Origin of the sequence: Stenotrophomonas maltophilia (assembly GCF_004920835.1) — a bacterium.
Taxonomy (GTDB): Bacteria; Pseudomonadota; Gammaproteobacteria; order Xanthomonadales; family Xanthomonadaceae; genus Stenotrophomonas; species Stenotrophomonas maltophilia_AQ.
The window spans coordinates 1-42574 of the sequence record NZ_QFHO01000036.1; the positions used below are offsets into that span (position 1 = coordinate 1).

The 42574-nt window shown below is 65.9% G+C and carries 43 protein-coding genes and 1 tRNA gene; 10 read left to right on the plus strand and 34 right to left on the minus strand.

Annotated elements, in window-relative coordinates:
* Positions 1-2252, plus strand: a 2252-nt coding sequence (locus tag DI041_RS18780; RefSeq protein ID WP_136638578.1) for a TonB-dependent receptor, incomplete at its 5' end; no start/stop codon positions are given.
* 120 nt (positions 2253-2372) lie between these two features.
* Positions 2373-2834, plus strand: a complete 462-nt coding sequence (locus tag DI041_RS18785; protein WP_136638579.1) for a DUF4189 domain-containing protein — start codon at positions 2373-2375, stop codon at positions 2832-2834.
* Between the two features lie 91 nt (positions 2835-2925).
* Here the strand turns inward: DI041_RS18785 and DI041_RS18790 are convergent.
* The 15 genes from DI041_RS18790 to rlmE all read right to left on the minus strand — a co-directional run bounded on the left by DI041_RS18790 (position 2926) and on the right by rlmE (position 18344).
* Positions 2926-3018: transfer RNA gene (locus DI041_RS18790), tRNA-Ser, on the minus strand.
* Between the two features lie 78 nt (positions 3019-3096).
* A complete protein-coding gene (gene csrA, locus DI041_RS18795) occupies positions 3097-3300 on the minus strand; it encodes a carbon storage regulator CsrA (protein ID WP_004152909.1) in 204 nt (67 codons plus the stop codon).
* A gap of 147 nt (positions 3301-3447) precedes the next feature.
* Entirely contained in the window at positions 3448-6096 is a 2649-nt protein-coding gene (alaS, locus tag DI041_RS18800; RefSeq protein ID WP_136638580.1) for an alanine--tRNA ligase, read from the minus strand.
* Between the two features lie 109 nt (positions 6097-6205).
* Positions 6206-6697 (minus strand): recombination regulator RecX, encoded by a 492-nt coding sequence (gene recX, locus DI041_RS18805; protein WP_136638581.1) that lies wholly within the window; start codon positions 6695-6697, stop codon positions 6206-6208.
* A 110-nt stretch (positions 6698-6807) separates the two neighbouring features.
* Positions 6808-7845 (minus strand): recombinase RecA, encoded by a 1038-nt coding sequence (recA, locus tag DI041_RS18810; RefSeq protein ID WP_012510666.1) that lies wholly within the window; start codon positions 7843-7845, stop codon positions 6808-6810.
* A 204-nt stretch (positions 7846-8049) separates the two neighbouring features.
* On the minus strand, positions 8050-8685 hold the full coding sequence (gene lexA, locus DI041_RS18815; RefSeq protein WP_012510665.1) for a transcriptional repressor LexA: 636 nt from the start codon (positions 8683-8685) through the stop codon (positions 8050-8052).
* Positions 8686-8924: 239 nt separating this feature from the next.
* Positions 8925-10607 (minus strand): 2-polyprenylphenol 6-hydroxylase, encoded by a 1683-nt coding sequence (ubiB, locus tag DI041_RS18820; protein WP_136638629.1) that lies wholly within the window; start codon positions 10605-10607, stop codon positions 8925-8927.
* Positions 10608-10641: 34 nt separating this feature from the next.
* A complete protein-coding gene (locus DI041_RS18825; protein WP_136638582.1) occupies positions 10642-11136 on the minus strand; it encodes a CinA family protein in 495 nt (164 codons plus the stop codon).
* A gap of 103 nt (positions 11137-11239) precedes the next feature.
* On the minus strand, positions 11240-12550 hold the full coding sequence (hflX, locus tag DI041_RS18830; protein ID WP_136638583.1) for a ribosome rescue GTPase HflX: 1311 nt from the start codon (positions 12548-12550) through the stop codon (positions 11240-11242).
* A gap of 14 nt (positions 12551-12564) precedes the next feature.
* Positions 12565-12840, minus strand: coding sequence for an RNA chaperone Hfq (hfq, locus tag DI041_RS18835; RefSeq protein ID WP_004152891.1), 276 nt, complete (start codon positions 12838-12840; stop codon positions 12565-12567).
* Positions 12841-12936: 96 nt separating this feature from the next.
* Positions 12937-13890, minus strand: a complete 954-nt coding sequence (gene miaA / locus DI041_RS18840) for a tRNA (adenosine(37)-N6)-dimethylallyltransferase MiaA (protein WP_136638584.1) — start codon at positions 13888-13890, stop codon at positions 12937-12939.
* Complete coding sequence (gene folP / locus DI041_RS18845; protein ID WP_136638585.1) at positions 13890-14786, minus strand: dihydropteroate synthase; 897 nt, start codon at positions 14784-14786, stop codon at positions 13890-13892. The genes miaA and folP overlap by 1 nt, the downstream gene beginning before the upstream one ends.
* Positions 14787-15419: 633 nt before the next feature.
* Entirely contained in the window at positions 15420-15605 is a 186-nt protein-coding gene (locus tag DI041_RS18850) for a hypothetical protein (protein ID WP_065722299.1), read from the minus strand.
* Positions 15606-15707: 102 nt separating this feature from the next.
* The gene (ftsH, locus tag DI041_RS18855; RefSeq protein WP_169050334.1) at positions 15708-17642 is read right to left on the minus strand and encodes an ATP-dependent zinc metalloprotease FtsH; all 1935 of its coding nucleotides are present in this window, start codon (positions 17640-17642) and stop codon (positions 15708-15710) included.
* Positions 17643-17711: 69 nt separating this feature from the next.
* Positions 17712-18344, minus strand: a complete 633-nt coding sequence (gene rlmE / locus DI041_RS18860; protein ID WP_004152870.1) for a 23S rRNA (uridine(2552)-2'-O)-methyltransferase RlmE — start codon at positions 18342-18344, stop codon at positions 17712-17714.
* 65 nt (positions 18345-18409) lie between these two features.
* Here rlmE and yhbY point away from each other — a divergent pair, with 65 nt between their 5' ends.
* Both yhbY and DI041_RS18870 read left to right on the plus strand, forming a co-directional pair.
* Positions 18410-18715, plus strand: coding sequence for a ribosome assembly RNA-binding protein YhbY (gene yhbY / locus DI041_RS18865; RefSeq protein ID WP_135273104.1), 306 nt, complete (start codon positions 18410-18412; stop codon positions 18713-18715).
* Positions 18716-18728: 13 nt separating this feature from the next.
* Positions 18729-19103 carry an Mth938-like domain-containing protein gene (locus DI041_RS18870; protein ID WP_136638587.1) on the plus strand — a complete coding sequence of 125 codons (375 nt, stop codon included), beginning with the start codon at positions 18729-18731 and terminating at the stop codon, positions 19101-19103.
* A gap of 277 nt (positions 19104-19380) precedes the next feature.
* On the opposite strand, the gene DI041_RS18875 is transcribed toward DI041_RS18870, so the two are convergent.
* From DI041_RS18875 to surE, 4 genes are read right to left on the minus strand one after another with little or no spacing between them, the layout of a single operon-like run.
* Positions 19381-20166: a peptidoglycan DD-metalloendopeptidase family protein gene (locus DI041_RS18875; RefSeq protein ID WP_136638588.1), complete on the minus strand. Its 786-nt coding sequence runs from the start codon at positions 20164-20166 to the stop codon at positions 19381-19383.
* Entirely contained in the window at positions 20163-20777 is a 615-nt protein-coding gene (locus DI041_RS18880; protein ID WP_136638589.1) for a YqaA family protein, read from the minus strand. The genes DI041_RS18875 and DI041_RS18880 overlap by 4 nt, the downstream gene beginning before the upstream one ends.
* A gap of 18 nt (positions 20778-20795) precedes the next feature.
* The gene (locus DI041_RS18885) at positions 20796-21473 is read right to left on the minus strand and encodes a protein-L-isoaspartate(D-aspartate) O-methyltransferase (RefSeq protein WP_004152859.1); all 678 of its coding nucleotides are present in this window, start codon (positions 21471-21473) and stop codon (positions 20796-20798) included.
* A complete protein-coding gene (surE, locus tag DI041_RS18890; RefSeq protein WP_012510655.1) occupies positions 21470-22249 on the minus strand; it encodes a 5'/3'-nucleotidase SurE in 780 nt (259 codons plus the stop codon). Before surE ends, DI041_RS18885 begins: the two co-directional genes overlap by 4 nt.
* Positions 22250-22458: 209 nt before the next feature.
* Between surE and DI041_RS18895 the strand changes: the two genes are divergently transcribed.
* Positions 22459-22998, plus strand: a complete 540-nt coding sequence (locus DI041_RS18895) for a Smr/MutS family protein (RefSeq protein WP_046984417.1) — start codon at positions 22459-22461, stop codon at positions 22996-22998.
* 126 nt (positions 22999-23124) lie between these two features.
* On the opposite strand, the gene truD is transcribed toward DI041_RS18895, so the two are convergent.
* The 10 genes from truD to DI041_RS18945 form a co-directional block, all read right to left on the minus strand.
* The gene (gene truD, locus DI041_RS18900) at positions 23125-24156 is read right to left on the minus strand and encodes a tRNA pseudouridine(13) synthase TruD (protein ID WP_136638590.1); all 1032 of its coding nucleotides are present in this window, start codon (positions 24154-24156) and stop codon (positions 23125-23127) included.
* Positions 24153-24650, minus strand: coding sequence for a 2-C-methyl-D-erythritol 2,4-cyclodiphosphate synthase (gene ispF, locus DI041_RS18905; RefSeq protein WP_136638591.1), 498 nt, complete (start codon positions 24648-24650; stop codon positions 24153-24155). The genes truD and ispF overlap by 4 nt, the downstream gene beginning before the upstream one ends.
* A gap of 34 nt (positions 24651-24684) precedes the next feature.
* Positions 24685-25383 carry a 2-C-methyl-D-erythritol 4-phosphate cytidylyltransferase gene (ispD, locus tag DI041_RS18910; RefSeq protein ID WP_046984414.1) on the minus strand — a complete coding sequence of 233 codons (699 nt, stop codon included), beginning with the start codon at positions 25381-25383 and terminating at the stop codon, positions 24685-24687.
* Complete coding sequence (gene ftsB / locus DI041_RS18915; protein WP_136638592.1) at positions 25380-25733, minus strand: cell division protein FtsB; 354 nt, start codon at positions 25731-25733, stop codon at positions 25380-25382. Before ftsB ends, ispD begins: the two co-directional genes overlap by 4 nt.
* 4 nt (positions 25734-25737) lie before the next feature.
* Positions 25738-27030, minus strand: a complete 1293-nt coding sequence (gene eno, locus DI041_RS18920; protein WP_136638593.1) for a phosphopyruvate hydratase — start codon at positions 27028-27030, stop codon at positions 25738-25740.
* Positions 27031-27127: 97 nt separating this feature from the next.
* Positions 27128-27457 (minus strand): hypothetical protein, encoded by a 330-nt coding sequence (locus DI041_RS18925; protein ID WP_046984411.1) that lies wholly within the window; start codon positions 27455-27457, stop codon positions 27128-27130.
* A complete protein-coding gene (locus tag DI041_RS18930) occupies positions 27457-27801 on the minus strand; it encodes a hypothetical protein (RefSeq protein WP_136638594.1) in 345 nt (114 codons plus the stop codon). Before DI041_RS18930 ends, DI041_RS18925 begins: the two co-directional genes overlap by 1 nt.
* A complete protein-coding gene (kdsA, locus tag DI041_RS18935) occupies positions 27798-28628 on the minus strand; it encodes a 3-deoxy-8-phosphooctulonate synthase (protein WP_012510652.1) in 831 nt (276 codons plus the stop codon). The genes DI041_RS18930 and kdsA overlap by 4 nt, the downstream gene beginning before the upstream one ends.
* An 89-nt stretch (positions 28629-28717) precedes the next feature.
* Positions 28718-30382, minus strand: coding sequence for a CTP synthase (locus DI041_RS18940; RefSeq protein WP_004152841.1), 1665 nt, complete (start codon positions 30380-30382; stop codon positions 28718-28720).
* Positions 30383-30782: 400 nt separating this feature from the next.
* Positions 30783-31016 (minus strand): hypothetical protein, encoded by a 234-nt coding sequence (locus tag DI041_RS18945; RefSeq protein ID WP_032969519.1) that lies wholly within the window; start codon positions 31014-31016, stop codon positions 30783-30785.
* 172 nt (positions 31017-31188) lie between these two features.
* Between DI041_RS18945 and parE the strand changes: the two genes are divergently transcribed.
* The 3 genes from parE to DI041_RS18960 all read left to right on the plus strand — a co-directional run bounded on the left by parE (position 31189) and on the right by DI041_RS18960 (position 35433).
* Positions 31189-33078: a DNA topoisomerase IV subunit B gene (parE, locus tag DI041_RS18950; protein WP_046984409.1), complete on the plus strand. Its 1890-nt coding sequence runs from the start codon at positions 31189-31191 to the stop codon at positions 33076-33078.
* 170 nt (positions 33079-33248) lie between these two features.
* Positions 33249-33827, plus strand: a complete 579-nt coding sequence (locus DI041_RS18955; RefSeq protein ID WP_046984408.1) for a GNAT family N-acetyltransferase — start codon at positions 33249-33251, stop codon at positions 33825-33827.
* Between the two features lie 109 nt (positions 33828-33936).
* On the plus strand, positions 33937-35433 hold the full coding sequence (locus tag DI041_RS18960) for a S10 family peptidase (protein WP_046984407.1): 1497 nt from the start codon (positions 33937-33939) through the stop codon (positions 35431-35433).
* 379 nt (positions 35434-35812) lie between these two features.
* Here the strand turns inward: DI041_RS18960 and DI041_RS18965 are convergent, their stop codons facing one another.
* The gene (locus DI041_RS18965) at positions 35813-36934 is read right to left on the minus strand and encodes an inorganic phosphate transporter (protein WP_006431323.1); all 1122 of its coding nucleotides are present in this window, start codon (positions 36932-36934) and stop codon (positions 35813-35815) included.
* 13 nt (positions 36935-36947) lie between these two features.
* Positions 36948-37574: a DUF47 domain-containing protein gene (locus tag DI041_RS18970; RefSeq protein WP_025878890.1), complete on the minus strand. Its 627-nt coding sequence runs from the start codon at positions 37572-37574 to the stop codon at positions 36948-36950.
* 292 nt (positions 37575-37866) lie between these two features.
* Here DI041_RS18970 and DI041_RS18975 point away from each other — a divergent pair, with 292 nt between their 5' ends.
* Positions 37867-39171 carry a hemolysin family protein gene (locus tag DI041_RS18975; RefSeq protein WP_041864498.1) on the plus strand — a complete coding sequence of 435 codons (1305 nt, stop codon included), beginning with the start codon at positions 37867-37869 and terminating at the stop codon, positions 39169-39171.
* A complete protein-coding gene (locus DI041_RS18980; RefSeq protein WP_046988219.1) occupies positions 39155-39814 on the plus strand; it encodes an exopolysaccharide biosynthesis protein in 660 nt (219 codons plus the stop codon). The genes DI041_RS18975 and DI041_RS18980 overlap by 17 nt, the downstream gene beginning before the upstream one ends.
* Before the next feature lie 92 nt (positions 39815-39906).
* Here the strand turns inward: DI041_RS18980 and DI041_RS18985 are convergent, their stop codons facing one another.
* The 3 genes from DI041_RS18985 to DI041_RS18995 all read right to left on the minus strand — a co-directional run bounded on the left by DI041_RS18985 (position 39907) and on the right by DI041_RS18995 (position 42443).
* Entirely contained in the window at positions 39907-40404 is a 498-nt protein-coding gene (locus tag DI041_RS18985; RefSeq protein ID WP_046988220.1) for a pyridoxamine 5'-phosphate oxidase family protein, read from the minus strand.
* Positions 40405-40471: 67 nt separating this feature from the next.
* Positions 40472-41467 (minus strand): LLM class flavin-dependent oxidoreductase, encoded by a 996-nt coding sequence (locus DI041_RS18990; protein ID WP_046988222.1) that lies wholly within the window; start codon positions 41465-41467, stop codon positions 40472-40474.
* 208 nt (positions 41468-41675) lie between these two features.
* Positions 41676-42443, minus strand: coding sequence for a sulfurtransferase (locus DI041_RS18995; RefSeq protein WP_136638595.1), 768 nt, complete (start codon positions 42441-42443; stop codon positions 41676-41678).
* Positions 42444-42574 lie beyond the last annotated feature (131 nt).

Here is a 42574-nt window from a genome sequence, read left to right on the forward strand (position 1 = left end):
CCCTCCAGGTCCAGGCCTCCCAACCCTCCCGCATCGACAGCCGGGTCACCGTCGACAATCCGCAGGCGCAGAACCGCACCCTCGGCGGCCTGCTCGAACACGTCTCCGGTGTGCAGAGCAGCGCCTTCGGGCCGAATGCGGGCGCCCCGGTCATCCGCAGCCTCAGCGGCAACCGCGTGCAGATCCTGCAGGACGGCCAGTCCATCCTGGGCATGAACGCGATCAGCGGTGACATCAACATCCCGTTCGATCCGCTGTTCGTACGCAGCGTCACCGTCAACAAGTCTTCCGACACCGTGCGCTATGGCGGCAATGCGATCGGTGGCAGCGTGGAGATCGACTCGGGCCTGATCTCGCGCAGCATGGAAGACAAGGACCAGTCGATGGAACTGGTCCTGCGCAAGGGGTTCAACGCGGCCGACGCGCAGGGCTTGCGCATGAACTTCAACAACCAGCGCAACGTGTCCACCAACCTGCAGGTGTCGCGACAGCGGATCTCGCACTACGACATCCCCGGCAACAGCAAGGCCAGCGTCTGCAACACCGGTCTGTTCCCGGCCGCTGGGGGCGTCAACTCGGCCCTGGCCGACGCCTGCCAGAAAGAGGCGCGCGTCCAGCAGATCTACAACAAGGCCTCGCAACCCTACATCGACCAGTTCATGACCGAGAACCCGGACTGGGCCGACGGTGATTTCTCCTTCTATACCAACAGTCCGACCTCGGTCTGGCAGCGCCGTACCTACGTCAATCCGGTCAACCCGGCCTACGTCGCGGGCACGCCCTCATACGTGCAGAAGCAGATAAACAACGATGTGACGCCCGACTACCATCACCGGCTGGGCAACAGCTATGCGCGCAATTCGCAGGTGGCCCTCGGTTCGACGCTGTTCTTCGACCGCGGCTACGTCGGTGTCAGCATCGATGCCAAGGACAGCGAGTACGGCGTGCCGGGCTTTTCGATGCAGAACCTGTCGTTCGGCTCCAACTACGCCGATGGCCTGCCGGTGGGCGTGGTGATCAAGCAGCAACGCTACGCGCTGGAAGCCCTGCTGCGCGATCCGCTGCCCTACGTTGAACGCGCTGAGCTGCGGGTCTCGAAGCTGGACAACACCTCCGGCGAGCGGCTGGGCACAAAAAAAGCCAACGACTACGACTTCGAGAGCACCCAGGCCGAGCTGCTGCTGAGCCATCAGCGGGTCGGCCCGCTGAGCGGCCTGCTCGGTTTCAGCCATCAGTCGCGTGATGTCACCGGCAGCGGCTCGCTGCGCTACCTGCCCGACGTCGACAGCCGCAGCAACGCGGTGTTCCTGAAGGAAACGCTGGACTTCGGCTGGGCGAGCTTCGACGCAGGCGTGCGCCACGAACGCGTGGATCACGAGCTGCAGCCCAGCCGCTTCAAGACCGCGCGCAATGCTTCCAACACGAAACTGCAGGACCGCGACTACCGGCTCAACAGCTACAGTCTGGGCTCATATGTCGAGCTGGGGCCGATGTTCGCGGCCAAGGTGCGTTACTCGTCTTCGCAGCGTGCCCCGGAGATCAACGAGCTGTATGCCAGCAACGCGCACTACTCGGTGATGACCCAGGAAGAAGGCAACCAGGACCTGGAACCGGAACGCGCGAAGAACCTGGAGCTGACCGGCCTGTTCCATCTCGGCGGTTTCGAGCTGTCAGCCACGGCCTACCGGATGAAGTACGAGAACTATCTCTACCTCGGCTACTCCGGCCTGCAGACCGCCAACCGCCTGCCGCTGAAGTACTGGAAGCAGACCGATACCACGGTGAAGGGCTTCGAGATCGACGTGTCGCAGGCCGTGGACCTGGGCCGCTATGGTTCGTTGAATGTCTCCGCCTTCGCCGACCTGGTAAAGAACAAGGCCGACCACCCCGATTCGCTGCGCGCCCACAATGACGGCGAGTATCTGCCGAACATGCCAACCAACCGCTACGGCGCCAACCTGCAGTGGCAGCGCGAAGGCTGGAAGGCGCAGCTGTCCAGCACCTACTACGACAGGCAGAAGTACCTCGGCCGCAATGTCAGCGAGGAGGTGCCGCTGGATGCGTTCAACATGGTCGACCTGCAGGTCAGCCGCGAACTGCCTGTGCGCAATGCCTACATTGCCAGCATGGAAGTGTTCGTCAACGGCAGCAATCTGCTCAATGAGGAAGCACGGCCGCACAACTCGCCGCTGAAGTACATTGCGCCGCTGCCGGGGCGTGGTTTCCAGGTGGGTGTGACGGTGAGGCTTTGAGTAGAGATTGAATGAGAACACGCCTGCAGGTGAACAGCCTGCAGGCACTCTGCATCAGAATCCCATCTGGTTGCGCCTCGAACCCCGCTTGATCCACCATCGGCAAAAAGGGAGAGTGCAATGAACTGGATGCAGATGGTTTCACTTGGGCTGTTGCTGTCCGTCTCATCAGGCGCAAACGCCGCCTCTGCGATCACCTACGACAAGGATGGTCGCTTCGGCTATTCGATGAATCAGCGCTCCCTGACCAGCGCGATGCAGCAGTCGCTGCACTACTGCGCAGCGCGATCCCGCAATTGCGGTCAGTCCGCCAGTACGTCCAGCGAAGGCTATTCGGCCATTGCCACAGGCACGATTGCGTTGGGTTTTGCTCTGGGTGAGAAGACCCCGGAAGCCGCGCAGAGGAAGGCAGAAAAGATGTGCAGGGAACGTGCCAACGACTGCACCCTTTCGATGCTGTGGCGGGAAACGCCAACTCCCGAGCTTGAACCGCCAGTGCTCCCTGGCGCACCAGCCCCAGCGCCTGCGGCAACGCCAACACCAACGCCCCGATCGCAGCCCAGGATCGGGACAGTGGATTAGGCATACGCAGCTCTGCGCCGATCTGCCTTTTCGAACATCAGATAAAGAAAAACGCCTGCAGATCGACGACCTGCAGGCGCTTCTTTGTATCTGGCGGAGTGAGAGGGATTCGAACCCTCGATAGAGCTTTTGACCCTATACTCCCTTAGCAGGGGAGCCCCTTCAGCCGCTCGGGCATCACTCCGGGGTTTTCTCCGCGTCTGGTGCGTTGCACCTCAGCGGGGCGTGAATCATAACGTTAATCGAGTGCGAAGGTAAAGCGTTATTCGGCAGAATTTTCACTGCCGGTGCCACCGGCTTCGTCACCACGCTGGATGCGCTGGTAGATCTCTTCGCGATGCACAGCGACGTCCTTCGGCGCAGTGATGCCGATACGCACCTGGTTACCCTTGACGCCAAGCACGGTGACGCTCACCGAGTCACCGATCATCAGGGTTTCGCCGACGCGGCGAGTCAGGATCAACATTTTTGTAAGTCTCCATGGAACCGTGTGGAAGGGTATCCCCCACCGGCTTGACGCTCCGTCAAGAAGCGCTACCACGACAAAGGGAAAAGATTCGCAATGGTACCGTCAGCCGTCCCGCTCCTACAAGGAGGGGGACGGCGCGGTTCATCACAGGCGGGGGCTGACCCATTCGACGACGGCAGCCAGCGCAGTGGCAAGGGCGGGCCCGTCCTCGCCACCACCCTGGGCGAGGTCCGGGCGTCCGCCGCCCTTGCCCCCGATCTGACTGGCGATATGGGACAACAGTTCCCCGGCCTTGACCTTGCCCATTGCGCTGCCGTTCACACCCGCGACCAGGGCGGCCTTGCCGTCCTGGGCACCGGCCAGCACGATCACCGCGTCGCCCAACTGCTGCTTCAGGCGGTCCATGGCGTCACGCAGGGCCTTGGCGTCGAAACCTTCCAGGCGAGCCGCCAGCACCTTCACACCGGCGACCTCGACGGCCTGGCCGGACAGGTCAGCGGTGGCGCCAGCGGCAACCTTGGCCTTCACGGACTCCAGCTCGCGTTCCAGCTGCTTCTGGCGCTGGCCAAGGGCGCGGATCTTCTCGACCACGTCGGCAGCGCTGCCGCCAAGCAGTTCGGCGGCCTCGGCCAGGCGGGCCTCTTCGGCATCCACGTAGTCCAGCGCACCCTGGCCGGTGACCGCCTCGATGCGGCGCACGCCGGCGGAGACGCCGCCCTCGGAGGTGATCTTGAACAGGCCGATGTCGCCGGTACGGTTGACGTGGGTACCGCCGCACAGCTCGGTGGAGTAGTCACCCATCTTCAGCACGCGCACGTGCTCACCGTACTTCTCGCCGAACAGGGCCATCGCGCCGAAGTCCAGCGCTTCCTGCATGCCCATGTTGTGCACTTCGGCAGCGTTGTTGGCACGCACCTGCTGATTGACCTTGCGCTCGATCACCGCCAGCTCTTCCGCGCTGATCGGCTGGAAGTGCGAAAAGTCGAAACGCAGGCGGTCCGGAGCGACCAGCGAGCCCTTCTGCTGCACGTGGGTGCCCAGCACTTCGCGCAGGGCGGCATGCAGCAGGTGGGTGGCGGAGTGGTTGAGGATGGTGGCGCCGCGACGCTCGCCATCGACCTGGCCGGACAGCACGTCACCAACCTTCAGGCCGCCTTCGGACAGGGTGCCGACGTGGCCATGGAACTGGCCGGCGAACTTCTGGGTGTCGTCCACCGCCAGGCGCACGCCGTTGCCGGTCAGCACGCCGGTGTCGCCGACCTGGCCGCCGGACTCGGCGTAGAACGGGGTCTGGTTGGTGATCACGATGACCGCATCACCGGCATTGGCCGACTGCACCGGACGGCCGTCCTTGAGCACGGCCAGCACGGTCAGGTCATCGGCCTGCAGGCGGTCGTAGCCGAGGAAGCGGGTCGGGCTGAGGGTTGCCACCAGCTCGGCCGGCAGGGTAACGCCACCGCCGAACTTGCCGGCCGCGCGCGCGGTTTCGCGCTGCTGCTCCATCGCCGCATCGAAGCCGGCGATGTCGACGGTCAGGTCGCGCTCGCGGGCGATGTCCTGGGTCAGGTCGAGCGGGAAGCCATAGGTGTCGTACAGGCGGAACGCATCAACGCCGGGGATCACGCCATTGCTGGCCTTGCCGGCAACGTCTTCGAAGATCTTCATGCCTGCGTCGAGGGTTTCAGCGAAACGCTCTTCTTCGGCCTGCAGCGCACGGGTGACGGTATCGACCGCCGCCGGCAGTTCCGGATAGGCCTCGCCCATCTGCTCGACCAGAGTCGGCACCAGCTTGCTGAAGAACGGCTGGCGCACACCCAGCATCCAGCCGTGGCGCAGGGCGCGGCGGATGATACGGCGCAGCACGTAGCCGCGGCCTTCGTTGGACGGCAGCACGCCGTCGACGATCAGGAACGAGCAGGCACGGATGTGATCGGCGATCACCCGCAGCGACTTGTTCTCCAGATCGGCGGTGCCGGTCAGCTCGGACGCCTTGCGGATCAGCGCCTGGAACAGGTCGATCTCGTAATTGGTGTGCACGTGCTGCAGGATCGCCGCCAGGCGTTCCAGGCCCATGCCGGTATCCACGCACGGTGCCGGCAGCGGCACCAGGGTGCCGTCGGGCTGGCGATCGAACTGCATGAACACCAGGTTCCAGATTTCGATGAAGCGGTCGCCGTCTTCATCCGGGGAACCCGGGGGGCCACCGGCGATGTGGTCGCCGTGGTCGTAGAAGATCTCGGTGCACGGGCCGCACGGGCCGGTATCGGCCATCTGCCAGAAATTGTCCGAGGCAAACGGCGCACCCTTGTTGTCACCGATGCGCACGATGCGCTCTTCCGGGATGCCGACCATGTCGCGCCACAGCGCATACGCTTCGTCGTCGGTCTGGTAGACGGTGACCAGCAGGCGTTCGGCCGGCAGTTTCCAGACCTGGGTCAGCAGCTCCCATGCCCAGGCGATCGCGTCCTTCTTGAAGTAGTCGCCGAAGGACCAGTTGCCCAGCATTTCGAAGAAAGTATGGTGACGTGCGGTGTAGCCGACCTGGTCAAGGTCGTTGTGCTTGCCGCCGGCGCGCAGGCAGCGCTGGACGTCGGCCGCGCGCACGTAGCTGCGCTTCTCCGCGCCAAGGAACACGTCCTTGAACTGCACCATGCCGGAATTGGTGAACAGCAGGGTCGGATCATTGCCCGGCACCAGCGGCGCCGACGGCACGATGGTGTGGCCTTTGCCCTTGAAGAATTCAAGGAAGTCGCTGCGGATCTGGGAAGTCGTGAATTTGGCGGATGCGTTCATTGGGGGCTGGCAGTCGGCGGGCCGGCGGACCCGGACCACCGGCCGCAATGGCCAGGGTCGCGCGGGACCGCCGAAAACCTAAAGGGTATCAGGCCCGGCGCCGCCAGTCTCAGTCATCCGGGTCGTAGCGGGTCGCGCGGCGGATGCTGCCCCCGTCGAAGCCCCGTCGGGCCAGCAGGTCCGCAGCCTTGCGACGCTGCGCCAGGTCCTGCGGGCCGGTTTCGCCGAAGCGGCGGCGGACCAGGTCGCGGGCGTTCTCCTGCCAGTCGCCTTCATAACTGTCCATTGCCGCGGCGATCGCCTCGCTGTCCAGGCCATGGGTGCCGAGCTCGGCGCGCACGTGGATCGGCCCGTAGCCGGTATTGGCACGCATCCGCACCAGGTTCTCGGCAAAGCGGGTGTCATCCTGCCAGCCCGCCTCGGTCAGCTTGGCAACAGCGGCTTGCGCGGCCTCATCCTCGATGCCACGGGCGGTCAGTTTGCGGGTCAGCTCTTTGCGCGAGTGTTCGCGGCGGACCAGCAGGCCCAGCGCCCGTTGTACGGGGGTCTGCTCACGCGGCCGTCGCTTGCGGCCGCCGGGAATGTCTTCGGCGTCGGACATCGGTGCTCCAGGGGTGGCGCCATCCGTGGCGCCCTGCCCGTCCATGGGCGATTCGAACCTGCGGAGCAGGGCGACGTCACTGACGGCGCCACCCTGCCCCACAGCAAGCCTTATTCGTCGTCGCCTTCGTCGTCGCCTTCTTCGCGGGCAGCTTCAGACGGCTGGAACTTCTCGCGCAGCTCGGCTTCGAGCTTGGCGGCGACGGTCGGGTTGTCGCGCAGGTAGCCACGGGCATTGTCCTTGCCCTGGCCGATACGCTCTTCGCCGTAGCTGTACCAGGCGCCGGCCTTCTCGACCAGCTTGGCATCCACGCCCATGTCGATCAGTTCGCCTTCGCGGCTGATGCCTTCGCCATACAGGATCTCGGTGATGACCTGCTTGAACGGCGGCGCCAGCTTGTTCTTGACGACCTTGATCTTGGTCTGGTTGCCGATGATCTCGTCGCCCTTCTTGATCGCGCCGATACGGCGGATATCCAGACGCACCGAGGCATAGAACTTCAGCGCGTTGCCGCCAGTGGTCACTTCCGGGCTCTGGCCCGGCATCATCACGCCGATCTTCATGCGCAGCTGGTTGATGAAGACCACCAGGGTGTTGGAGCGCTTGATGTTGCCGGTCAGCTTGCGCAGCGCCTGGCTCATCAGGCGGGCCTGCAGACCCGGCAGCTGGTCGCCCATCTCGCCTTCGATTTCGGCCTTCGGGGTCAGCGCGGCAACCGAGTCGACCACCAGGATGTCCACCGAGCCCGAACGGACCAGCATGTCGGCGATTTCCAGCGCCTGCTCGCCGGTGTCCGGCTGCGACAGCAGCAGGTCGTCCACGTTGACGCCCAGCTTGGCGGCGTAGATCGGATCCAGCGCATGCTCGGCGTCGATGAAGGCTGCAGTGCCGCCCAGCTTCTGGCACTCGGCGATGGCCTGCAGGGTCAAGGTGGTCTTGCCCGACGACTCCGGACCATAGATCTCAACGACACGGCCCTTCGGCAGGCCACCAATACCCAGCGCGATGTCGAGCATCAGCGAACCGGTCGGAATGGCTTCGACGGGTTCGACCACGCGGTCGCCCATGCGCATCACCGAGCCCTTGCCGAACTGCTTTTCGATCTGGCCCAGAGCTGCAGCGAGGGCGCGCTTCTTGTTCTCGTCCATCGGATTGGTCCTTGCAGAGGTCGTGTCGTTGGAGGTGCTGTCTTTGGGGGTCTTCTTTGCCATGGGTTCACTTTAAGTCGGACGTATCGCACAGGCTGAGATTCTGCCCGGCGCTCTGAAAAGAATTATCGGACATCCGTACCAACCTCAGTGGAACCAGAGAATCGCCACAAAAGACCGCGGGGTAATGCGCTATGGAACAGGTCAACGGTTGGGTCGTAACAGGCCGCAATAGAGGCCTTCGATCGAGAAGTCCTGGTCCGGCAGCACCTCGATCGGCTTGTAGTCGGGGTTGCGTGGCAGCAGGCGGATACGGTCCTTGGCGATCTTCAGCAGCTTGACGGTGATCTCGTCATCGATGCGGGCCACCACGATCTGCCCGGAATGGGCATCGCGGGTGCGGTGCACGCCGATCAGGTCACCGTCGAAGATGCCCTCGTCGATCATCGAATCGCCCTGCACCTTGAGCAGGTAATCCGGCGCCGGCGAGAAGAACACCCGGTCCAGCACCACGAAATCATCCGAGCCGATGTCGGCACCGATCGGCAGACCTGCTGCGACCCGGCCGAGCACCGGCAGGCGCAGAACGTTGTCGGGCAGGCCCGGCTCGGCCAGCTTCTCCAGCGGTGGCGCCTGCACCAGGCGGATGCCTCGGGCCTGGCCCGGAATGCGACGGATCGCACCGGCCTGCTCCAGGGCTTCCAGGTGGTACTGGGCCGCGCGGACGCCCTTGAAGCCGAATGCACGCGCGATTTCAGTCTGCGACGGCGGTGCGCCTTCGCTCTCGATACGCTCGGCGATCAACTGCAGGATCGCCTGCTGGGTGTCGGTCAGGTCCATGATTAGTAGTATTACTACTAACGAACGGGACTGCAAGTGCTGGTTGCGACACGGCGGGATGCAGGACTGACGGGGAACGACCTATTGCGCCGAGCCATGCTCGGCGCCGTCGCCGTCGCCGTCGCCGGGCATGGCCCAGCTGGTAGGGGCAAAAGCAAGAGCAGCCGACCAGCGGTCGGCTCTACAGGAATCGCGCAGCGATTCCGCAGTTCCCGTTGGGAACCGCTGCGGCAAGCACACTAGGTGTGCTTGCCGCTTCTCCATATCGAAAACAGGATCCACACGCCGCAGAAGCCGGCGCCGATGAAACCGCATACGCCCAGCGCCAGCAGCCAGCGGCTGGAAACCCCGCCGACGCTGTGCATCACGATGGATGAGCCGATGATCAGGGCGGCGGTGACGATGCCCATCACCAGCCGGTTGGCGGCGCGGTTGACCTGTTCGCCGAAGCCCTGCAACGCCGTGGTTTCCACCTTCAGCTGCAGGCGCCCACGGCGTGCGGCCTGGACCAGCTTGCGCAGGTCACGGGGCAGTTCGCCGGCGAAATCAACCAGGCCCAGCAGGCTGCGCCGGCCACGCTTGAGCAGCGCCTTGGGCGCATAGCGCTGCAGCACCACCCGCTCCAGGAACGGTCGCGCGGCGCTGGCCATGTCGAAATCCGGGTCCAGCTGCCGGCCCATGCCTTCCAGGGTCAGGAACGCCTTGATCATCAGCGCCAGGTCGGCCGGCAGGGTCAGGCTGTAGCTGCGCAGCAGCTGGGTGATGTCGCCCAGCATCAGGCCGATGCGCAGGTCCTTCAGTGGCACGCCCCGGTACTGGTCGACGAACTGGCTGATGTCGTGCTGCAGCCGGTTTTCGTCCACTTCCACGCCGCCGGCCCAGTCCAGCAGCACGTCGGCCACGCCCTGCGGGTCCTGCTCGACCAGCCCGTGCAGCAGCTGCGCGACCTGGAAACGACGCACTTCGGACAGCGCACCGACCATGCCGAAATCGATCACGCCGATGCGGCCGTCGCGCAGGTAGATGATGTTTCCCGGATGCGGATCGGCGTGGAAGCTGCCGTCCTCCAGCACCATCTTCAGCACGATGTCGGCACCACGCCGCGCCAGTTCGCGCCGGTCCAGCCCTGCGGCGTCGACGCCGGCCAGGTCGCGGCCGGGAATGCCATCAACGAAGTCCTGCACATTCAGGCTTTCGCAGGTCCACTGCCAATGCACGCTGGGAATCAGGATATCGTCGCGGCCTTTGAAGTTGCGCGCGATGCGCTCGGCGTTGCGGCATTCGGCGGCGAAATCCAGCTCGCGGCGCAGCGACACGGTGAACTGCTGCACGACCTCGGCCGGACGGTAACGACGCAGATCCGGAAGGCGCGCCTCGACGATCTCGGCCAGGCGCGCCAGCAGCCGCAGATCGGCCTCGACCACATCGCGGATGCCCGGGCGACGTACCTTCAGCACCACCTCCCGACCGTCCTGCAGGCGCGCGCGATGGGCCTGCGCCAGTGAAGCCGCAGCCATGGGCGTTTCATCAAGGAAGGCGAACACCTCCTGCGGCGACGCACCGAGGTCGGACTCGAGCTGCTCGCGGATGTCCGCGTACGGCAAGGCCGGCACTGCGTTCTGCAGTTCGGAAAGCTCGGCGATCCATTCCGGCGGCAGCAGGTCGACGCGCGTCGCCAGCACCTGGCCAAGCTTGACGAAGGTTGGGCCGAGATCCTGCATGGCGCTGCGCACGCGCACCGGTGCGGTCATCCGCAGCAGTTCCTGGCGCTCTTCGTTCCAGTGCAGCAGGCGCCCTGCCCGCTCCAGCACCGTGGCCAGGCCGATGCGCCGCACCACATCGCCGAAGCCATAGCGGATCAGGACGACGGCAATTTCCTGCAGTCGGCCCAGGTCACGGACCGTGCCCAGCGTTTCCCACATCATGCGTGCTCCGGACGATTACCGGAGCAGCATGTCACAGCTGGGCGTCGATACCGCGCAATGCCGCGGACACGGTTTGCCGGCGGATGGCTTCGCGGTCGCCATCGAACTGGAACAACTCGGCGCGGGCGTAACCTCCACGGCGCTTCCAGCCGATCCAGACGCTGCCGACCGGCTTGTCAGGGCTACCGCCACCAGGGCCAGCGATACCCGTCACCGCCACGGCGATGCCGGCGCCGGAATTGACCAGCGCACCGGACACCATCTCCAACACGGTTTCGCGGCTGACCGCACCAAACTGCTCCAGGGTCTGCGCGCGCACGCCGAGCAGGCGCTGCTTGGCCTCGTAGCTGTAGACCACCATGCCACAGTCGAAGAACGCCGAGGAACCGGCGATGTCGGTCATGCACTTGGCGATCCAGCCGCCACTGCAGCTCTCGGCGGTCACCAGCTGCAGCGAGACCTGCTGCAGGCGCTGCCCGAGCGCGGCGGACAGGGCATTGAGTTCAGCGTCGGTGGGAATGGACATCGGCATGACGGTGGGGTGAAGAACCTGCACGTTGTACCGCAGATGACGGCCGCGTGTCGCGGGCCGCCGTGACGGCAGCCGCCAGGCAGGGCCCGGCGCTACCTCACCACTCCGGCAGCTTTTCCGGCAGCAGCGCCCGGATCGGCGCGCCGTCCGCACTGGCCGCCAGCTTCTCGGCTTCGGCGATCGGCAGGTCGACCTGCAGCAGCCAGCCGTCTTCATCGGTCTGCTCGCTGCGGATCACTTCCAGCTGGTGCAGGCGCGCACGCAGGCGGCCGGCATCCGGCGGCAGGCGCAGCTCACCGGTCACGTGCTGCAGGCCAAGGCGCTTGCCCAGCACGCTCTGCAGCAGTTCCAGGCCCAGTCCATCGCGTGCGGAAATCCACACCCGCTCGCGGCGCGACTCGTCGGGAACGCCGTCCTGGCCATCGTGGCGGACGTCTGCACCGTCGATGCGGTCGATCTTGTTGAACACCAGCAGCTGCGGCAGATCGCCGGCACCGACCGCGGTCAGTACCTCGTCGACCTGGGCGATGCGCTCCTCGCGGTGCGGATCGGCGGCATCAACCACGTGCAGCAGGAAGTCGGCCTCGCGCGCCTCGGACAGGGTCGAGCGGAACGCGGCGACCAGATCATGCGGCAGATCACGGACGAAGCCGACGGTGTCGGCCAGCACCACGTTGCCGCCCGGCACCGCGATGCGGCGTACGGTCGGATCCAGGGTCGCGAACAACTGGTCCGCAGCGTAAGCCTCGGCACCGGTCATGGCGTTGAACAGGGTCGACTTGCCGGCGTTGGTGTAGCCCACCAGGGCCACACGCGGCAGCTCGCTGCGCACGCGGGCGCGGCGCATCTGGGTGCGCTGCACTTCCACCTTTTCCAGCCGCTTCTGCAGCTGTTCCACCCGCTTCTGCAGCAGGCGGCGATCGGTTTCCAGCTGGGTTTCACCCGGGCCACGCAGTCCGATGGAACCGCCGCGCTGGCGCTCCAGGTGGGTCCAGCCGCGTACCAGCCGCGTAGCCAGGTGGCGCAGCTGCGCCAGCTCGACCTGCAGCTTGCCTTCGTGGCTGTGCGCACGCTGGGCGAAGATGTCCAGGATCAGGCCGGTACGGTCGATCACCCGGCGTTCGAGGAAGCGCTCCAGGTTGCGCTCCTGGCCCGGGCTCAACGCATGGTTCACCAGGATCAGGTCGGCGCCAGACGCATCTGCGGCAGCCTTGATCTCGTCCAGCTTGCCGCTGCCGATCAGGGTCGACGGATTGGGCCGATCCAGGCGCGCGGTGATCGTGGCGGCGATGCTGGCCCCAGCCGAGCGGGCCAGATCACCGAACTCTTCCAGCACATCGTCTTCCAGCTTGCCGAAATGCGGCTGGATCAAGAGGGCGTGTTCGCCCTTTTTCGAGCGGTCAAACATTCACCGCTCCAGTCTTACTCGTCTGCTTCATCACCCGCCTGACCACCTTCACCCGACTGCACATAGCCACCACCCGGTCCGACCTTCACGTTGCGTGCCGGTACCACCGTGGAAATGGCGTGCTTGTAGACCATCTGGCTGACCGTGTTGCGCAGCAGGACCACAAACTGGTCGAACGACTCGATCGTGCCCTGCAGCTTGATACCGTTGACCAGGTACACCGAAACCGGCACGCGCTCGCGCCGCAGTGCGTTCAAGAAAGGATCCTGCAGCGATTGTCCCTTGGACATTGCACACTCCTGATTATTGTTCTTATTGGGTTGCCGACGGTTGCCGCGGCCCCCGAGCCGCCCACCGACCGATGATGTTACACGGCTGGCGGGGGTTCAGCGTGCGACGAAGGTCGACACCGCGCCGGCAAGGCGCTCCCGGTCGATATGGGGGTCGAACCAGCGCGCATCAAGTTCACCGCGCAGCCAGGTCAGCTGGCGCTTGGCCAGCTGCCGGGTGGCGAAGATCGCCTTGTCACGTAAGCGGGCGGCATCGCCCTGCCCGTCCAGGTACTCCCAAGCCTGGCGATAGCCGACCGCGCGCACAGCCGGCAGGTCCAGTGGCGCCTCCGCGGCGGCCAATTCCGGCATCGCGCGCAGCGCCCGCACCTCGTCAAGGAAACCCTGCGCCAGCATGGCGTCGAAGCGCGCCTCGATGCGCTGGTGCAGTACCGCGCGGTCACGCGGGGCCAGGACCAGCTTGAGCGTGCGCACCGGCAACGGCGCCACGCCCGGCCGGCGCTGCCACTCCGTGATGGGGGTACCGGTCAGGCGATAGACCTCCAGCGCCCGCTGGATGCGCTGCGGGTCGGTGGCATGGATGCGTGCGGCGGCCGCCGGATCAACCTTGGCCAGTTCCGCATGCAGTGCCGCCCAGCCGCGTTCGGCGGCTTCGGCGCTGAGCGCTTCGCGCGTCGCCGGATCGGCCTCCGGCATCGGCGACAGGCCCTGCAACAAGGCGCGGAAGTACAACCCGGTGCCGCCGGCCAGGATCGGCATCTTGCCGCGCGCCAGGATGTCGGACACGACGCGACCGGCATCGGCCGCGAACTCGGCCGCCGAATAGGTCTGCCAGGGATCGCGCAGATCCAGCAGGTGGTGCGGCGCCTGCGCACGCTCGGCCGCATCGGGCTTGGCCGAGCCGATGTCCAGGTGGCGATAGACCAGTGCCGAATCGACGCTCACGATCTCGCCATCCAGCTGCCGGGCCAGGGCGATCGCAGTCGCGGTCTTGCCACTGGCGGTCGGTCCCATCACGGCGATCGCCAGCGGCCGCTGGTCGATCCCCATCAGTCTTCGTCCGGCCAGCGGATCGTCGGCGTGGCGTCGGCGCGCGGCGTCGGTACGGCCTCCACTGCCTGCCAGATCTTCAGTGCGTCGACCGTGGCGGCCACGTCATGCACGCGCACGATGCCCGCACCTCGCTGAACTGCGATCAGGTGCGCGGCAACCGAAGCAGCCACTCGCTCAGACGGCGTGTCGCGACCGGTCAGTTCACCCAGGCTGCGCTTGCGCGACAGGCCAGCCAGCATCGGCACGCCCAGTTCCAGGAAGCGCTCCGAACGCGCCAGCAGGGTCATGTTGTGGGCGGTGGTCTTGCCAAAGCCGAAGCCGAGGTCGATCAGCAGGTTTTTCTTCTCGATGCCCGCCATCTCGGCAGCGAACAGGCGCTGCACCAGGAAACCGTGCACCTCGGCGACCACGTCGTCGTAATGCGGATCGGCCTGCATGTGGCCCGGCTCGCCCTGCATGTGCATCAGCACCACCGGCACGCCGGCCTCGGCAGCCGCGTCCAATGCGCCTTCCTGGCGCAGGCCGAAGATGTCGTTGATCATGCCGGCGCCGGCCGCCACTGCCGCCCGCATCACGTCGGGCTTGAAGGTGTCGATGCTGATCGGCACCTGGGTTCGGGCAGCCAACTGCTCGATCACCGGAATCACCCGGCGCAGCTCCTCCTCCACCGATACCGGCGCAGCGCCCGGCCGGGTCGATTCGCCGCCGATGTCCAGCAGGTCCGCGCCCTCCTCGACCAGCTTGAGGCCATGTGCGACCGCGGCCTCGGTGGTGTCGTGCGCGCCGCCATCGGAGAACGAGTCCGGGGTGACGTTGACGATGCCCATGACCCGGGCACGGTCGAGGCGCAGAATGCGGCCGGCGCAATCGAGCTGGGGCGAGGTATCGAACATGGGCAATCCTGCAGGGACAACGGCGGGTAGTTTAGTTCGGCAGGGCGGCGCCCTGCACCCGCAGAGGCAACGGCCACAGCAAGAGCCCAAGCAACAGCAGAAGCTGGTTTCCTGAGGGTAGCCGGGGTGGGTCCGGTTGCGGGAGACGCCGTAAACCCATCCATGGGGGCTTGGCCGCGGCTTGCTCGTGTGCGCTGTCCTGGGCACACGGCAAGACCAGGGTTGCGCGTCCTGCCCAACCCGCCCGAGGCATGCCTCGGGCCCATGCCGCGGACACTCCCGCAACCGGACCCACCCCGCCTTCGACAGATTTCTGCGATCTTTCGGAGCAGCTCTTGGGGTCAGATCCGTTTTCCTGCGGAAAACGGATCTGACCCCATTCTTGTACATCGATATCTGACAGATGTGTCGACCAAGGTCGACACCTACCAACAGCTCCCGAAATCTGTCAGAGGTGGGGCGGTGTCGGAGTGCGGGGTGTCAGCCGCATGAATGCGGCTGCCAAGCCTACAGGGACGTACTCGCGGCGTCCCCGCACTCCGACCCCGCCCCGCCATCCCACGGAATGTAGCTGTAGCTGTTGCTGTTGCTCCGGCTCGTAGCAGGTGCAGGGCGCAGCCCTGCCGATACCCATCAACGGCGGCGGCGCTTGCGGTCCACGTACAGGGTCTTGGCGATGCTCAGCACGATGCCGACACCGATACCCACCACGCAGCCCAGCAACAGGTTGTCGGCACCAAGGCCTACACCCACGCCGACCACGGTGGCGATGATCATCTCGACGGTGTGGGAAATCGGTTCGGGCTTCGGGGTGGACATGCGGGCTCCAGCATCAGAACGGTTCTTCGGGATGGGCCAGTGGCCCGGAAACAACGAGGCCGGGTTGCCCCGGCCTCGTCTGGTATTACCTGCAGCGGGCCGTCAGTGCGACTCGGCCGGGCCTGCGATCGGCGGCAGCGGACGGGCGTCGCCACCCTTGTCGTTGCCACCATCCTTGTTCGACTTGTTCCAGCCGGCCGGCGGCGGCGGATCGCGACCTTCCATGATGGCGTCGATCTGCGGCGCGTCGATGGTCTCGTACTGCAGCAGCAGCTGGGACATCGCGTGCAGCTTGTCCAGATTGGCCGTCATCAGCTCGGTGGTGCGTGCGTAAGCCTCGTCGAGGATGTTGCGCACTTCCTCGTCGATGCGGCGCGCGGTGTCGTTGGACACGCTCTTGTGCTGGGTGACCGAACGGCCCAGGAACACCTCATCGTCCTCTTCGCCATAGGCGATCGGGCCGAGCTGGTCGGACAGGCCCCACTTGGTGACCATGTTGCGGGCCATCTTGGTGGCACGTTCGATGTCGTTGGAGGCACCCGTGGTGACTTTGTCGGCACCGAAGATCAGCTCCTCGGCCACGCGGCCACCGTACAGCGAGCACAGCTGCGACTTGATCGCCACGCGGTTCATCGAGTACTTGTCGCCTTCCGGCAGGTACATGGTCACACCCAGCGCACGGCCGCGCGGAATGATGGTGACCTTGTAGACCGGATCGTGCTCGGGCACCAGACGACCGACGATGGCGTGACCGGCCTCGTGGTACGCGGTGAGGGTCTTCTCCTCCTCGCTCATGGCCATCGAACGACGCTCGGCACCCATCAGGATCTTGTCGCGGGCACGATCGAAGTGGTCCATGCGGACCTCCTTCTCGTTGCCACGGGCGGCAAACAGGGCGGCCTCGTTGCAGAGGTTGGCTAGGTCGGCACCGGAGAAACCCGGGGTACCACGCGCGATCACCATGGGCACGACGTCGTCAGCCAGCGGCAGCTTGCGCATGTGCACCTTGAGGATGTGCTCGCGGCCCTTCACGTCCGGCAGACCGACCACCACCTGGCGGTCGAAACGGCCCGGACGCAGCAGCGCCGGGTCCAGCACGTCCGGACGGTTGGTCGCGGCGATCACGATCACGCCTTCGCCGCCTTCAAAACCGTCCATTTCGACCAGCAGCTGGTTCAGGGTCTGCTCGCGCTCGTCATGACCGCCGCCCAGGCCGGCACCACGGTGACGGCCGACGGCGTCGATTTCATCGATGAAGATGATGCACGGCGCGTGCTTCTTGGCCTGCTCGAACATGTCGCGCACACGGCTGGCGCCGACGCCGACGAACATTTCCACGAAGTCCGAACCGGAGATCGAGAAGAACGGCACCTTGGCTTCGCCGGCGATGGCCTTGGCCAGCAGCGTCTTGCCGGTACCCGGCGGGCCCACCATCAGCACGCCACGCGGAATCTTGCCGCCCAGCTTGGTGAACTTGGACGGGTCGCGCAGGAAGTCGACCAGCTCGCCCACTTCTTCCTTGGCCTCGTCGCAGCCAGCGACGTCGGCGAAGGTGACCTTGATCTGGTCTTCGCCCTGCAGCTTGGCGCGCGACTTGCCGAAGGACATCGCGCCCTTGGCACCGCCGCCACCGCCCTGCATCTGGCGCATGATGAACAACCAGAAGCCGATGATCAGGATGACCGGCAGGAAATTCATCAGGATCGCGCCGAGGGAGATGCCGCTGGACGGCTCTTCCTGCACGATTTCCACGTTCTTGGTGCGCAGCACGTTGATCAGGTCACGATCGAACGGTGCGGTGATGGTGGCCGACTGGCCGCCACGGGTGGTGTAGGTCAGCTGGCTGGTACCGCCGCGCATGTCGCCGCCGAAGGCGACCTTCTGCACGTTGCCGCTGTCCACCTGGTCCAGGAACTGCGAATACGACGCGCCCTGCGCCCCAGCCCCGGAGGTCTTGGGCGAGAAGCTCTGGAAGACCACCATCAGCACGACGGCGACGACCACCCATAGCAGGAGGTTCTTGGTCAAGTCGTTCATCCTCATTGGCTCCGGTGTTCCTCTTAGTGCTGGCGTTGCGTTGGGGTCGAACTTGCGTACGTTGCGAGCTTACTTCATGTGGGCGCGTTTTCCCTGACCCAAGGCATACACCTCGGGGGAGCGCTTGCGCGAGGCTTCCGGCTTGCGGATGGAGACCTTGTCGTACCGGCGGCGCATGTCACGCACGTAGTCGTCAAAGCCTTCGCCCTGGAACAGCTTGATCAGGAACGCCCCACCGGTCTTCAGGTGGTTGTCGGCAAAATCCAGGGCCAGCTCCGCCAGGTGCATCATCCGCGGCTGGTCGACCGCGCCTACACCACTCTTATTGGGGGCCATGTCCGACAGCACAAGGTCTACCGGCTGATCTCCGAGCATGGCTTCAAACTGCGATAGGACGGTTTCTTCCCTGAAGTCACCGTGAAGGAACTCCACGCCGGCCAGCGGTGGCATGTCAAGGATGTCCAGGGCCAGCACACGGCCAGTATCGCCAATCTGTCTCCGAACCTGCTGAGACCAACCGCCCGGGGCCGCGCCAAGGTCGACCACGACCATGTGCGGCTTCAGCAGCCGGTCACGTTCGAGCAGCTCTTCAAGCTTGTAGGCGGCGCGCGAGCGCATGCCTTCGGCCTGCGCCTTCTTCACGAAGGGGTCGGAGAAGTGTTCCTTGAGCCAGCGCTGGCTGCTTTTGCTGCGGGTAGCCATTGAAAATAGGGGCTGATGGGGTCCTCATGATACCCTGATCGCCCCATTCAACCGTGTTTTCCTGCATGTCCATCGCCCTGACCGCTTCCCAGACCCGTTTCCTGCGCGGCCAAGCCCACGACCTGAAGGCGCTGCTGCAGACCGGCGGCAAGGGCGTGACCCCGGCCTTCATCGCTGAGCTGAACGAAGTGCTGGAGCGTCACGAACTGGTCAAGGTGAAGGTCGCAGCCGAGGACCGCGACGCCCGTGACGTGATGATCGGCGAGATCGTCGCCGCCACCGAAAGCGCGTTGGTGCAGCGCATCGGCCATGTGGCCGTGCTGTACCGTCCCAGCAGGGAACAGCGCCAGATCGTGCTGCCGCGCGGCTGATCGCCCTACTCCCATGCAGCTGAACCACGAACCGCCCGATTACGCCTACAGCCTGCGCGCTGCCGACGGGCGCTCGGCCAGGGTCAACGACCAGGTGCTGGGCAGCAGCTTCTTCCTGACTCCGGACCAGCTGGTCGCGCAGTGGCCGGTGACACGTGCCGCCGAGCTGCAGCTGGCCGACCTGGAGCCGATCCTGGCACTGAATCCGGCGCTGATCGTGCTGGGCACCGGCGACCGCCAGGTGTTCCCGCCGGCGGTAGTGATGGCTTCGTGCCTGAGCCGTGGCATCGGTCTGGAAGTGATGAACAACCCGGCCGCCGCGCGCACCTTCAACATCCTGGCCGGCGAAGGCCGTAAGGTCGCTGCCGCCTTCATTCTGGAAGGCTGAGGAACAGAGCCGCCAGGCATGGCCCGGCGCTACCTTGGATCACACGTAGCCTGTAGCGCCCGAGCCCATGCTCGGGCGGCGTCGCTTCGCGGCGGAAAGACGCCGGGCATGGCCCGGCGCCATCAACGTCAACGCGTCGGCAGGTACTGCTGCGGGTCGACCGGCTTGCCGTTGTAGCGGGTGCGCCGACGGCGTTTGCGGCCCATGGGCCGCGCCGACGGCAAACGCCCGGCGTGCTACGCCGGGCCGGGGATCCGCCCAGATGGCGAATCGACGATCAACGCGCCGGCAGGTACTGCTGCGGGTCGACCGGCTTGCCGTTGTAGCGGATCTCGAAGTGGACCATGTCGCGGTTCGCGCCGGTACGGCCCATCTCCGCGATCTGCTCGCCAGCCTTCACGCTCTGTCCTTCATTCACCAGGCGCTTGCGGTTATGACCGTACGCCGACAGCCACTGGTCGCTGTGCTTGATGATGATCAGCTCGCCGTAGCCGACCAGGCCGGCACCGGAATACACCACCACGCCATTGGCGGTGGCCTTGACTGCCTGGCCACTGGTGCCCGCGATGTCCACGCCCTGCTTGGTCGCATCACCCGCCACGTAGCGGCCCACGACGGCGCCATCGGCCGGCCAGCGCCAGGCGATGTTGCTCTTCACCGGACCGGCCGGCGCCGTGGTCGGCGCGGCACTGCCTGCGGTGCTGCCGCCGGAGCGCGGCGGGGTCACCACCGTGGTCGGTGCGCGGCCACCGCTGGCACCGGCCGGATACAGGCGGATCACCTGCCCCGGATGGATCGATGAGGGATTGTCCAGGCTGTTCCAGGCAATCAGGTCAGCCGGGGTGATGTCGTGGATGCGGGCCAGCGCATAGATGGTGTCACCCTTGCGAACGACCACGGTCTGGCCCGGCTTGGGCACCGAGGTCTTCGGCGTGGTCACGCCGCCACCGGTGCTGCCCCCACCAGGACGAACCACGGTAGCGGTGCCGCAGGCGGCCAGGGTGGAAACCAGCAACGCCAGCGCGCCGATGCGCACTCCCTTGCTCAGACGATCAGGATTCATGCGAACTTCGACCTCCATACAAGCCAGGCGACCAGCACCACCACCAACGCGGTGGCGATCCAGCCCAGCGGTTCAATCCAGCGACGCAGCGCCGCTTCGGCACGCGCACCACCGATACGGATGACCGCAGCCAGCACGAACACGCGCTTGCCACGACCGATCAGCATGCTCAACAGGTACTGCGGCATCGGTACGCCGACGATACCCGATGCCCACGTGAAGACCTTCATCGGGATCGGCATGAAGCCGCCCAGCACCAGGAAGGTGAACACCGCCCACGGCGACTCGGCCATCTTGGCCTGCACGGTGGTGATGCCCTGCTCGATCGCCGGCAGCATGCCCAGTGCCTCGAACAGTGGCTTGATCGCCTCGAAGGCGAAATGACCCAACGCGTAGCCGACCACCGCACCGACCATTGAACCGGCCAGGCTGAGAGTCGCGAACCACCAGCCGCGCTTGGGCTGGGCCACGCACATCGGCGCCAGCATCACTTCCGGCATCACCGGGAAAATGATCGCCTCGAAGAAACTCAATACCGTGAGGTAGGTCGGCGCGCGTTCGTGCGCCGCCCACTTCATCGCCCGCTCGTACAGCGGCCCGAAAATCTTCATGCAACCCTGCTCCGTGGATTAGTCCAGCATGCCAGACAGCAGCGGTACGAAGGTGACCGGCGCCAGCACGTGTTGTTCGATGCTGCCGTCGGCCTTGCGGTCCAACTGCACCAGCGACTGCGCACTGGGGCCGCCGACCGGGGCCACCAGGCGGCCGCCTTCGGCGAGCTGCTCGATCAGTACATCGACCAGCGCCGGCGCCGCTGCGGTGACCACGATGGCATCGAACGGACCGTGCTCGGCCCAACCGACGCGGCCGTCATCATGCTTGGTACGGATGTTCATGCCCAACGCGCGAAAACGCTTGCGCGCCTGGCGCAGCAGGTCTCCGATGCGCTCGACGGTGTACACCTCCAGACCCAGTGCGCCGAGCACCGCGGCCTGGTAGCCCGAACCGGTACCCACTTCCAGCACCCGCTTCGGTGCCACCTGCAGGACAGCCTCGGTCATCCGAGCGACCACCCAGGGTTGCGAAATGGTCTGGCCATGGCCGATCGGCAGTGCGGTGTCTTCGTAAGCCCGTGACGCCAGCGCCTCATCAATGAACAGATGGCGCGGCACCACCCGGATCGCATTCAAGGTTGATTCGTCGGCGATGCCCGCTTCACGCAGGCGATCGACCAGGCGGTCACGCACACGTTGCGAGGTCATGCCGATGCCGACAGCTTCCGGTTGCAGGCGCAGGCGCGGGCTCATGCCGGCTGGTCCAGCGCAGCACTGAGGCCGCCGACCCAGCTGGCCACCTTCTCCAGTGCCTGGTAGCGGGTCAGGTCGACCTGGATCGGCGTGATCGAGATGTGGCCGGTGCGCACCGCATGGAAATCGGTGCCGGGGCCGGAGTCCTGCTCGCGGCCAGCTGGCCCGATCCAGTACACCTCATTGCCGCGCGGGTCTTTCTGCGCGATGCAGCCTTCGGCGCGATGGCGGTTGCCGAGGCGGGTGACCTCGAAGCCCTTGACCTCGTTCCACGGCAGATCCGGCACGTTGACGTTGAGGATGGTGTCGGCGGGCAGCGGGTCGGCCTTGAGGCGGGCAACGATCTCGACTGCAGCACGCGCGGCGGTCTCGAAGTGCTTCGGATCGTGATTGCGGCTGACCAGCGAGACCGCTACTGCCGGCAAACCGAGGAAGCGACCTTCCATCGCCGCCGAGACGGTGCCGGAATAGATCACGTCGTCGCCGAGGTTGGCAGCGTTGTTGATGCCGGACACGACAATGTCAGGTTCGAATTCAAGCAGGCCGGTCAGCGCCAGATGCACGCAATCGGTCGGCGTGCCGGCTACAGAGACGGTGTAGTGGTCGATGCGCTTGAGGCGGATCGGCAGGTCCAGGGTCAGGGAGTTGCTGGCGCCGGAGCGGTCGCGGTCGGGTGCGACCACCGTCACTTCGTGACCGGCTTCGCGCAGGACCGAGGCAAGCATCCGGATGCCTGCGGCGTCGACACCATCGTCATTGCTGACCAGGATTCGCATCTTCGATTTAACCGCTTGATTTTCCAAGAATTCGATTCCATCACCGTGCAGTGTGGGCGGGACCGTCGCGCTTCCCTGCGGAAGCCGTCGACCCTGCAAGGGCATCGTCTATTGTGCCGCATGCGAGCCGCCGGTCCTACCCTGCCGGCGGTCACGGCCGACTTCGAATCGTCATAGGCAGGCTCACGCCGGCGGTTTACCCTGTGCGCATGTCGCACCCTGAAGATGAAGATCCGGCCGCGTTGTTCCGTGCAGCCATCGGCGAAGTGACGCCGCTGCGCAAGGATGCCGAGCCGGCGCCCGCCGCGCCGCGGCCAAAACCGCGCGCGCGCATGGCCGAGCGTGACGAGGCGGAAGCCGCTGGCGAGTTCGCCCGGCTGCTGCGCGACAGTACGCCGCTCGAAGCCGGCGACGTGGCCAGCTATCGACGCGACAACCTGCCGCCGCGGGTGTTCCAGCGCCTCAAGCGTGGCCAGTACTCGGTGCAGGACGAGCTGGACCTGCATGGTGCAACCGCAGCGCAGGCAGAAGCGTTGCTGCGCCAGTTCCTGCTGGAAGCGCATGCGCACGAATACGGCTGCGTGCGCATCATCCACGGCAAGGGCCTGCAGTCCGATGGCGGTGCGCCGGTACTGAAAAACCTGGTCGATCGCCTGCTGCGGCTGCGCAACGACGTGCTGGCGTTTCATTCGGCGCCGACCGGACAAGGCGGCACCGGCGCGATGCTGGTGCTGCTGGCACGGCGTTGACGAATCCGGCGGCGACCGGCCCGGTAGAAGTCGACTGTTAGTCGACTGCTCTCTGCAGCAGCACGCCGAAACCCCGCGATGCGCGCGATAGTCGACTAACAGTCGACTCTACCCCCGCCCGCCTGCTCAGGCCTGCGAGGCGTCTTCGACCGGGCCGAGCTCGTGCAGCACGGCAGTGGCATAACAGCCCGGCGGCAGTGCGAACGACAGTTCCAGCACGTCATCCGCCAGCCACTGGTGCTGCAGCAACGCTGGACGCAGGCGCAGTGCGCGGCGCTCCTGCTTCAGGCGCGCGTCTTCCAGACCTGCACGCAGCGCCTTGGATTCGTCGTCATCCAGCGCCGCCAGCTCCAGCGCGTGTGCCGCTTCGGTGCTGCGCAGTTCACCCTCGCCCCACAGCGGTGCGCTGGGGTGGATGTCGAAGCGCGCCAGGCGCTCGGCCAGTACATCGGTGTACGGCTCGGGGCCGAACACGCTGCGGCTGCCATCGAGCATCCACACTTCGCCATCCAGCGGCTGGTCCCAGTTGCCCTGCTCCACGCGCGCGGCCAGCACGCGGTTGAACAGCGCCGAGCGGGCCGCCGACAGCAGCAGTGAACGCTGGTCCTTGCGCATGCGGCGGCCACCGAACATCGCCAGCGCCGCCGGCACGTTGCCACCGTCGCGGCCAAAACGCTGCTCGCCGAACCAGTTCGGCAGGCCCCGCTCTGCGATCTGCTGCAGGCGCTCACTGATCGCGGCGGCATCACCCTGCACGTCGCGCAGCACCAGCTTGAAACGGTTGCCGGCCAGCGCACCACGCTGCAGCTTGCGGTTGTGCCAGGTGGATTCGATCACTTCGATTTCATCACTGGCCAGCGATGCCAGGTCAGGCGCCACGCGCTTGGGCAGGTGCACGCTGAAGCGCTGGGTGGTGACCGCGTGCCGATCCTTCATGCCGGCGTAGCTCACCGCCATTTCCGGCAGGCCAGCCCATGCGGCCAGCAGCTTGGCCACGTGCACGGTGTTGGCACCGCGCTTGCGGATGTGCAGCAGCAGGTGCTCACCTTCGCCGGTGGCCTCGAAGGCCGGCAGTTCATCAACCTGGAAATCTTCCGGCGTGGTGCGGATGCGTGCGCTCAGCAGCGGCGCGCCGAACGCGAGCGGCAGCGGAATCATGCCGCCACCAGCAGCACCACCGCCTGCGCGGCGATGCCTTCGCCACGGCCGGTGAAGCCCAGCTTCTCCGAGGTGGTGGCCTTGACGCTGACCGCGTCCAGCGGCAGTTGCAGCAGTTCGCCGATGCGTTCGCGCATGGCCAACGCGTGCGGGCCGACCTTCGGCCGCTCGCAGATCACGGTGATGTCGGTGTTGCCGACGCGCCAGCCGCGCTCGCGCAGCAGGCTGTCGCAGTGGCGCACGAAATCGCTGCTGTCGGCACCCTTCCAGCGGTCGTCGCTCGGCGGGAAATGCTGGCCGATGTCCCCCAGCGCGATCGCACCCAGCATGGCATCGCACAGCGCATGCAGGATCACGTCGCCATCGCTGTGTGCAAGCACGCCGCAGCTGTGCGGCACGTTCACTCCGCCGAGCATGATGTGGTCGCCTTCACCGAAGGCATGGACGTCGTAGCCCTGGCCGATGCGGACGGGCGGGAACAGTGCGGTGCTCATGGATACAGCCCTTGCAGCAGGGCCGCGCGGGCAATCAGCCGGCGCGGCGGGAAAGTACGAATTCAAACCGGTCCAGATCGGCCGGGGTGGTGACCTTGAAGTTGTCCTCGCTGCCTTCGACCAACAGCGGGCGCTGGCCCTGGCGTTCCATGGCCATGGCCTCGTCGGTGACTTCCACACCGGCGGCAGCGGCTTCGGACAGCGCGCGACTGAGCTGGTGGCGGCGGAACAGCTGCGGCGTCAATGCGCGCCACAGACGCTCGCGCGGCTCGGTACCATCGATGCCACCATCGTCGCCAGCGCGCTTGAGGGTGTCACGCACCGGTGCCGCGAGAATCGCGCCGACCGGGTCGGCACGACCGACTTCGAGCAGGCGGCCGAGATCGGCCGGCGACAGGTTCGGGCGCGCCGCGTCGTGGACCAGCACGAATTCATCGGCGCGCACCGTCTCCGGCAGCGCCTGCAATCCGGCCAGCACAGAGGCCGCACGGGTAGCGCCACCGATACAGGTCAGCACCGGCTTGCCGGCCCATTCGCTCCAGCCCGGCCAGTCGGCATCGTCCGGACCGATCACCACCATCGCTCCGGCCACCGCCGGATGCGCCAGCAGTGCATCCAGGGTGTGGGCGAGCAGGATCTGCCCACCCGCCTGCAGGTACTGCTTGGGCAAGGGCGCACCGAAACGGGCGCCACGACCGGCGGCCGGAACCACCACCCAGATCGCCGCGCTCATGGCACGTCCGCCGGATGATCGCCCGCCTGCGCGCTGACACCCGTCGCGGGCTGTACCGGATGGACCGGTGCATCCTCGACCACGCGGTAGAACTTCTCGCCAGGCTTGATCATGCCCAGTTCGCTGCGCGCGCGCTCTTCGATGGCGGACTGGCCTTCCTTGAGGTCCTTCACTTCGGCAGCCAGCGCGTCATTGCGCTGCTGCAGGCCCTCATTGTCACGCTCCTGGTTGGTGACCTGGGCTTCGAGCATCATGACTTCACCCGAATTGCCCGGACCAAACCAGAAGCGATACTGCAGCCAGCCCAGCAACAGGGCCAGCAACAGCAGCATCCAGCGCCAGTCGCGCATCGGATCAGCGCTTCAGCGAAACGAACGCGTCACGACCGGCGTAACGCGCGCCGGCGCCGAGAGCTTCCTCGATGCGCAGCAGCTGGTTGTACTTGGCCACGCGATCGCTGCGGCACAGCGAGCCGGTCTTGATCTGGGTGGCGGTGGTGGCCACCGAGATATCGGCAATGGTGGTGTCTTCGGTTTCGCCCGAGCGGTGAGAGACGACGGCGGCATAGCCGGCGCGGTCGGCCATCGCGATCGCTTCCAGGGTCTCGCTGAGCGTACCGATCTGGTTGACCTTGATCAGGATCGCGTTGGCGGTGCCCGAGTCGATGCCTTCCTGGAAGATCTTCGGGTTGGTCACGAACAGGTCGTCACCCACCAGCTGCACCTTCTTGCCGATGCGATCGGTCAGCAGCTTCCAGCCGGCCCAGTCGTTCTCGGCCAGGCCGTCTTCGATGGTGATGATCGGGTACTGCGCGGCCCAGTCGGCGAGGAAGTCGACGAACTGCTCGGAGGTCAGGCGCTTGTTCTCGCCGACCAGGTTGTACTTGCCGTTCTCGAAGAATTCGCTTGAGGCCACGTCCAGGCCCAGCAGCACATCTTCACCGGCGGTGTAGCCGGCCTTGCCGATCGCTTCGAGGATGGTGTCCAGCGCCTCGACGTTGCTGCGGAAGTCCGGCGCGAAGCCGCCTTCGTCGCCAACCGCCGTGCTCAGGCCGTGGCCCTTCAGCACCGACTTCAGTGAATGGAAGATTTCGGTGCCGGCGCGCAGGGCTTCGGAGAACGAGGTGAAGCCGACCGGCAGCACCATGAATTCCTGGAAGTCGACGTTGTTGTCGGCATGTGCGCCGCCGTTGATGATGTTCATCATCGGCACCGGCAGCGACGGGGTCACGCCAGTCCTGGCGGCCAGGTACTGCCACAGCGCCTGCTTGCTCGATGCAGCGGCGGCATGCGCGGCGGCCATCGAAACACCCAGCAGCGCGTTGGCGCCGAGGCGGCCCTTGTTCTCGGTGCCGTCGAGGTCGATCAGGCGACGGTCGAGGCCTTCCTGGTCGGAGGCTTCAAAGCCCTTCAGCGCGTTGGCGATGGTGGTGTTGACGTTGTCGACCGCCTTGCGCACGCCCTTGCCCAGGTAACGGGTCTTGTCGCCGTCGCGCAGCTCCACCGCTTCCTTGGTGCCGGTGGAGGCACCGGAGGGAACTGCGGCGCGACCGAACGAACCGTCCTCCAGGGTGACTTCGGCTTCCAGCGTGGGGTTGCCACGGCTGTCGAGGATTTCACGGGCATGGATGCTGCGGATCGTACTCATGGTCGGGCCGGTTACCTGTATGGAGAGGGGGCGACAAAAACGAATGCCGCGTGATTATCCCCGGCTACCCGCCGCTTGCCAAATGGCCTGATCGGCATCAGCCCCAGCTGGACCCGATCACGATCAGCACCAGCGACACCAGCATCACCAGCAGGGCACCGGCAATCGCCGCCCAGATGGGTCCTCGCTGCCGCCGCCAGGCCAGCACCATCGCCACCAGACTGCCCAGAAAGGACAGCACCAGCGTGACCAGCGCGCCCAGCACCCACCACTGCATGGCCTGCACGCCGTTGTCGCCGTCCCCCGGGGGACGGAAGCTGGCTGCAAAGGCCACTACGGCGGTCAACAGGCTGCTCCAGGCGAGCACCGACAATCCCAGGGCGACCAGGCCCCAGGGCCAGCCTCGTGGCGGTGTCGTCGTATTCATCAGAACAGGTCGTGCAGCAGCACGCCAAGCCACAGCGAGAGCAGGACCATGGCAAGCGCGGCGGCCGCCCTGCCCCGGTTCAGTCGCCAACCCAGCACCGACGCAGCGATGCCGGCGGAAACAGTGAACAGTTCGGCCACGGCGAGGGTGATGACATAGGGCTTCAGGTTGAGGCCCGCGCCGTCACCGGGCGGGCGCATCGCCGCTCCCACCAGCATGAAGATGAAGAACGCACCCGACATCGACAGCAATGCCAGGCCAAGTGCGATCAGGCCCCACGGCCACTGCTTCCAGTGCCAGCGACGACGCTGGGTTGCCAGCGCCGCCCACGAGTCACGACTCACGCGAAGCGCGAGAAGCCGTGCTTCTTGGTCACTGCATCCAGCTCCATCAGGGTCTCGAGCAGCGCTTCCATCTGGTCCAGCGGCCATGCATTGGGGCCATCGGACAGCGCCTTGGACGGGTCCGGATGGGTTTCGGCAAACAGGCCGGAGATGCCCACGGCAACCGCGGCACGCGCCAGTACCGGCACATGCTCGCGCTGGCCACCGGAACTGGTGCCCTGCCCGCCCGGCAACTGCACCGAATGGGTAGCGTCGAACACCACCGGGCAACCGGTATCGCGCATCACCGCCAGCGAGCGCATGTCGCTGACCAGGTTGTTGTAGCCGAAGCTGGCACCGCGCTCGCAGACCATGATCTGCTCGTTGCCGGTGGCCTTGGCCTTTTCCACGACCGGCTTCATGTCCCACGGCGCCAGGAACTGGCCCTTCTTGATGTTGACCGGCTTGCCGGCCGAGCACACCTTGCGGATGAAGTCGGTCTGGCGGACCAGGAACGCCGGGGTCTGCAGCACGTCCACCACCGAGGCCACTTCATCCATCGGGGTGTATTCGTGGACGTCGGTCAGCACCGGCACGCCGATCTGCTTCTTGACCTCGGCCAGGACCTTCAGGCCCTCTTCCATGCCCGGGCCGCGGAACGCGGTGCCCGAGGTGCGGTTGGCCTTGTCGAAGCTGGACTTGAAGATGAAGTTGACACCGAGCCGGTCGGTGACTTCCTTCAACTTGCCGGCGGTATCGAGCTGCAGCTGCATCGACTCGATCACGCAGGGGCCGGCGATCAGGAACAGGGGCTGATCCAGCCCGACCTCGAATCCACACAGTTTCATGGCATTTCCTTGGTTGTCCACGGCAGCGGCCGGGCCGATGCACTGGGGTTGAAGCGAGCAAGATGGGGGCTCAGGGCCCCCATCACAAGTCAGGCGCGGACTTCCTGCAGCAGCTTGCCGCCGGCCTTGCGCTCGCGCGCGGCACGGATGAAGCCGATGAACAGCGGGTGGCCATCACGCGGCGTGGACAGGAATTCCGGATGTGCCTGGCAGGCCAGGAACCACGGGTGCGCATCGCGCGGCAGCTCGACCACTTCCACCAGGGTGTCGTCCATCGACTTGCCGGCGATCACCAGGCCCGCATCTTCCAGCTGGGTACGGTAGCGGTTGTTGAACTCGTAGCGATGGCGGTGACGCTCGGCCACCACGTCCTTGCCATACAGCTCACGAGCCAGCGTGCCCGGCTTCAGGCGCTGTTCCTGCAGGCCCAGGCGCATGGTGCCGCCCAGGTCACTCTTGTCGTCACGCTTCTCGACGTCGCCGGTGGCAGTGCGCCATTCGGTGATCAGGCCGATCACCGGGTTCGGCGACTGGCGGTCGTTCTCGGTGCTGTTGGCACCCTCCAGGCCGACCACGTTGCGCGCGTAATCGACCACCGCGGCCTGCATGCCATAGCAGATGCCGAAGTACGGCACCTGCTGCTCGCGGGCGAACTTCGAGGTCAGCACCTTGCCTTCGAAACCACGGTCGCCGAAACCACCCGGCACCAGGATGCCATCGACATCGGCCAGCGCGGCCATATCGGTGCCTTCCAGATCCTGCGCTTCCAGCCACTTCAGGTTGACCTTGGTGCGCTGGCGCAGGCCGCCGTGCTTGAGTGCCTCGCCGACCGACTTGTAGGCGTCCTGGTGGTCGACGTACTTGCCGACCACGGCGATGGTCACTTCGTCCAGCGGGTGCAGGGTCGCGTCGACCGCGTCTTCCCACATCGACAGGTCGACCGGACCGACCTTGTCGGCCAGCTTCAGCTGGTTGACGACGATCTCGTCCAGGCCCTGGGCATGCAGGCCCGACGGAATGCGGTACAGCACGTCCACGTCCGGCACGCTGATCACCGCGCGCTCGGAAACGTTGGTGAACTGGGCGATCTTGCGGCGCTCCGAATCCGGCACGGCCTGTTCGGAGCGGCACAGCAGCACGTCCGGCTGGATGCCGATCGAGCGCAGCTCCTTCACCGAGTGCTGGGTCGGCTTGGTCTTCAGCTCGCCGGCGGCGCCGATGTACGGCACCAGGGTGAGGTGCATGAAGAGTGCCTTCTCCGGGCCACGCTCGGTGCGCACCTGGCGGATCGCTTCCAGGAACGGCAGCGATTCAATGTCGCCGACAGTGCCGCCGATCTCGACCAGGGCCACGTCGTAGCCTTCGGTGGCTTCATCGATGCAGCGACGGATCTCGTCGGTGATGTGCGGGATGACCTGCACGGTTGCGCCCAGGTAGTCGCCGCGGCGCTCCTTGCGGATCACGTTCTCGTAGATGCGACCGGTGGTGACCGAGTTCTTGCGGCTCAGGCGGGTGCGCACGAAACGCTCGTAGTGGCCCAGATCGAGGTCGGTCTCGGCGCCGTCGTCGGTGACATAGACCTCACCGTGCTGGAACGGGCTCATGGTGCCCGGGTCGACGTTGATGTACGGGTCGAGCTTCATCATCGTGACCTTGAGGCCACGGGCTTCGAGAATGGCGGCCAGCGACGCGGCGGCAATGCCTTTGCCGAGCGAGGACACCACGCCGCCGGTTACGAAAATCAAGGGAGTCATGGCTGCAAGCATCCTGTCTGGAAATGGAAAACGGCAGCACCACGCGCACCCGGAGGGCGGGCATGGTGCTCAGAGGGGGTTTTCCGGTTCGCTGGGACAGCGAGGGAGGTGCCGTTCCATGCGGCGGCAGGCGCCGGACGGGGACCACCGTGCGAGGTCGGGGTGGCCGTGCCGGTCAAATCGACCGTCACCTGCGACCCGCCATGCTGGAAGCCACGCTTGGCCGCTCCAGCCCATTCGCAAATGGTGGACACGCACTTACTCCCGGAAAGCCATAGTTTACAGATTGATGGCCGCCAACCCAAGGGGCTTGTGCGTCCCATCCAACAAAAAACGCCCCGCTGGGCGGGGCGTTCCGGAGCGCAACCCTTGTCGCAAGGGCGCCTGGCAGGTTGTGGGATCAGCGCTTCTTGCGCGCTTCTTCCTCTTCTTCCTGCTGCGGGACCGGCTGGCCCTTGGCCTTCATTTCGGCATTGGCCTGGGCGCGGCGCTTGGCCTTGGCGTCCGCCTCGGACTGCGCCTTGTCGGCCTGGTCGCCCTGCTGCGGGGCCGGCTGGCCGGCGTTCTGCGCCAGCACCAGCGGCACTGCAACGGCAGCGGCGGCCAGGATCGCAATGGTCAGCAACTTCTTCATGGAGTCCTCCTCGCGGTATGGCTTGGACATATCGGTCCAACTAGGGGCGCCGGCGTTCAGATTCCAGCGGGTGCCATTTTACCCCCTTGCGCGCTCCAAGGCTGAACCGCAGGCGTGCAAAATCACGGGCCAGACCGCACACTTGCGCGTCGCTCCAAGCTTTCGAAGACAGATGAACGCCCGCTATAACGCCGCCGATATTGAAGTCCTGTCCGGCCTTGACCCGGTCAAGCGCCGCCCCGGCATGTATACCGACACCGCGCGCCCGAACCACCTGGCGCAGGAAGTGATCGACAACTCGGTGGACGAAGCCCTCGCCGGCCACGCCCGTTCGATCGAGATCACCCTGTTCAAGGACGGCAGCGTAGAGGTCAGCGATGACGGCCGCGGCATGCCGGTGGACATCCATCCGGAAGAGAAGATCCCGGGCGTCGAGCTGATCCTCACCCGCCTGCATGCCGGCGGCAAGTTCAACAACAACAACTACACCTTCTCCGGCGGCCTGCATGGCGTCGGCGTCAGCGTGGTCAATGCGCTGTCGACCCTGGTGGAAATCCACATCAAGCGCGAAGGTGCCGAACACCGCATCACCTTCCGCAACGGCGACCGCGCCTCGCCGCTGGAAGTGGTCGGCACCGTCGGCAAGAAGAACACCGGTACCCGCCTGCGCTTCTGGCCGGATCCGAAGTACTTCGATACGCCCAAGTTCGCCGTGCGTGCGCTCAAGCACCTGCTGCGCGCCAAGGCCGTGCTGTGCCCGGGCCTGACCGTGAAGCTGACCGACGAAGCCACCGGCGAAGTCGATACCTGGTACTACGAGGACGGCCTGCGCGATTATCTGAAGATGGAGCTGGGCGACCGCGAATCGCTGCCGGCCGATCTGTTCGTCGGCAATCTGAAGAAGGACACGGAGATCGTTGATTGGGCCGTGGCCTGGCTGCCGGAAGGCGAGCTGGTGCAGGAAAGCTACGTCAACCTGATCCCAACCGCGCAGCACGGCACCCATGCCAATGGCCTGCGCACCGGCCTGACCGAAGCGCTGCGCGAGTTCTGCGATTTCCGCAACCTGCTGCCACGCGGCGTCAAGCTGGCCCCGGAAGACGTCTGGGACCGTGTGTCGTTCGTGCTGTCGCTGAAGATGACCGACCCGCAGTTCAGCGGCCAGACCAAGGAACGCCTGTCCTCGCGCCAGGCCGCCGGCTTCGTCGAAGGCGCCGCGCATGATGCGTTCAGCCTGCTGTTGAACCAGAACGTGGAACTGGGCGAGAAGATCGCGCAGATCGCCATCGAGCGCGCCAGTGCGCGCCTGAAGACCGAAAAGCTGGTCGTCCGCAAAAAGGTCACCCAAGGCCCAGCCCTGCCCGGCAAACTGGCCGACTGCATCAGCCAGGACCTGTCGCGCACCGAACTGTTCCTGGTCGAAGGTGATTCGGCAGGCGGCAGCGCCAAGCAGGCCCGCGACAAGGATTTCCAGGCGATCATGCCGCTGCGCGGCAAGATCCTGAACACCTGGGAAGTCTCGTCCAACAGCGTGCTGGCCTCGGAAGAAGTACACAACCTGGCCATCGCCATCGGCTGCGATCCGGGCAAGGATGACATCAGCGGCCTGCGCTACGGCAAGGTGGTGATCCTGGCCGACGCCGACTCCGACGGCCTGCACATCGCGACCCTGCTGACCGCACTGTTCCTGAAGCATTTCCCGGCGCTGGTCGATGCCGGCCACGTGTTCGTGGCAATGCCGCCGCTGTTCCGCATCGACGTGGGCAAGCAGGTGTTCTACGCCCTGGACGAGGAAGAAAAGCGCTCGATGCTGGACAAGATCGAACGCGAGAAGATCAAGGGCGCGGTCAACGTGACCCGCTTCAAGGGCCTGGGTGAAATGAATCCGCCGCAGCTGCGTGAGTCCACCATCCATCCGGATACCCGCCGGCTGGTGCAGCTGACCGTGGACGATCGCGAGCAGACCAGTTCGCTGATGGACATGCTGCTGGCCAAGAAGCGTGCGTCCGACCGCAAGGGTTGGCTGGAAAGCAAGGGCGACCTCGCTTCGCTGGAAGCCTGATCGCTGAGCGGGGTCAGAGCCGTTTCCCACCGGTGAACGGCTCTGACCCCGTTAACCGGTGGTGCCAGCCAGCGGCCGGCACTACCGGTTCATGCGCCACGGGGCCATTACACCCCCATCGGCAAACCCTGCGGGTCCATAATGCGCGCTCATCTGCGTGGACGACTGAATTGCCCGCCAACTCGCTGCTGTTCCCCGGCCTGCCGCTGCACAGCGCGCGCCTGATCCTGAGCCCGATCCGCCGTGATGACGCGGCTGCGCTGTTCACGCTGCAATCCGACCCGGCGGTGATGCGCTGGTGGAACCATCCGGCCTGGAAACGCCCTGCCGAAGCCCGCGAACAGATCGACGACGACCTCGCGGCACACGCCACCGGCACCCAGCTCAAGCTGGCCGTACGCGAATCGCTGGAGGGGCCGCTGCTGGGCATCTGCGTGGTATTTGCCGTCGACCGTGACGCTGCCCGCGCCGAGATCGGCTACCTGCTGGCGCCTGGCCTGCAGGGCCAGGGTTACATGCACGAAGCGTTGCAGCAGGTGCTAGCCTACCTGTTCCACACCCTGCGCCTGCATCGCGTGGAAGCCGAAATCGATCCGCGCAACGCGGCCTCCGCGCACGTGCTTGAACGCCTCGGTTTCCACCGTGAGGGCCTGCTGCGCCAGCGCTGGCGCATCCAGGGTGAACTGGCCGATTCGGCGGTGTACGGGCTGCTGGCCGACGACGAAGCGGCCGCCGCCCTGCCCGCTTGACCCAATCTGGCCGCAACAGGCGACAACGCCTGGCCATGGCTTTGGACACATACGGCGCGGCACCGTAGCGGCCTAGCATCGGAATCCCTTCCGCTGCCGATCCGGTGCCATGAAGTCCCTGCTGCACACTGCCGCGCTCTGCGTCGGCCTGCTCATTGCTCCCGCCAGCGTGCTGGCCGCGCCCGCCGCCGAAACCAAGTCCGATGCCAAGGACGACAAGACCGAGGTACCTGCGCTGCCGGCCGATGCGTCCGCTCGCCAGAGCATCCGCCTGGCCGGTCGCGCCCTCGACTACACCGCCACCGTTGGCACCCTGCCGGTGCGCGATGAGAAGGGCAAGGTGATCGCCGACGTGGTGTTCACCGCCTACACGATGCCGGGCAAGGACCGGCCGGTGACCTTCGCGCTCAATGGCGGCCCTGGCGCTTCGTCGGTCTACCTCAACATGGGCGCGATCGGTCCCAAGGTGGTGACCTTCGGTTCGGAAGGCGACAGCGCCTCGGCGCCGGCCACCCTGCACGACAACCCGGGCACCTGGCTGGACTTCACCGACCTGGTATTCATCGATCCGGTCGGCACCGGCTTCAGCCGCGCACGCATCGGCGATGACGAGGCCAAGAAGCAGTTGTACAACCCCAACGCCGACATCGAGTACCTGTCGCGCTCGATCTACGACTGGCTGCTGCGCAACCAGCGCATGGCCTCGCGCAAGTACCTGACCGGCGAAAGCTACGGTGGCTACCGCGGCCCGCGCATCACCCACTACCTGCAGACCCGGTTGGGCGTGGCAATGAACGGCCTGGTGCTGGTGTCGCCGTACCTGAGCCCGACCCTGGAAGACAACGCCGATGTCTCGCCGATGGCGTGGATGCAGACGCTGCCGTCGATCGCCGCCGCGCACCTCGAGCGCCAGGGCAAGCTGACCGACGCGGCGATGCGTGACGTGGTCGAGTACACCCGCGGCGACTACGCCACCGCGCTGATGAGGGGCCGCAGCGATCCGCAGGCCACCGAGGCGATGCTGCGCCGGGTGACCGAGCTGACCGGCCTGGATCCGCAGTTCGTGCGTCGTGCCGGTGGCCGTCTGGAAACCCAGGCGTACCTGCGCGAGGTGTTCCGCGACAAGGGCACGCTGGGCAGCCGCTACGATTCCAACGTGACCGCGTTCGATCCGTTCCCGAACGATCCGGAGCAGCGTGCCAACGATCCGCTGCTGGACAGCATCATCGCGCCGACCACCACGGCGATGGTCGACTTCGTCACGCGCGTGGTCGGCTGGAAGGTGGATTCCCGCTACCAGGCGCTGAACTACGAGGTGAACCGGTTGTGGGACCGCAACGGTGATCTGCGCCAGGGCGCGGTGACCCAGCTGCGCCAGGCGGTGGCGATCGATCCGCACCTTCAGGTCTTGATCGTGCATGGCTGGAACGACCTGTCGTGCCCGTTCATGGGGTCGATCCTGACGGTGGACCAGATGCCGGCGATGGGCAGCAATCCGGACCGGGTACAGGTGCGCAGCTATCCGGGTGGGCACATGTTCTACAGCCGGGCGGACAGCCAGGCGGCATTCCGGAAGGATGTGCAGGCGTTGTTCCAGCGTAACTGAGGGGTTCGGCCGGGCCTGCGGCCCGGCACCCGCTGACAGCAACGGCAACGGCAACTGCAACTGCAACCGCAACGTCAAAAGCCGGGTTCCCGTGGGCTGGCGAGGCGGGATGGGGTTGCAGGACACGCCGTAAACCCATCCATGGGGGCTCGATGGCGCCATCCATGGCGCCAACGGTCCTGCAATCCCACCCCACCCCGCCGCTGACAGATTCCTGCGGCTGTTGGTGGGTGCCGACCGTTGGTCGGCACGCTGGATACGGAAAATTCTTCGCCCATGAAAAAAGCCCGCCGGTATCCGGCGGGCTTTTTCGATTGTTGGGGTCAGATCCTTTTCCCCGCAGGCAAAGGGCTCTGACCCTAAGCTAAGGCCGCGGGCCTCAGGTCCAGCCGAACAGCTCGAACAGCTTCAGGATCAGGTACGCACAACCACCTGCTGCCGGAATGGTCAGGATCCAGGCCCAGACGATGCGTTCGATCACGCCGAACTTCAGCGAACGCGGGTTCTTGGCGAAGCCGACGCCCATGATCGCGGTGGAGATGCTGTGCGTGGTCGAGACCGGCATGCCGAAGTGGGCCGCCAGGGTCAGGATGGTGGCCGAGCTGGTCTCTGCGGCGAAGCCATGGATGGGGTGCAGCTTGACCATCTTGTGACCCAGGGTCTTGATGATCTTCCAGCCGCCCGAAGCGGTACCGGCAGCCATCACCACCGCGCAGGTCAGCACGATCCACATGGCGATGCCATCGCCGGCATGCGCGTCCGGATGCATGAAGGCCAGCCACGACGGCAGGTCATTCAGTGCACCGGTTGCTTCGGCACCGATCAGGGTCATCGCAATGATGCCCATGGTCTTCTGCGCGTCGTTATGACCGTGTGCGAAGCCCATGTAGGCCGCCGAGGCGATCTGTGCCTTGCCGAAGAAGGCGTTGACGATGCGCGGACGGGCCAGGCGGCCGATGGCACCACCGATCTTGGCCAGGCCGGCGATCAAGCCCCACAGCAGCACCATCACCACGATGCCCAGCAGGAAGCCGGCGATCGGCGAGGTGATCATCGGCACGAACACCTTCCACAGCAGGCCCTTGTTCTGCGCCCAGCTGCCCAGGCGCTCGGACCAGATCAGCGCGTCCCAGTTGTTGTGGGCCGCAGCCAGGCCGGCGCCGCAGAGGCCACCGATCAGGGCGTGCGAAGACGAAGACGGCAGGCCCTTCCACCAGGTGATCAGGTTCCAGATGATGCCGCCCAGCAGCGCGCACAGGATCACCTGCGGGGTCACGTCGACCACGTTGGTGTTGAGCAGGCCCGACGCGATGGTCAGTGCGACCGCGGTGCCGGTCAGGGCACCGATGAGGTTCATGAAGGCGGCAAGCATCACCGCCCAACCGGGCGACAGTACTTTGGTTGCCACCACGGTAGCGATGGAGTTGGCGGTATCGTGGAAGCCGTTGATGAACTCGAAGACGAGCGCGGCCAGGATCACCACCAGGACTAGGGTGAGCATCGGTACCGGCCCGTCAGCTGTTCTTCAACACGATCTGGTACGCCACCACACCGGCCTCGCGGCAGCGGTCGATGGCCTTTTCCAGGATCTCGAAGAATTCCTTCAGCAGGAACATCTGCAGGTTGTCCAGGCGACCGGAGTAGATGTCGCGGTACAGCTCAAGCATCAGGCGGTCGGCCTCGTTTTCCAGCGAGCGCAGGCGCTCGTTGAGCGCGGTCATCCGGTCCAGGTTCATGTGGCGCAGGTCGGCCACCATCTCCACCACCACGCCAGCGGCCTGCTCGAGCATCGCCGCGCGCGGCGCGAAGTCGATGTGTTCCAGGTGGGTGGTGGCCAGCGAATAGCGATCGGCGAACTTCTCGATCTGCTTGGGAATCTTGTACAGGGCCGAGCCCAGCGCTTCGATGTCTTCGCGCTCGATCGGGGTCATGAAGCTGTCCACCAGCGCCTGGCTGATCTTGTCCGAGGCCGCGCGTTCGCGCAGGCGGGCCAGCTTGAAAGCGTCCAGCGCGGGCTGGCGATCGGCGTCGCGCAGCATCGAATGCAGTGCCTTGGCGGCATCGGACGCCGCGACGGCAGCCTCATCGAGCAGGGTGTAGAACTGTTTGCCGGAACCGAAAATGGTCTGCAGAGAGAACATTGAGAAACCTGTCAGCCGTCGCGGGAAGGACGGCACCAGACGGAATTATGACGGCTAGATGACCATCTCGGGTATCCCCGCCTCCTTTCGGGGGCTGGGGACCCTCAACCTGAACAGGCAGTTGCCACCCTGCCACGGCCCTTTGCTAAGATGCCAGCGCGCCCTCGGGCGCACCTTATGGACGACGACCCTTATCCCCCTGCGCCGCGCCGGACCCTGTTCCTGAGCGCCTGCCGCCATCGCAAGCACCCGCCCTCCCTGCCACCAACCGGGGACGATGCCCGTGTTTGAAATGATCCTGATTGTCTTCGCGCTGGTTCTGTTGAACGGCTTCTTCGCCATGTCCGAGATGTCGGTCATGACCTCGCGCAAGAGCCGCCTGAAGCAGATGGCCGGCACCTCCAAGCGCGCTGCCAAGGCACTGGAGCTGTCGGAGAAGCCGGAGAGCTTCCTGTCCACCGTGCAGATCGGTATCACCGTGATCGGCGTGCTGACCGGCTACCTCGGCGGTGAAGCGCTGGGTGAAGCCTTCGCCGGCTGGATCCAGGGCCTGATGCCCGGCTTTGCCTACGCCGGCAACGTCGGTACCGCGCTGGCGGTCAGCCTGATCACTTTCATTACGCTGATCTTCGGCGAACTGGTGCCCAAGCGCTTGGCGCTGACCCGTTCGGAGGCCATTGCCAGCCTGGTGGCGATGCCGATGAGCTGGCTGGCCAAGCTGGCCCTGCCCTTCGTCTGGCTGCTGTCCAAGACCACCCAGCTGGTGCTGCGCCTCTTCGGCCTGGGCAAGGATGAAGTCGCCTCGGTGACCGAAGAAGAGATCCGCATGCTGGTGGCCGAAAGCCACGAGGCCGGCGTGATCGACGCCCACGAGCGCGACATGATGAACCGCGTCATGCGCCTGGGCGATCGTACCGCCGACAGCCTGATGACCCCGCGCAACCGGATTGCCTGGCTGGACACGCAGGGCGGTCTGGACAAGAACCTGGAGATCATGGCCGAGCATGAGTTCTCGCGGTACCCGGTGTACCGCGACAACGACATGGACGTGGTCGGCGTGCTTGAACTGAAGTCGTTGGCCACACGTATGGCGCGCGGTGACAACGCGCTGTTCCAGACCCTGCGCGAGCCGCTGTACGTGTCTGAATCCACCCACGCGATGAAGCTGCTGGAGATCTTCCGCGAGGAACAGCAGTCGATGGCGCTGGTGGTGGACGAGTACGGCGAGATCCAGGGCCTGGTGACCATCAGCGATCTGATGGGCGCGGTGGTTGGCCGTCTGCAGGCCACCGAAAATGCCGACGAAGATGCGCTGGTGGTGACCCGCGAGGACGGCTCGCTGCTGGTGGACGGCTCGCTGCCGATCGAGGACCTGCGCGAGCTGATCGGCAGCAACGACCTGCCCGATGCCGAGGATGGCGACTACTACACGCTGGCCGGCATGTGCATCCACTACTTCGGCCGCATCCCGCACGCGGGCGAGTACTTTGACTGGGCCGGCTGGCGCTTCGAGGTGGTCGACCTGGACGGTGCCCGCGTGGACAAGCTGCTGCTGCGCACGCTGTCGGACGAGCAGGCCGATGAGCTCACCGCCTGAGGCCGGCCAGGGTCCGGGCGTTGAGCGCCCGGCCTACCGCAACGAGGGCATCCGCACCCTGCTGGAGATGTTCGCCTCCGGCGACCCGGCCGAGCACATGCCGCTCGGCCAGATCCTTTGCAACCTGCAGCAGAGCGCCTTCGGCGTGTTCCTGTTCGTGGCGATCCTGCCATCGTTCATCCCGATTCCGGGCATGGGAGGCGCGGTCAGCGGCCCACTGGTAATTCTGATCGGGGTGCAGATGCTGTGCTGCCTGCGCCGGCCCTGGCTCCCGGGCTTCATTGCCCGCCGCGGCCCCAGACGCAGCACCATGCACCGCTTCCTCGACCGCATCGATCGCCCGCTGCGGCGGCTGGACCGGATGTTGAAGCCACGGCTGCCGCAACTTCTCACGCCACTGCCGGCGCATGCCTTCACCGGCCTGCTGCTGGTGCTGCTCGGCCTGCTGCTGTCGCTGCCGATCCCGTTCACCAACTTCCTGTTCGGTTTCCAGCTGCTGCTGTTCTCGCTGGCACTGCTGGAACGCGATGGCGCGCTTATGCTGTTCAACTGGATCGCAGCGCTGGCAGCGATCGCGTTCTTCGGTTTCAGTTCCGGGCAGCTGGTGGGCTATACGGTGGAGTTGTTCCAGCGCTGGTTCTGAGCCGGAACCCGGTACAGCCGGCCGCTGGCCGGCCGCCACGTTTCCAGGATTGCCGGCCCGCGGCCGGCACTACCAATACCGGACATCGGCCATCACCGAAGGTCAATGAACCCGTTGTCGGCCAACTGCCCGGGCTCATCCTGCACTGCTGACAACACGAACGTCAGCGCCTTGCCCAGCAACGTGCCCGGGCCATCCCAGTACTCGGCCGAATCGGCGCGCACATGGATCAGGCGCAGGTTGGGATCATCCTTGCCACCGGGGAAGAACAGTTTCATCGCCGGCGACCACAATTCCTCGATCTTTGCGCGGTCATCGACGACGCGCGCACGCCCCGCGACCGACACGTAAGTATTCTTCGACGGCGAGGCATAGGCCACGTTGACGTGCGGATCGAGCGCGATTTCAGCCACCTTCGGACTGTCGGCAGTGATGACGAACCACAGGTCGCCGTCGAAGGCGACCTGCTGGGTGGCCAGCGGCCGGCTGTAGAGGCGGCCATCGACACCGGTGGTGGTGAACATCGCCACCTCCACGTCCCTGATCAGTTCAGCCAGCTGGGCAATGTGTTCAGTGCGGGCGTTGGACATGTGGGGGCTCCATGAGTGGGAGCCCCATCAGACCGTGCATCGCTGCAACAGCTCGTGACGCAATTGTTCAGCCCGCGTGGCGGGCGTGCCAGGCCTGCATCGCCAGTTCGAACGAGCGCAGGCGCGCGCGGTGGTCGTACAGGTTCGCGGTGAGCATCAGCTCGTCTGGCTTGTGCCGCTCAACGAAAGCGGCGATGCCCTCGGCCACCTGCTGCGGATCGCCGAGGACGGTGCAGGCCAGTGCCCGCTCCACGCCCAGCTTCTCATGCGGCTCCCAGAACGACTCGATGTCGTCGATGGGTGCCGGAATCTTGCCCGGGCGGCCGCGACGCAGGTTCACGAAACTCTGCTGCTGGCTGGTGAACAATCGACGCGACTCGGCTTCGCTGTCGCTGGCGACAACGTTCAAGGCCAGCATGGCGTGCGGTTGCTTCAACGTCGCCGAAGGGCGGAACTCACGGCGGTACACGGCCAGCGCTTCGTCCATCACGTCCGGTGCGAAGTGCGAGGCGAACGCGTACGGCAGGCCCATCGAGGCGGCCATGCGCGCACCGAACAGGCTGGAACCGAGGATCCAGGTCGGCACCCGCAGGCCACCACCCGGAACGGCCTGCACCGCTTGCCCGGGCTGCACCGGCTCGAAGTAGTGCAGCAGCTCGCGCACGTCCTGGGGGAACTGGTCGGCGCTGTCGAAGTAGCGGCGCAGTGCACGCGCGGTCGGCTGATCGGTGCCCGGCGCACGGCCCAGGCCGAGATCGATGCGGTCCGGATACAACGAGGCCAGCGTGCCGAACTGCTCGGCCACCTGCAGCGGCGCATGGTTGGGCAGCATGATGCCCCCTGCACCGACGCGGATGCGCTTGGTGCCGCCGGCGACATGGCCGATCAACACCGCAGTGGCGGCGCTGGCGATGCCGGGCATGTTGTGGTGTTCGGCCAGCCAGTAGCGGCGGTAGCCCAGCCCATCGGCATGCTGGGCCAGCTCCAGCATGTTGGCGAAGGCGGCGGTGGTGTCACTGCCCTCGCAGACCGGGGCCAGGTCGAGAATCGACAATGGAATCATCAGGCGGTTTTCCGTCACAGGATTCCCCATGCATGGGGACGGCGAGGCGCGGCGGCCAGTGACGGTAGCGGGATGCTGATTCCCGTGGGGCGGGTTCAGGGCCGCCGGGCATGGCCCGGGGTGCCATGCGTGTTGGGTAGTGCCGGTCGCTGGCCGACAGGCGGAGAGCCCTTGCAGCCGGCCAGCGGCCGGCTCTACCGGCGCCCTGTCAGAACGCGCTGGGGCGCGGCTCCGGCATCGGCTGGTCGACCATCGGCTTCAACTCGGCATCCAGCGCCACGCGCTCGTCGAACACGAAACAGCGTCCTTCGTAGCCCTCGCCCCCCACCTCCTCGAAGTAACCGAGGATGCCGCCGTCGAGCTGCAGCACGTTGTCCATGCCGTCGTTGACCATCCACAGCGCAGCCTTCTCGCAACGGATGCCACCGGTGCAGAAGCTGACCACGGTGCTGTCCTTCAGCGCCTCGCGGTGCGGCGCCAGCGCCTCGGGCAGGTCGGTGAACTTGTGGATGGGCAGCACCAGCGCATCCTTGAAGGTGCCGTACTCCACTTCCTGCAGGTTGCGCGTATCGAGCATCACCACCGGCTTGCCGGCGTCGTCATGCCCCTGCCGCAACCAGCGCTGCACGGTGGCCGGATCGATCGCCGGCGCGCGCGGGTAATCCAGCGGCTGGCCGTCGTCGCGACGGAAGCTGATGATCTCGTCCTTCACCTTGGCCTTCAGCCGCGCGAACGGCTGGTGCTCACTGAGGCTGGTCTTGACCCGCATATGTGCAAAGCGCGCATCGGCACGCAGCGCCACATAGAAACCCTCGATGGCCCCAGGCGCACCGGCCAGGAACAGGTTCAGCCCCTCGCCTGCCACCAGGATCGTGCCCCGCAGCCCAGCCGCCTCGGCACGCGCCAGCAGCTGGTCGCACAGGGCCTGGGGGGCGTCGATGACGGCGAAATGGTAGGCGGCGGTATTGGCGATCATCCCGCCATTTTAGCGCCTCCCGCCAGCACGGACAGATTCAGGGGTCAGAGCCCTCTGCGCAGCAGAGGGATCCGACCCCAAGCCCGGCAGACACCCGGAATCTGTCAGGGGTGGGGCGGTGTGGGCAGGCG

What these genes read in the sequence shown, in the direction of transcription:
- eno (WP_136638593.1), bottom strand. Translation starts at nt 27,030, where the DNA reads ATGAGTACGATCCGCAGCATCCATGCCCGTGAAATCCTCGACAGCCGT.
- DI041_RS18850 (WP_065722299.1), bottom strand. Translation starts at nt 15,605, where the DNA reads ATGTCCACCCCGAAGCCCGAACCGATTTCCCACACCGTCGAGATGATC.
- kdsA (WP_012510652.1), bottom strand. Translation starts at nt 28,628, where the DNA reads ATGAAACTGTGTGGATTCGAGGTCGGGCTGGATCAGCCCCTGTTCCTG.
- DI041_RS18825 (WP_136638582.1), bottom strand. Translation starts at nt 11,136, where the DNA reads ATGTCCATTCCCACCGACGCTGAACTCAATGCCCTGTCCGCCGCGCTC.
- DI041_RS18880 (WP_136638589.1), bottom strand. Translation starts at nt 20,777, where the DNA reads ATGAAGATTTTCGGGCCGCTGTACGAGCGGGCGATGAAGTGGGCGGCG.
- DI041_RS18990 (WP_046988222.1), bottom strand. Translation starts at nt 41,467, where the DNA reads ATGATTCCATTGTCGATTCTCGACCTGGCCCCGGTCTGCGAGGGCAGT.
- DI041_RS18895 (WP_046984417.1), top strand. Translation starts at nt 22,459, where the DNA reads ATGTCGCACCCTGAAGATGAAGATCCGGCCGCGTTGTTCCGTGCAGCC.
- DI041_RS18975 (WP_041864498.1), top strand. Translation starts at nt 37,867, where the DNA reads ATGATCCTGATTGTCTTCGCGCTGGTTCTGTTGAACGGCTTCTTCGCC.
- ftsH (WP_169050334.1), bottom strand. Translation starts at nt 17,642, where the DNA reads ATGAACGACTTGACCAAGAACCTCCTGCTATGGGTGGTCGTCGCCGTC.
- DI041_RS18885 (WP_004152859.1), bottom strand. Translation starts at nt 21,473, where the DNA reads ATGAGCCCGCGCCTGCGCCTGCAACCGGAAGCTGTCGGCATCGGCATG.
- recX (WP_136638581.1), bottom strand. Translation starts at nt 6,697, where the DNA reads ATGTCCGACGCCGAAGACATTCCCGGCGGCCGCAAGCGACGGCCGCGT.
- yhbY (WP_135273104.1), top strand. Translation starts at nt 18,410, where the DNA reads ATGTCCATCGCCCTGACCGCTTCCCAGACCCGTTTCCTGCGCGGCCAA.
- ftsB (WP_136638592.1), bottom strand. Translation starts at nt 25,733, where the DNA reads ATGCGCGACTGGCGCTGGATGCTGCTGTTGCTGGCCCTGTTGCTGGGC.
- csrA (WP_004152909.1), bottom strand. Translation starts at nt 3,300, where the DNA reads ATGTTGATCCTGACTCGCCGCGTCGGCGAAACCCTGATGATCGGTGAC.
- DI041_RS18970 (WP_025878890.1), bottom strand. Translation starts at nt 37,574, where the DNA reads ATGTTCTCTCTGCAGACCATTTTCGGTTCCGGCAAACAGTTCTACACC.
- hflX (WP_136638583.1), bottom strand. Translation starts at nt 12,550, where the DNA reads ATGTTTGACCGCTCGAAAAAGGGCGAACACGCCCTCTTGATCCAGCCG.
- DI041_RS18980 (WP_046988219.1), top strand. Translation starts at nt 39,155, where the DNA reads ATGAGCTCACCGCCTGAGGCCGGCCAGGGTCCGGGCGTTGAGCGCCCG.
- truD (WP_136638590.1), bottom strand. Translation starts at nt 24,156, where the DNA reads ATGATTCCGCTGCCGCTCGCGTTCGGCGCGCCGCTGCTGAGCGCACGC.
- DI041_RS18870 (WP_136638587.1), top strand. Translation starts at nt 18,729, where the DNA reads ATGCAGCTGAACCACGAACCGCCCGATTACGCCTACAGCCTGCGCGCT.
- DI041_RS18960 (WP_046984407.1), top strand. Translation starts at nt 33,937, where the DNA reads ATGAAGTCCCTGCTGCACACTGCCGCGCTCTGCGTCGGCCTGCTCATT.
- parE (WP_046984409.1), top strand. Translation starts at nt 31,189, where the DNA reads ATGAACGCCCGCTATAACGCCGCCGATATTGAAGTCCTGTCCGGCCTT.
- DI041_RS18925 (WP_046984411.1), bottom strand. Translation starts at nt 27,457, where the DNA reads ATGAATACGACGACACCGCCACGAGGCTGGCCCTGGGGCCTGGTCGCC.
- DI041_RS18945 (WP_032969519.1), bottom strand. Translation starts at nt 31,016, where the DNA reads ATGAAGAAGTTGCTGACCATTGCGATCCTGGCCGCCGCTGCCGTTGCA.
- rlmE (WP_004152870.1), bottom strand. Translation starts at nt 18,344, where the DNA reads ATGGCTACCCGCAGCAAAAGCAGCCAGCGCTGGCTCAAGGAACACTTC.
- DI041_RS18785 (WP_136638579.1), top strand. Translation starts at nt 2,373, where the DNA reads ATGAACTGGATGCAGATGGTTTCACTTGGGCTGTTGCTGTCCGTCTCA.
- lexA (WP_012510665.1), bottom strand. Translation starts at nt 8,685, where the DNA reads ATGGACCTGACCGACACCCAGCAGGCGATCCTGCAGTTGATCGCCGAG.
- surE (WP_012510655.1), bottom strand. Translation starts at nt 22,249, where the DNA reads ATGCGAATCCTGGTCAGCAATGACGATGGTGTCGACGCCGCAGGCATC.
- recA (WP_012510666.1), bottom strand. Translation starts at nt 7,845, where the DNA reads ATGGACGAGAACAAGAAGCGCGCCCTCGCTGCAGCTCTGGGCCAGATC.
- DI041_RS18940 (WP_004152841.1), bottom strand. Translation starts at nt 30,382, where the DNA reads ATGACTCCCTTGATTTTCGTAACCGGCGGCGTGGTGTCCTCGCTCGGC.
- DI041_RS18995 (WP_136638595.1), bottom strand. Translation starts at nt 42,443, where the DNA reads ATGATCGCCAATACCGCCGCCTACCATTTCGCCGTCATCGACGCCCCC.
- folP (WP_136638585.1), bottom strand. Translation starts at nt 14,786, where the DNA reads ATGTTCGATACCTCGCCCCAGCTCGATTGCGCCGGCCGCATTCTGCGC.
- hfq (WP_004152891.1), bottom strand. Translation starts at nt 12,840, where the DNA reads ATGTCCAAGGGACAATCGCTGCAGGATCCTTTCTTGAACGCACTGCGG.
- alaS (WP_136638580.1), bottom strand. Translation starts at nt 6,096, where the DNA reads ATGAACGCATCCGCCAAATTCACGACTTCCCAGATCCGCAGCGACTTC.
- miaA (WP_136638584.1), bottom strand. Translation starts at nt 13,890, where the DNA reads ATGGGGATCGACCAGCGGCCGCTGGCGATCGCCGTGATGGGACCGACC.
- ispD (WP_046984414.1), bottom strand. Translation starts at nt 25,383, where the DNA reads ATGAGCGCGGCGATCTGGGTGGTGGTTCCGGCCGCCGGTCGTGGCGCC.
- DI041_RS18875 (WP_136638588.1), bottom strand. Translation starts at nt 20,166, where the DNA reads ATGAATCCTGATCGTCTGAGCAAGGGAGTGCGCATCGGCGCGCTGGCG.
- DI041_RS18965 (WP_006431323.1), bottom strand. Translation starts at nt 36,934, where the DNA reads ATGCTCACCCTAGTCCTGGTGGTGATCCTGGCCGCGCTCGTCTTCGAG.
- ubiB (WP_136638629.1), bottom strand. Translation starts at nt 10,607, where the DNA reads ATGTGGGAAACGCTGGGCACGGTCCGTGACCTGGGCCGACTGCAGGAA.
- ispF (WP_136638591.1), bottom strand. Translation starts at nt 24,650, where the DNA reads ATGAGCACCGCACTGTTCCCGCCCGTCCGCATCGGCCAGGGCTACGAC.
- DI041_RS18985 (WP_046988220.1), bottom strand. Translation starts at nt 40,404, where the DNA reads ATGTCCAACGCCCGCACTGAACACATTGCCCAGCTGGCTGAACTGATC.